The organism is Nonomuraea glycinis (assembly GCF_014646515.1).
Lineage (GTDB): Bacteria > Actinomycetota > Actinomycetes > Streptosporangiales > Streptosporangiaceae > Nonomuraea > Nonomuraea glycinis.
On sequence record NZ_BMNK01000012.1, the window covers coordinates 1 to 56,837 of the forward strand.

Consider the following 56,837-nt stretch of genomic DNA (forward strand, 5'->3'; position numbering starts at 1 on the left):
ACGCGAAGGGGGAGCCACCCACGGGCGTACATAGGGGACCATCCCCGCGGGCGCGGGGCCGACGCCGGGGGAGGAGGGCTGGCCGGATGACACTCCGGACCATCCCCGCGGGCGCGGGGCCGACACTTGTTCACCTGCGGTTTTGCCGGCGGGATGTGCTGTTTTCCTTTAGTTGCTGAGCTGTGGGGTGCTTCATGTTGGGTGCCGTTACCTGCTTCGAGTGTTCGCTTCGCTTACGCGGCGAGATAGGGGCATCTGGCCGAAACTCAGCTGGCAGATTGACTGTAACCCTTTCATCCAACGAACCGATGACATCCGCCTGGCCCGGAATCAGATCATGCATCCCGTCCTGAGCCGCTGCCCCCGGAGCGGTGCGAGCGACTGCAGGGCCCTACCGCCTGGATCCTCAGCTCTGACACCAGGCTGGACCTGCGGGATTGGCTAGAAGACCTGCTGGGTGACGCGTTTGCTTGTCACCTCCCACGTAGGTGAGGTGGAGCGTCGGAGGGAAGTGCTGCTCTGCGGCGGCGTCTTGTCCAGCGTCCTCTCTGCTTGTCCGCTTCTCACTTGGCCCGAACACGAACCGTGTCCGCTGATGCTCCTCATTGTCATCCTCCCAGCGTGTGGGTGCGGCCCTTCTACTGGGACTCGATCCGATCGGCGGCGTTGAGGAGGGTACCGTTCGTGGACGAGACGGACGCGGCAGAGGGAGTGCGGTTGCTCGCATCGCGGCTGCCGTTCTGGACAGTCTGGTACGGCCAGCACACTGGTCATTTCTGGGCCTTGCCGAAGGGCCCCTATCTTGCGTCGGCTCCGCATATCGAGTCGTTCACGGCTGACGAGTTGGAGCAGCAGGCGTGGGAGATTGAGCGCGCTTTCCTGGCCCAGCCGGTACGGCGTCGGCCGGCCAGGCCGATCCTCCGATCGCGATAGGGGCCGTACGGTGAAGGACTGGTTCAGCTCGGACAGCCCTGGCGAGCTGCGGACGGTTGGGCCAGGGCCACAAGTACAGCTGGTTCGATCAGGACCACGGCTGGACGTTGACGGTGGAGAGCATGAAGGCACTCCTTCAGCTTGGGCTCTTCATGGGAGAGCGAGTCGGTTTGAGCGGGCGCAGGAGGTCTTAGATCAGGAGTGCGCGCTCGATCCCGACTTGGAAGGCGCGGCCAGGGTTGCCATCCGCCTGCTGCTCCAACTCGGCCACGCCGACGAAACCCGCCTACGCGTCCGCTACCTCAAAGCCTGCCTCGCCGCCCCTGGCGTTGCCTCCCCCAACCCCCAGGCACTGTTTGACCACATGAACCGCCATCGCTGAGCGCCGGTGAATGTGCGCAGGTCCGGGCGGAGATCCCTGCACATGGGGTCCCAGATTCAGAAGCGATTCCGTTCGCTCCTCTTGACGATTTCAGTAACACTATGCATGTTATTGATTGCATTGAGTGATCGAGTGTCATGGGCCGGTGTGGTTGTGGGCGCGCCTCATGACCTCCCTTGTGTCCCGGCTACGGAGGATCTCGAGGTCCATGAACCATCCCTGGATTGTCTATCTGCGGGTTTGCCTGGCCGTACGGATTCAGCGCGCGCGTACCGCTCCCACGCGGGGAGCTTCGGCCATTGAATGGGTGATCATCACCGCCATCATCGCGGGCGTCGCGCTGGGCCTGGCTACGTTGATCAAAACTGTGGTGGAGCAGAAGCAGGGCGAGATCCAGACGACTCTGGGCGGCACCTGATCTCGAAGGTTGACGGCCTCCCTTGTCGTTGGCGGGGGAGGCCGTCGGTTCGGTGCTATCTCGGCAGGACCGATGGTTCAGCTGGTATCAGCGTCCGCCCGGCCACACGGCTGCCTTGCAGCCGTTCCACGTGACCTTTTTGTTGGCGCCGATCTGCCCATGGCAGAGCTTGAAGACCTTGACCGAGCCGAGAAGTGAGCTGTCGGTCGCGCAGCCGCCTTGGGGAGCCCGTACTTCGAAAGGGTCTCTCGCGTCGATCGGGTTGTCGTTGTGCCAGACGGCCTTGTATGCGACGTTGTCCACCTTGCCGTCGCAGACCTTGATCGACGCTCGATCGGCCGGGACGCTGACGCGTCCGCTGGCGTGGGTGTCACTCCAGCCCGAAGCCGCCGCCAAGGCTGGTGCTGCCGTTCCGAGAGTGAGACTGGCGATCATCAGCGCCGTGATCGCCTCGCCTGATCGTGGTGTCATGCATCCTCCGCTTCTTGACACATCTGAAACTATCACTCTAAGTAGTTGAATGAATGCGTAAGGTGCTTAGAGGTTGGGGCGGGCATCGCGTACACATGAAGGTCGGCCTACCTGTGCTCGAGGCCGAGGCGCAGGTTCACCTGCTACAACACTCGACAGCGCCACTCGGCCCCGCCGCCTCAACCGGATTGACCATGAATAGCGATTGATGGGGTGTTGTCACCGCATGGCGGCTTGTGTCCACTCCTTGAAGGAGAGCCTCGATGGCTGTCAGCGCACCGAGCTCACCCCGAAGCGGCCCTTCCCATGAACTGTCGCACGGTCGCGTTAACGTTGCGCACGTGACTCAGGACACAGTGTCATCGGAGCTCTCTGGCCGCCTGTGCGCGGACATGGTCGATCAGTTGCAGAAGCGGGGCTCGATCCGCTCTGCCGAGGTCGCGGCAGCCTTCGCGAAGGTGCCGCGCGAAAAATTCGCTCCCGAAGCGTCCCTGTCTGCCGTCTACTCCGCCATGGACGTAGTCATCACCAAACGCAATGCCGACGGCAAGGCGACGAGTTCCGTTAGCGCGCCTTGGCTCCAGGCGGAGATGCTCGAAGCCGCGCGGCTGATGCCCGGGGCGCAAGTGCTGGAGGTCGGCAGTGGTGGCTACAACGCCGCGCTCATCGCCGAGCTCGTTGGTCCTGAGGGTTTGGTGGTCACCGTGGACATCGACCCATTCGTCACCGAGCGAGCTGTTCGCTTCCTGGCCGAGACGGGCTACCCGCAGGTGAAGGTCGTCCTGGGGGATGCCGAGCATGCCGCCCAGGAATTCGGTCCCTTCGACGCCATCGTCGTCACCGTCGGAGCGTGGGACTGTCCATGGGGACCTCTGCTCGCCCCAGAGGGCCGGATGGTCGTGCCGTTGCGGTTCAGTGGGATCACCAGGTCGATCACCTTCATCCGGGATGGGAACCGGTTCGTCGGGCTGGACCCGACGGTGTGTGGGTTCGTACCGATGCAGGGGTCGGGAGCTCACCGGGAGCAGATGGCGGCGCTTGCTGATGGAGCGGTGACGTTGACGATCGACGGCGGTCCCGGTCTCGACACCGCCGCGCAGAATCAGGCGTTGGCCGGCGACCGGACTGAGTTGTGGACCGGCGTGGTGGTCGGCGGCTGTGAGCCGTTCGACACGCTGCATCTGTGGCTCGCGACCGTGGACGACACCTTCGGCGTCATCTGGCGAGACCCTGACCGTGCCGGCGACCTCGTCAGGCTTGCCGTCCGGTGGTTCTGCCCCGCCCTCATCATGCCCGACAGCTTCGCCTACCTCACCATCCGCGACGGACATCGCGACCAGGAGAGCGAGACACCACGCCACGAGTTCGGTGTCCACGGGCACGGGCGCAGTGGTGCCGAACTCGCTCAGCGACTCCTCACCCACGTGCGGACGTGGGACCGCGACCGGCGCAAGGGTCCGGGCCCTGGCTTCACCCTCTACCCCGCCGGCGCCGCAGTGCCGAACCCGACCATGGGCAGGATCTTCCCGAAGCGACACACACAACTGGTCATGGCCTGGACCTGATGCCGCGACGGCAAAGCAAGACGGCAGCGATTCAGCTGCAGATCCGGTGCTGAGCAAGGGTGCTGCCCCGACTGGTTGGGGATATCGGCCGTCATGACGATCAACTCCGGTTCCGGGCCGGCGCCCTTCTCACGCCTCAAGATCCGGGCGGGAGCGCTCGTGTTCTGCGACACCGACGTCGCCCTGATCCGCCGCGACCGAGCCACCTCGATCCACTACACCCCGCCCGGCGGCAACGTCGAAGCCGGCGAACCTCTGCCCGACGCGCTCCGCAGGGAGCTGGCCGAGGAACTGCACCTCGACCTCGACGACGCCACCGAACCAGAACTGCTGTGGCTGGTCGACCAGCGCGTCTCACGCCCCGGGCCCACTCCGCCGCCCCGCAAGCTGCACCTCATCTACCGCCTGCACATCACCACAGTGGTACGCGCGACTCTCGCTGACCACGAGTACGACAGGCTCCCCGACGGTGGTCACGAACTGGGCGTCATCGAGTGGATCGATTACCGAGGGGTAGCCGAACTGCCGATCTTCCCGCCGATCGGTCCCGCTCTGGCCGCCCTCGCCCACCCGCGGGCCGCCGTCAGAGACGCTGAGCTGCCCGCCGTCACCGACGACAACTACAACTGGGTCTGACGGGTGAAACTTCTCTACCTTGCGGTGGCGTGCTGATCGTGTGGGCCACATTGCGGAACAAACGGAGAGAGCCAGCCCAGAGGTGTACTCGGATCAGAGTGAAGAAGCATATGTGTGAGTGTGGCGAGACGCTCTACGAGCTATGCGAGGCGGGCGGCTTGCGGTTCATCCGCCGGACCATCTGCAAGGCGAGCAGCACGATGGTGAGCGAAATGATCGGGATGTCACCGGCTGAGGTGGAACTCCTCTGAGCGGGCCTCCTCACCGGCTGTGCTCGCTGACTGTGTCTCCAGCGAACAGAACCTTGGCCAGTCGGGTGGCCGATCATAGGCCGGTGGGTAGCCGGCTGAGAGTGGCCGAGGAGATGACGCCATTGCCCCAGGTCGGCCGGCAATGCCCCCGACCGGTCGCTGGCCCGACTGACAGGCGGACGCCCATGTAATCAAAGGAGGGGAAGGGTCGGCCTGTGTATTATTTCACCACTTTCAATCAATATAATTTCGCCTCAGTATTATTTTCTTTCCAACCAGGCTTCGATTTTCCTCTTCTAAATATCGATCGATTTCGCAGCTGCAACTCTCGGCATCCTACTCACTTTTTACTGGTTGACCTGGGGAAACATCGCAAAGAAACGCCGAATGTCGTTGATCCGATAGCCGCTCCGATGTTCAATTGAAGTGACAAAAGAAAGGCGCGATACGAATGGTGTCGCGTGAGATCGGATCGGAGAAGGATCGTGTCGAACGGAATTCCCGGAAAGTGCGTCCCCGCGAACGTGCCAGGAGAGAAGCTCACGCCGGAAGACATGGCGCACGTGACGCCGGACGACTGGGCGGAGATTCGGAAGCTGGCGCGCGGCTACTGCCGTACGGTCGACGCCACGCGGTCACGCAAGCGCATGGACGGGAGCGCCACCATCGTCAAGCAGGGATACGCGCCCTACGGCACCGACGACGTGTCGGACGACGTCACACAGGATGCGGTCCTGCTGTTCGCGCAGCGCCTGCGGGACATCACCACGTCGTGCCGGACGGCCACCGAAAGCACGGCCACCGAACCCGCGTGGATCTACGTCCGGCGCGACGGCGGTGAGATGACCATCACGCGTACGACGCTGCGACGGTGGGCGGTGAGAGATGCCGCCGCGCGGAACGGCTACCGGATCGACGTTCCACCGGGGGAGGTCGACGCCACGCCCGGCGCCCAGCTCATGCGCGGTCTGCCGCACGCCGAGAACGTCACGCGCGCCGCTGTGGCGTTCTGCGTGGCGCAGAACAGCGCGGCCATCTTCCGACAGGCGTTCGGCGACGGTGAGGACTTCCCGGTTATCACTGAGGCCATGGACATGGCGTCTCAGGCCGACGACTTGGGGCGCGCGGGGATTCTCAGCACGATCGCTCAGGCACGCTACGGGGGCGCGTACGGGTCCCGCCGGAACGTGATCCGGGTACGCGATGCCGCGCGGGCGGAGTGGAAGGAACTGGCGGAGCGCCTCGACGACGCGAGAAGCGCGCTGGTCCACGGAGGAACCGAAACCATGGACGACTGACAATAGGTCGCAAGAAGGGCCCCAGGGACTACCCTGGGGCCCTTTCTCATGGCGTCAATGCGCATTATCCGCCGTAAGCAGCGCGGCGAAAATCTTGAAAATGCTGGACGGTTGGGCCGTCTCGCGCCCCGTATTTATATGAGAGCGAGATTCGCCGGTACACGAACGGCGCTGTCGCTCTCATGTGCTGTTCTCCGGTCCCACCTGATTGCGCCGTGAACAGCTACGGCAGCCGGAACGGCTCACCGTTCGCTCGGTACGCGAAACAAAAAATGCTGCCGAGCGCGGACGGTCGAGTCGTTCCGGCCACCGTATTTAAATGAGAGCAATTCGCGCCGCTAAAGCGTCGCGAATGCCTCACCCAGCCACATGAAGTTACGTCCGGAAGGTACGGCAGGGCCACCCAAACGGGTAATTACCGAAAAGGAGCGTTTCGATGGAGGTGAACTCTGCCGACCGTCCGGTCTGGACCGTAGGGGACCTGACGGTGTCCACCGGCGGCCAGGTGATGAGAGTGGCCGCGATCGGCGCGATCACCACAACGCTGGTTGTCACCACTGACCCGCAGAGCGAGCCCGAGCACGCTCTGACGGCAGCGCTCACGCCGATGCCCTCAGGCGCCGAGACGATCACCTGTCTTGGCTGCCTGCGGAACACCCACCTGTGGATCGATGCCACGCACACCCACCGGCCATCCGGAAGGCGCACGCGGTTGATCCGCTGCTCTCGCTGCTTCGTCGACGCCCTGGACTGCTGCGACTGCAAGATCCACACGATCAGCATCAGCGTAAGACCGCATCATCTGGCGCGCCGCCGATAGCGACGGGCCGCCGTCTCATTCCATGCGCACGGCGCGCTCCCTGACCAGCTCACAGAAAGGAGACCACCTATGGCGGTCTGGTTCGGGCTCTGGCACGGCGGTAACGGATACGGCCCGCCCGAGCTCGATGATCTGGAGGAGTTCTCGTCCCTGGCCGATGCCCGGGCCAAGCTGGCCGAGCGGCACCGGCACGGCTACTGGCAGCGCTCCCGCTTCGCGTTCCTAGATCGTGAGCCAGCAGCTGTGCTCACCCCGTGCGTGGGCGAGGACTGCGAGATCTCCCTGTACGGCTCCCATGACGCGGTCGACTATCCCGATCGCCGAGTCTTCCTCGGTACGCGCGGCGGTGTCCGGGTCGAACGCTGCTGAAACCCCCTGATCTGTCCTTATCGGTCCCTGGCGATCCGCTGGGGGCTTTCTCCTGTCTGGAGGTTGTTCATGACCACTGAATCTGAGCAGACCATTCGGGTCACCTCACCGGCCGATCTCATCTCCGTAGTGCCGTACGTGCTGGGATTTCACCCATCGCTGAGTCTGGTGGTGACCATGATCGACGGCGAGAAGTCGACCCTCGGCGGAGTGATGCGCTTCAACCTGCCCAAGGATTCGGCGGACGCGGTGAGACTGGCCGATCATCTGACCAGCGTCCTGATCCGTAACGCCGTCAGCCGAGTGGTATTGCTCGGATACGGTCCCGGTGCCCGGATCTCACCGGTGATCGACGCCGCCACCGAAGCTCTGAACCGCACCGGGATCGACATCAGAGACGCGCTGCGCATTGATGAGGGACGCTTCTGGTCCTACACCTGTACGAACGTCACCTGCTGCCCTCCGGACGGCGTCCCCGTCGACGCGTCCAGCGGTGTGCCCGCGGCCGCCGCAGTACTGGCGGGATTCGTAGCGCTACCCGATCGTGCGGCGCTGGCCGCGACCCTGGATCCACCCGACGGGCCCGACCGAGCGCAGGTAGAAGTCGCCACCCAGGCCGCGTGTGCCCACACCCGAACCCCGATCGACACCGATCACGACTGGTACCGCGACGGCGTCGACCATATCTCCGCGGCGCTGGACCGAGTGCAGGCGGGCGAGAACCTGGACACCGATGAGATCGCCACGCTAGGCGTACGACTCACCGGGATCCCCGTCCGCGATGCGGCCATGACCTTCTTTGGCCGACACGACGACGATGTCCACATCCGGTGCTGGACCGAGGTCACCCGCAGGGTTCCGTCCGAGTTCGCTGCCGCCCCCGCCTCCCTGCTGGCGTTCGTCGCGCTGCGCATTGGGGACGGGGCGCTGGCGCGTATCGCCGTCGAGCGCGCACTTTCGGTCGATCCTGACTACAGCTTCGCGAACCTGATCCGTACGGCCCTCGATTACGGGGTGCCCCCATCGGCTGTTGTTGGCATGAACTTCGCCGAGATGGCCGAGGCGATCGAAGCCAGCGCGCGGCGACGCCCGGACGGCGCCCGGCCAATGCTGCCCGAGGGATGGTGAGCGCGATGACATCCGTGGCCACCCACTCGGCGGCCCTGATCGGTGTCACCGGACGCATCCTGGACATCGAAGCCACCGCGGAGCCCGGCCCGGCCGGACTCCATCTCATCGGCATCCCGGAACGCTCCCTCTGGCCGGCCCGTGAACGGATGCGTGCTGGCGTCCTCAACAGCGGCATTGCCTGGCCGGAGGCCAAGGTCACGGTGAGCGTTCACCCGGAAACCATCCCGGTCTATGACAGCGCCGCTGATCTCGCGCTCACGGTCGCCTTCCTGGCCGCCACCGGCAACGCCCCGCCGGAACGGCTTGCCCGGACGGTATTCCTCGGCGAACTGGGGTTGAACGGCGGGATCCGTCCGGTCCGCGGCGTGCTGCCCGCCATCAGTGCCGCCGTAGAGGGCGGACTCACCACCGTCGTGGTCCCTGCCTTCTTCGCGGAGATCACCGCCCAAGTCCCAGGTGCTGAGGTGATCCCCGCTGCCTGCCTCATCGACGTCCTTACCTGGCTGAGAGACGGACCGGGCGAGGACACCACTCGGCCGACGCCTGCCAGGGTCACGCCGCCCATCCAGGTGGATCGAAGGGCGCGGCAGGTGACAAGGGTCGGTGAACGGGTGCTGGTCCGGCCTTTCCTCCGCATCCCGATACGCCCGTGGTGGGCCGAGCCCTATCAGTCGCCCTTCTACTACCCGGGCACCGTCGTCGAGATCACCGACAGCGGGCGCGTCCGGGTAGAGCTCGACGAACCGCACAGTCCGGCCCCGTGGGAAAGCCGCCTGCAGCTGTTCCATCCCACCGAGATTCATCGGTACGGCTGCCGCTGCCTGGAGTGCGCCAAGCCCGGCCAGGACGTCCCACGTTTCCTCGCCGATCAGGCACAGCTCACGCAAGAGCAGTGAAAAGGCGAGATGTCCAACCTTCGAAGGAGTACGCCCATGAACGATTCCGAAGTGGACGATCTGGTGATCCAGATCGCCGTACATCTGGACGGGTTCACCCCGCAGATTCGGCCTGGCCATCCCGCGTACCTGATCGGTCCGGAAGGGGCTCGACTCGTCGTCCACCCGCTCTGGAGGCAGGAGGGACGCATCACGGTGCTCGGCGTCTACCCCGACGGATACAGAAGCCTGTTTCCGGACTTGCGGCGACATCAGATCTCCGTGTCAGCGACCCGGAGCCCCGAACATGTCGCGAAGAAGATCGCACGCGGGCTGCTCCCCGGCTACCTACGGGACCTGGCGACCTGCCGGGCACGGCTGAGCGGCCAGAAAGCCGAGGAAGCCACCCGGGCCGAGTTGGTCGAAACCCTGCTGACCATGCTGCCCGGGGCGACGTTCACCGAGAAGCAGCGGGAGACCGTCCTCCAGTGGAGACTCGGCGCGACCTCCGGCTCGTTCGCGGTGTACGGCGACACGACCAGCAACTCCATCGAGATCCGCATGGCCGACCGTGAACTGACCGAACGCGTCGCGTACGCGATCCAACAGCGCTCCATGTGAGCGCGCAACGTGCGACGAGCCGAAAAGGCACATCCCACCCCTCAGTGACACCAGCGGGCACCGGCTCATGCCGGTGCCTTTCTCATATCCATCGAAACGGAGAAGAACATGTCCAGGGAGTCTCTGGAGTGGCTGAACGCCAACACGCTGATCGGCTTCACCGGCAAGCGCGGAACCGCCTGGCACTACCGCGCCAGCATGCAGGGCGAGGAGCTCAACCACTACGTAGGCCCGATCCCGGTCGACGACGTCAAGCGGCGGCTGTTCGGCTGGAAGGCCCTCTCACAGCCGATCTACGTGGAAGACCCGCGCGGCGGACTCGCGCAGGTACCGGACCGTCAGGCGATCCTGCGCAGCGACAACGGGCACGTCATGGGCATCTTCTCCGACAGCTATGAGCCACATCCCTACGTCGAATGGCTGATCAACAACGTCTCCCGACTGCTGGACGCCGACCTGTCGATCGGGTCGGCAGGTCTCCTCAAGGGCGGAGCGGTGGCCTGGGTATCGGTCGAGGTCCCCGACAACATCGTGACCCCCGAAGGTGTCGAGTTCCGGCCGCATCTCTTCGCGGCGACGTCGTTCGACGGATCGTTGGCCACCACGTTCAAGCGGGCCGTGACCAACGTCGTGTGCGACAACACCATGGCGGCCGGTCTGGCAGAGAGCGGCCAGCATGTCAAGATCAAGCACTCCCGGCACTCGAAACTCCGCCTCGCCGAAGCACGCCACGCCCTGAACATCGTCTACGCCCTGGCCGACGAATTCTCGTCAGCGGTGCGGGACCTGTGCCGGGTGGAGGTCACCGGCCGGCAGTGGCTGAAGTTCCTGGACGCCCACACGCCGATGCCCAATCAGCAAGGCCGCGGTCGCACCATGGCCGAGAACAGGCGCGACACTCTGGCAAAGCTCTGGAACCACGACCTGCGCGTAGCGCCATGGCGCGGCACGGCCTGGGGTGTGGTCCAGGCGATCAACACCTTCACCCATCACGAGCAGAACGTCCGTGGCGCCGTACGAGCGGAACGCAACATGCTCCGCGCGGTGACCGGCGGCATCGACGACCTCGACCGGGGCACGCTGCGCACGCTGTCCACGGTGCTGGACCGCCCGCTCACCAGCGCGGCTTGAAGATCGACCAGCCCGTACGGCTCCCGCCTCAGCGGGAGCCGCCCTATGCCAGAGATGGCCAACCATGATCAAGCTATGTTCCAGGTCGCTGGATTGTTCACGGATGAGGCGAAGCAAGCCTCGGCCGCGAGAGTGGCGTACGAGGAAAAGGGTTGAGCGAAGCTCTTCCCGCGAGATAAAGCCGCTTGCATCGCGCCGCGCATCCGCCCTCTTTAACATTGGCAGATAAAGCCCGTGCGCTATGTGCGAACTTCCGGAGGTATTTGTCCGATGGTTTCCTCTTGGTCCGCACGCATCAGGGCCGAGCGTAAAGCGCGCCTGTGGGACGTGCACACGATGGCCCGCAAGCTGCGTGAAGTCGCTGGCGGTACGGGTCCCTTGCCGGATCACGAAGCGCTTGTACGCTCCATCCGTCGCTGGGAATCAGGAAAGATCGGCACACCGAGCGAACGTTACAGATTGCTGTTCAGCAGAGCTCTGGAGGTTGAGGAGAAATCACTCTTTGCGGATGTCGCGGAGGAAGATGAGGTTGTTTCCCTGCTGAGATCTCCGGTTGCCGGGAATGGGATATTTCCTCCTGGATTCACCGTGGAGTCGGTTGAGGCGTTGCTCGGGCGGCTGTACCGTCTCGACGCGGAATTCGGCGGGAACGAACTGTGTCAGGTCGTGGCACAGCAGGCCCAGGCGGCGGCCGGCCTGTTCAGCTCGCTCAGCCTGCGCACGGACGACAGACGTCGCCTGTATCTTGCGATGGCGGGTCTCACCCAGATCGCGGGCTGGCTGTCCATCGACGCCAGCAGGCACGCGGAGGCCAGCCGATACCTCACCGCCACGATCTACGCGGCACACGAGGCCGACGACCCTTCCCTGGCCGGTCACGCCCTCGGCTACATGAGCCTGCACGCTCTCTACCGTGCCCAGCCGGACAGAGCACTCGCCCTGGCCCGGACCGCGGTCGACCTCACCAGCGCGGGAACGTCTCCACGAGCCCGGGCAACCGCGCACAACCGCGCCGCACGTGCCCATGCCCGGCTCGGGGAGATCGACGCGTGCAAGCGCAACCTCGATCTGGCCCAGTCCGCGTACGCCACCGAGGAGGGAGAGGGGGAGCCCCGCTGGGTCGGCTACGTCACTGAGATAGAGCTCTTCGCTCAACGCGGCGCCTGCGTCCTGGACCTGGGACTGGCCGACGGCGCGATCTCGGAAATTGAGCACACGATCTCACTCGTACGGTCAAGGACACCGGATCACGTCAGAGACCTGGCGCACTACACGATCCGGTTGGCCGCCGCCTATCTGAGCAAGGGCGAGGTGGCGCAGGCCACGGCCATAGGCGCAAGCGCGCACCGGATATCGGTCGCCATCGGTTCGGCCCGGGTGCGGGAGCGCTTCGCCGAGTTCATGAACGGCCTGTCTGCGTACAAGAAGGTGCCGGAGGTCCGTGACCTGGCGGAAGAGGTACGGGCGTCCTACTGAGCTTCGTCGGCCACGCCGAGAATGGCCCGGATGACAGCCGGAGTGCTGCTGAGGTCGGTGAGAACGAGCTCCGCGCCTGCCTCGCGCAGGGTGTCCGCGCTGCACGAGCCGGTGGCGACGGCGACCACCCGTGCGCCGCCGAGGTGCCCGGCCAGGACGTCGTTGGGGGTGTCCCCGATGAGTACCGTGTTGGCGGCGGTGAAGACGTGCCCGTACTTGCCGGTGGCCCGTTGCTGCGCCAGCCGCACCAGCTCGGGCCGCTCCTCGTGGTCCATCCCGTACGCCCCCGCGTCGAAGTCCACGAACCGATCGAGGTCGAACGCCCTGAGCTTGCCGATCGCGATCGGCTCCATGTTCCCGGTGAGCACCGACTGGACGACGTCCGGATGGCCGGCGAGCATGGCGAGCGCCTCCAGCGCCCCGTCCAGCACCCGGCCGCGTTCCCTGATCGCTTCTTCGAAGATCAGGAAGGACTCGGCCAGGGCGAGGCCGAACGAGTGCAGCAGCTGATCGGAAGCCTCGATGTGGTGCAGGCGCAGGGTGTCCGCCGCGATCGCGCGCTCAGTACGGCCGGTCATGTCGGCGAGCTGCCGCATGGCCTGGCCGGTCGCAGATCGGAAAGCGTCGGCGTAGATGTTGCGGCTGAGGCCACCGATGGTGATCAGAGTGTGGTCGATGTCCCACAGGACCAAGGTCTTCCCAGCGCTCACCGTACGAGCCTAACCATTGAGGACGGAATCGGTAGGTCCGGCCGCTCCGGCCGCGCTCTTAGCCGCGCGCCGGCCAGGGAACCCGCTAGCGTTCACTGCCCGGGCACAGCTCTCGGCCCCTGACGGGTGCGGCGGCAGAAGGAAAGGCCAGATGAACGCTGAGACAGCGGACCTGCTCTTGGACGTGGTGCGGCGTCTGGAGAAGAGCATCGTGGCCCGGGAGTGTCCCGCCATCGTCGCGATCGAGGGCGAGCGCAAGCTCGTACTGAGCGATTACGACTACCTACGTGACACGGCTACGGCGGCAGCCTTCGAGGCGAGGGCTGCGGAGAAGGTGCAAGGCATCGGCGCCAACCGCTGGGTGCTGGCCGTTCCACAGGTGTGGATCTTCAGGCCGCCGAGCACGATCGCTCTACGGGCTGTTTCGAACCACCCGCTCAGGGAGGGTGAACAGGAAGCCATCACCTGGATGAGCTTTGACCGTGAGAACGGCGTGGACTACGGGCGGGTCGCTTATGCGCGCCGCCCAAACGGAGAGCCGGTCTTCGAGGAGCCGGAGATCTTCGATGTGGGGATCCGCCCAAGAGAAACGATGCCCGGATTCCTCCTGCTCCAGCAATCCTTGGAGGAGTGAGGGCCGGTTCGCGAAGAACCGGCCCTCTGACCAACTCGAACTCTCCGACAAAAGAAAGGCTGAGATCGGTCACCACGAGCCTACGGCCTGCAGATGGGTGCAGGAACGTGAATCGCGAGCATTACCACGTCATCGTCCTGTTCATATCCCGACAGCATTCGGTCAACCAGGAAGTCCAGCAGCATGTACGGATTCGCCACCACCTCAGGTGGCGATTCACTCACAACACTGCAAATCTCTGCGAGTCCGGCGTCGAGCCCACGCTTGCGGTTCTTCACCAGTCCGTCGGAGTAGAGCACGGCGGTATGGCCGGGCGGCACTACGAAACGGAACTGCTTTCGGCTGGTCGGCCAGCCCAGCGGGGTACCGGGCTCGGCGTTGCACAAAATCGCCGTGCCCTGCGGGGAGACCAGGATGGGTGGCGGGTGGCCGGCGAGGGCGAGCGTGCCTTCACCGGTGACCGGCTCGACCACCATGTAGGCGAGGGTGGTGACCTGCTCTTCCTCTTCAGTGGCGTCGAAGACCCTGTCGAGTCCCGTCAGCACGTCGGCGGGCGCCGGGTTGGTCAGCGCCAGAGCGCGCATGGCGTTGCGGGTGCGGCCCATCCAGGCCGCTGCCTTGACGCCTTTGCCCATGACGTCGCCTACAACGGCTGCGACCCGGCCGTCCTGGAACACGAATGCGTCGTACCAGTCGCCGCCGACCTGCACGTGGCGGCTGCCCGAGCGGAAGCGCTGGGCCAGTTCCAGGCCCTTGATGACCGGTAGGCGGCCGGGCAGCATGCTGCGCTGCAGCGTTTCGGCGGTGTGGTGCTCACGTTCGAACAATGTGGCGCGTTCCACGGCCAGCGCGCACTGGCCGGCCAGCGCCTCCAGGAAGACACCGTCCTCCTGGCAGATCTTCTGCGGCCTAGTGAACGAGAAGCGCAACGCGCCCAGCGCGCGTCCCGCCGCGAGCAGTGGTAGACCGACCCAAGCCTGCTCGTCGCTGCTGATGAGGTAGTCGGTCAGCGGCGTCTCCTCACCGCCGGATTCCAGCAGTTGCGTCTTCAGACTCACGGGTGACTCGGCGAAGACCGGCCTGCCGCTGTTGACCGCCATGGTCATCACGCTGGAGTGGGATAGCGGGATCTCCTCGCTGAAGGGGACCGACGCCTCCGGGATGCCTTCGCCGTGGATCAGCTTGAGCGCCGCGCGGTCGGTGTCGAGCAGCGCGACGGCGGACCGATCGGCGGCCAGCGCGGTGCGGCCGACGTTGATGATGACCTGTACCACCTGCCTGACCGTGAGCGCCTCGGCGAGTTGGGCAGTGGCGCCCTGCAGCCGGGCCGTGCGCAGGGCGGCGGCGCCGAGTTGGTGGGTCAGCCTGCCCCGCATCTCCTCGGCCTCGTGCTGCAGGGTCATGTCGGTGTTGGTGCCGACCCACTCGACCACCTGGCCATCGCGGATGATCGGCACGGCGCGCACCTCGAAGTGGCGGAACCCGCTGGCCCTGGTGCGCACGCGGTAGTTCCACTCGAACATCGTCCGGCCACGCAGCGCCTCCTTCCAAGCCTCCCCGGTCTGCTGGCGCTCGTCCTGGTGCACCGCCTCCAGCCAGCCGTAGGCGAGATAGTCCTCCAGGCTCTGACCGGTGATGGCACGCCACTGCGGCGCGTCCTCGACCACAGTGCCGGTGGGCGAGGTAATCCAGACGAGCTGGGATTGGGCCTTCACCAGCGAGCGGAAGCGCACCTCGTCGGTCTCGTGCTGGTGCTGGGGTTGTAGCCGATCGAGCAGTTCTTCGAGTTTCTGGACCCGACCTTCGGCCTGATGAACTCGGTTCTGGGCCATTTTCAACCGCTCGGTCAGCTCAGCGATCTCGTCGAAATGCTGAGTACGTTCGCGATCCCAGGCTGCGCGAAGGCGCTCGTTCTCGCTGGACAGGCCCTCAATCGTATGGGTGCGTCGGCTGAGTTCGTATTCCAGGCTCTCTGCGTAGCGTTCTGCTTCCTTCCAGCGGGTGACTGCGATCGCCAACTCGTCGCTGACCTTCTGGATGCGATACTCGTGCGGGCGCGTTGCTTTGAGAGCGTCCAGATACAGCTCTATCAGGTGTTCGCGAACCTCTTCGGTCACCGCAGTACCCTGACCTGCCCGCATGGCCAGGATCTGGTCGAGGAACGACCGGTCGGTGGGCACGCGCTCGCCGCTCAGGTATCGGGAAACGGCTCCCTTGTCTATGTGGCTGAGGCGGGCGAACAAGCTGATCGTCATGTTCAGGGTGGCGAAGTGGGTGCGTAGCTCTGCGGCCCAGGCCATCACTTGGGGAATGAGGTCCGGCTTCAAGGATGCTAACTCGACCGGACGACGGGCGATCTCGTTCACCCGCCCATCATCGCTGTTCCCGTTGAGTGCTACGGCGAGGTTCGGCTCTTGTGTGTTGCCAATGTCTTGCAACGCCTCGACTTGTTCCGTTGCGGGTGGTGCAACGTTGCGAGCTCTGACTTTCTAGAGCTCATGCAATCGCATCCTCGCCATTGCATGGCGACACGGGCGACAAGGAGTTCCTGCGCATCGCGCGGCTCCAGTGACGCCCCGCCTCTGCTAAGACGGAGAACCGATGAATCCTGAACGCGTTGTCTTAATCGCGTTGGCGGTGGTGGCTGCCGTCAGCATCGCTACGGCCCTTATGCTCGCGGACGGTTCCACATGGCCAGCTGCTCTCCTGTGTGGACTCGCCGCTGGTGGAGCAACGCTGTGGGGGCTGCTTGGCTGGTTTGCCTCCAGAACCCGGTGAACCATCCGCCACCTGTATGCCATCACGCGATCCTTCCTGAGCGTGTTGGCGCTGCATTAGGGCCGGACGATGCCGATGAATCCTTGCTCCCGGCTGGGTACGCCTGCCCATGTTTCTACCCGTACGGTGCTTCCGGTGGACGGTGCGTGGACCATGCGGGTGCTGTCGATCGCGATGCCGACGTGGTGGATCGTGGCTGGGTTCTTCGAGTTGTGGGCGAAGAAGATCAGGTCTCCTGGCCTGATCTGGCTTCTGGGTACGCGGGTTCCGGCGTTCCACTGCGCGGAGGTGTCTCCTCCGACTCGGGTGCCCGCCCTGGTCCAGGCGTATTCGGCCAGCCCTGAGCAGTCGAACCCCTTCGTCTGGGCTCCGTGGCCGATGCCGTAGCTGGGGCCGTTCGGGCCGCCGCCGCCCCAGGAGTACGGGACGCCCCGCATGGCAAGTGCTGCCCGTACGGCTACCGCCCCACGGCCGACCCCGGCCACACTGTCCGAAGGGAGGCCCTCGGCCGAAAGCTCCGTGCATAGTTCACCAGAGATCGCGGTGACAGCCTGCTCGGCACGGTTCCTGATTGCGGCGGGATCGTCTCCGGTCATCCGGTCGGCGAGGACGGAAGCCGCGTCATTGATGGCATCAGTCCTGGGGATGCCGAGCGTGGCGGCGGTCTTGATGACCGCACGTAGTTCGGTCTCTTCGGCGGCGGACAGCTTGAGATTCTGCGGTCTGCTCAGTCCCGGAGTCCGCTGGCTGTCGGCGGTGTCTAGAACAGCCTGGGAGGGCGCGAAGGAGTAGGAGCACACCAGGTCGGCGAATGCCATTGCGTATCTGGCTCCACCGCCCAGCCCAGAGATGATCAGGACGACGCCGAATACGAGACCCCCTACCGCTGGGAGGATCTTCGTGAGGCCGGTCTCGGCGATCAACAGCGCCCTTCCGTGCGAGTCACCGCTCGGGGCCAGTGCTCGGCGAGCCCGGCGAGGCGGAGCCGTACGTCACGGCGGTCGTGCGGTAGCCAGATCGGCCCTTCCGGCCCGTCAGATCCAGCTACGGCGGTGGCGCAGGGCACGGCCATCTGGGCAGCTCGGAGCTGGAGCCGAGCGTGCAGACTGCCTTCCCTGCGTTTCGAGCTCGTCAGGAACAGAACAGGAGTGGTGATGCCGGTGGCCGCAGTGAGGGCGGCGTAGCCGGACAGCTTCGCGAGGACCCGGTCGAAGGTCTCCGTGCCGGTGTCGTATTCGAGGAAGAAGTCCAGCGTGCTGCCGTTCTCCGTCCACCTGCCGTACGCATCCGGGCGCACGTACTTGCCCCACTGCACCGCACAGCGGGATTCGGTCCACCACGTTTCCAGCCGGCATCCGCTCGTCCGGCGAGTGGTGCCGTACAAGCGGGCGAAGACCCCGTTGGTCCCGACGGTGTGGGAGAGCCGCTGGCTGTAGGCGATCGACAGGGCGCGGTCGCGGCGGTAGCCGAACTCCGGCAGTTCGACGCCGTCCTCAGTGGCGAGTACGGCGGCGCCGGGTTCGCCGAGCACGTAGTGCCAGGGCGCTGAACCGACGGGCGGCTTGGGGCGGAAGCGGTCTAGGACGCCGATGCGGTGCAGCTTGACCAGGCGGTGCCGCGCGGTGATCGGGTCGTTGAAGGCGACGTACGCGATCTGGTGGCAGGTCAGGACCTTGTGGGCCCAGACCAGGCGGAGCAGATGGCGGTCGCGGCCGGTCAGCCGGGTGGCGAGCGAGGCCAGGACACCGGGTGTGTAGTGCTCGTTCATGACTCTCCTTTTCTGGGCTGCTGCCGGGGGTCGTCGGCGGGAAGGGCTTCGGGGCGGACGCGTATACGGCCATGCGCCTGGGCGGCGGCGGCTCGGATGCGTGCGGCGAGCGCCGCGTCGGGCTCGGGCAGGGGCCGGGTGCGCAGCGTGAACGGCGCGGTCTCGGCGGAGCGGACGACCAAGCGGGCGGCGGCCTGGAAGGCTCCCAGGTTGGCCAGGTCGTGCCGAGCCAGGTACGGGCTGAAGTGGTGCTCGTTCTCGCGGGCGTCCTCGGGGGAGAGCGAGAAGTAGATCTTGTTGCGGGCGTCGGAGCTGATCGCCTGCCGGAGGTCACGGGGGAGCTGGGCCAGGTGCTGGTGGGCGAGCACCATCGACAGCCGGTAGGCGCGGGCCTCGGCGAGCATGTCGGACAGCGCGTGCGGCAGGTTCAGGAAGTTCTGCGTCTCGTCGACGTAGAGCGCGGCCGGTGCCCGGGTACGGCCGAGCCGGGCGCGATGGGAGGCGGCCTGCCAGACCTGGGCCAGCAGGAGCGAGCCGAGCAGGCGGGCGGTGTCGTCGCCGAGCACCCCCTTGGGCAGCCGCGCGAGCAGGATCCCGCCGTCGAGGATGTCGCCGACGTCGAACGTGGACTGGGCCGAGCCGAGGATGTCGCGGACGAACGGGCGGAGCATGAACGCCCGGAGTTTGTTCATGATGGGCGCGGTGACGTGCGCCTGAGCCTGCTCCGACAGGTGCTCGTACCAGCTCCAGAACCCCAGCAGGAAGCTGTCGTCCATCTGGTCGACGAGCTGCCTTCGGTAGACCGGATCGGTGAGCAGCGCCGGGATGTCGGCGAGCGTGCCGCCGTTCCGGGAGAGGGTGAGGCAGCAGCCGCGCAGGATGTCGTCGCTGCGCGGGCCCCAGGAGTCGGCGTAGATCTTGTGGAAGATGCCGACGATGTTGTCCACGAGCGTTTCCCGGTCGGCCCCGCTCAGGACGTTGAGCGCGGGCCGGGGGTGGCGGTCGTCGGGGTCGATCAGGGCGATGCGCTGCCCGGCCTCTTCGGGGATGAGCCCCAGGAGATCGGCGACCAGGTCGCCCTTGGCGTCGACCACGGCTACGCCGCGTCCGGCCTGGATGTCGGAGAGGATCATGTGCGCGAGCAGGGTGCTCTTGCCTGTGCCGTTCGGTCCGAGTACGTGCACGTGGTGGCAGGAGTCGATGACCCGCAGCGCGACCGGCCGCTCGTGCCCGGCGTCGGCGAAGCCGAGGACCTTCCCGTGCTGGGCGACCTGGGGCGAGGGCGCGGCCGTGTTCGCTCCGGCTCGTTGGAGCCCGGGTACGGCGGCGTCCATCGGCAGATGGGCGAGCGCGGCCAGTTCGGGCACCGACAGGAGGAAGCCGCGACCGAGCCGCCGCGAGGCCAGATGGCGCGCGGCAAGCGGGAGGCGGTGCCGTTCGAGCCGGTTGTGGCCGGAGAACAGGGCGAACGCGGAAGCGATCGCGTGCGCGCGGCCCCGAATGGCGCTGCGCCGCGCCCTGCGAGCTTCACGGCCCTTGCCGTCGTCACCTTGGACGGCGTAGCGGACGGCGACCTCGTACCTGGGGCGCAGCGCCTTGTCCCGGCTGGCGCGGGCCTCGGCGTACTGCTCCAGCCGTACGGCGTAATCCTGCGACCTGTGATCTGTCCGGTGCCGGGGATGCGCCGGGCCGGGCGAGATGAGATCAAGAACGCCTCGGAGCATGGATGCCAAGATGCCGGCGGTCCCGTGGGAGAGACGGCGGCCGGAAGCGGGCCGAGCCAGGACCTGTACGGTGGCGTGCTGCCAGGTGGGCATGCCCACCCCGGCTCCGAGGAGAGCCCGCAGCGGGTCGTGATCGTGGTCGTGCCGAATCGGGAGCCGCTCGCTACGGGCGATCCTGAGCTGCCCACCGGTTGCCCGCCCAGCCAGCGGAACGGGTGGAGCAGCCTCCAGCACCGCGGTACGCGCGGACGGCCAGGCGGCCTCAATCGCATGCTCGACCAGGTGCTGAGGAACGCTGCCGGGCACCCACAGCCGGATCCGCACGCCGCCTGCGCCGAAGACGTACTCGAAGGCCAGGTGCGGCTGGCCGAACAGGATGCGCTTCCAGGCCGGACGCAGCAGGCCGACCAGGTTGCCCCACAGCGCCTTCGCACCGGGCATGTCCGCGACCGGCGGGGCCAGAATCTCCACGCATCGCGCGCCCTTGATGAGAGCGCGGTGCCGGAGCCGTGCGAGCAGAAAGCGCAGCAAATCGATCACGAACGCGGCGGCCGCTATCAGGATGGCAAGGTCCCAAGTGTGCGCTTCTAGCCAGGTCAGCGTCAGATCCAGGAGTGCGTCCGGGGCGTAAAGAAGATCGCGCAGCATCAGAGTCCGTCCTCCTCGTACTCGGCCAGCTCTTGCGGGGACGACGTGACGAGCCGGTGCTCCTGCTCGCTGGCCAGCACCTGGAAGGCCACCCGAGCAGCTCCGGCATCGGCGGCCAATAGGCCGAATCCGCGATCCGCGGACAGCAGGAGTTGGCGTTCGCCGTCGGAGAGGCGGAAGGCGTCCGCGACTGCGTCGATGGCCTGGGGCGCCTGCCGGAGCAGGATCTGCGTGGTGGAGTTGGCGATGATCGCCTGCCCGATGTCGGACCCGAGTAGGTCGGCGGCATCCTGGGTGACCACGGACAGTCCCGCCCAGTGCTTCCTGGCCGCCTTCGCCATGCGCAGCAGGAACTTCGCGCCTTCGGGGTCTTTCATGAGCAACCACGCCTCGTCGACCACGACCAGGCGTGGACGCCGGTTGTGTGGATCGGAGACCCGACGCCAGACCGCGTCCAGAGTGAGCAGCGTGCCGACGGCCTTCAGCTCGTCGGGCAGGTCGCGGAGTGAAAAGACGATCAGGTGGGAGTCGGGCCGGGTCGTGGTGTGGCCGTCGAAGAGCTGACGGTGGCTACCGGCCACGTATGGCGCGAGCCCGGCAGCCACCTCGGCGGCTTTGGGATCGCCATCTTCGGTAAGAGCGCTTACCAGATCGCTCATAAGGGGTGGCGGCTTGTCCCAGGTGCGCTCGTCGAAGGTGATTCCTGCCTGCTTGTACGCGGCGATGATCGCCCGGTCCAGGGCTGCCTTGCTCCCCTTGTCCAGCGGGCCACCGAGCATGACCGCGCCAAGCGTGTGCAGGAACAGAGCCCGCCGAGTAAGCGGATCACCGTCCCGACGGCTCTCCCGAGGAAGGTCGAAGGGGTTGAGCCGCACCTTCGGCGCGCCCAGGTGGAGATAGGCCCCGCCGACCGCCGCGCACATTCGGGCGTACTCGTCTTCGGGGTCGATGACCGCGACCTCGATCCCGGCGTACAGCGAGCGCAGCGCCTCCAGTTTGGCCAGGTACGACTTCCCGGCCCCGCTGCTGGCGATGATCGTCGAGTTGTGGTTGGGCTGGGCGAACCTGTCCCAGGCCACCAACGACGCGCTGGCGGCGTTCGCGCCGTACAGGACAGTGGTCGGCCCCAGCTCGGAGGTCAGATCAGGGCTGGTGAACGGGAACGCCGCCGCGAGCGCGGAAGTGTCGAACGTACGGCCCATCTCCAGGTTGTCGTAGGCCAGCGGGAGCGAGGACACCCAGCCCTGCAGCTGGCGGAAGGCGACCTGCCGGGCGTCCAGCAGGAGCGAGGCGGCCAGTGCGCGAACCTGGGCGCACGCGTCGTCCAGTTCCTCTTGGGTGCCCGCGTGGACGGTGAGGTAGATCGAGGCGCGGAACAGCTTGGCCTGCCCTCGCGCGATCCGTGAGGCCAGGTCCTGGGCGTCCTCGGCGGCGACTTCCGCGCCGGGATCCAGTAGCCGGCCGTGCTGCTGGTCGCTGCGCAGTCCCGACTCCAGCCGGGCGAGCTGCTTGCGCAGCCGGTCTGAGGCGACCAGCGACGGGACCGGGTCGACGTGCAGCGACACGTCCAGGCGGCCGGGGTAGGTGAGGAGCGGTTCCAGCCAGCCGGGGGTGACCTCGCGTGGGTAGCCGCTGATGGCAAGGGTGGCGCACAGCCCGTCACCGATCCTCAGGTCCCTCGGCCGGACCTGGACCGCGTCCGGGCCGAACCCGGTGGGGGCCGTGCGTCTGCGGGAGAGTCTCATCGGTGTTCTCCTCTCGTGACGACCTCGTCCTGCGTCGCGAACTCGGCATCGGGAATGGACGGAGCGGCCGGGTCGAAGCAGGAGGTCAGCAGCGCGTTCGCGGCGCGGGCGTCCAGCAGGCGTACGGTCAGCCCGCACACCGACAGCAGCCGGCCCGCTTCCTCCAGGCGTCGCAGGGCGCGGGCCACAGCCGCGTCGGAGCCCTTCGCGGATGGCTCGCGGATGATCAGCAGCACCTGGCGGCGGAGCAGGTCGTGACGTGCGGAGATGTCCGCGAGGAACGCCGCGTGCTCGTGCGCGGCGGCGGTCAGAGCCGGATGGGGAAGCTCGCGGGCGTTCCCGACCAAGGTAGAGATGGTCTCGGTGAGATCCACCCGCTCAGCGCGGACCAGGATCTGGGCGGGGCCGGACAGCGAGTTGAGCCAGCGTCCGAACACCGCGACCAGCGCGTCCTGCTCGTCGGGTGTTCGGAGCGCGAAGCTGACCGTGGACACCTCCGCAACGGCCGCGACGCCGTCCGGCCCGAGATCGATCAGCCCATCACCTATCACCCCGCGTGCGGGTAGGCGAAGGGGTGCGGGACGGCGACAGGGCCGGGCGGCGACCCAGGGCGGGGGCGGTGGGACGTTCCCCGGCGTGGAGATCAGGGACTTCGGGGAACGCTGGTGACGGATCGCGGCCAGCAGGTACCGGTCCAGGGAAACGCCGTCACGCCGACCGATCGCCAGCAGGATGCCGAGGATCCCAACCGGAAGCACCGCCGCCGCGCACACCACCAGCGGCACCCGATCGCCGAAGATCAGATAGGCGGTGTAGAGAAGGCCTCCAGTGCCCCCGAGGATGACCACCTGGCGGGCGGTGAGGCCACCTACGATCCGGTCTTCCTGCTCCACGTCGGCAGGGATGCGGACTGGCTGCACCCAGTTCATCGGCCGTCCCCTCCGGGGTTCTCGGGCCGGTCGATGGGACCGGAAGCGGGATAGACGGGAGGCCGGAACACGACCGGTGGGACCGGAGAGCGGGCAGGCCGTGGCGCAGAAGGGCTGTTCTGGTTGCGGAGCCAGTACAACTGGCCCAGACCAGCAGGGCCGTTGGCGTAGTAGGTCTCGCGCGGATACCCGTACACCGGGGTGTTCTTGGAAATGGGCCGGGAAGCCTGCGAGGCAGGACGAGAGTGGCCGGACTGGGCCGGGCGGCGCGCGGCAACGGGCGCGTGCTTGATCGGTCCGGCACCTCCACGGGCCACGGAGGCTGCCGTTGCCACACCGGCGGCAGCCGTACCGGCAGGACCTCCGGCAACGGCGGGCAGCACCCTGCTCGTCATGGCGGAGGCCGCCGCAGTCCTGGAGGCTCCGCTGCCCCGCCCACCTCCTCTGCCACGGCCGAGATGCAGGGCGTTCAGAACTGGCGAGGTGAGCTTGTACGCCAGGGCGTACTTGATGATCCGGATGATCGCCGAGCCTCGGCCGGCGGTCTGGGCGAAGATCCTCCGGCTGATCCAACCCGGGATGCGGATCAGGATGATCAGTAGGCAGAGGGCGAGCACCAGGTTGATGAGTTGTCCGGTAGGCGCGATGCTGAGGAGAAGTCGGCCGTCCTGGTTGAAGAAGATCCGTACCGCCAGGGCCAGCGTGAGTGACTGGGCGACCTGGATGAGCAGAAGTCCGGTGAAGGCGCGCCACCAGAACCGCGCCAGCCCGTCGGTGTACGGCAGAGCCAGGCAGGCCAAGGCGAGCGGTGCGGCGACCACCATTAGCAGCACCAGTGCGGCCCGCATGACGAACGAGATCAGCAGCACGATGAGCAGGACGACCGCGACCAGGGCGAGCAGGACGTAGAAGATCTCCTGATCGCCGGAGACGATGACCAGGAACCGCAGGGTCATCGCAGCCCGGCGGGCGTCGAAGTCCTGCCCGAGCAGTGCCGTTGACAGGGCGTTGGACAGCTCGATGACCTTGCCGCAGATCAGGAAGCTCGTGTTCGCGGCCAGGAAGGCGACGCACAGCCGGGGCAGGACCTCCTTGACCGCATAGCGGGTCTGCACCGTCCCATGCCCCATGGCCGCGATGGCGCCGACGGTGGCGAGCAGAACAAACCCGGCATCAGCGATGGCGGCATTGGCCTTCCACAGGTCGAACACCCTGCCGCTGCCCGAGACATCGGGAGTCGCGAGCAGCGTCGCCGCCAGCAGTTCCAGTAGCGGCTTGATCGCCATGGCCACGAGGTTCGCGAACCAGGAGTTGATCTGGCCGTTGATCCAGTCACCGATCTGGAACCCGAACCCCGGACTCGCCGGTAGCGGGACATCACCCAGCTCGGATGGGGAGGGGGACGGTGCCGGAGTAGCGGCCTGTGCGGTGTCCACTGTGGCAAGGACGTCTACTGCCATGGCGGCAACGACGGTCAGTCGCATTGCCGGTCTGCCGCTGCGCAGGGCAGGCATCGCGCTCACCCGCCCACGATCCGCTTAAGGACGCTCACGAACAGCGGGGCCAGTACAGCCAGTGCGTAGCCGAACGCTGCGGCTTTCAAGGCGCCCTTCGCCTTCTGGACCTCGCCGGGATCGCCTCCGGCCACCAGGTAACGCAGCCCGCCGATGGTCAGCATCAGCGTGGCCAGCCCGGCGAGGAGGCCGATCATCCAGTTCCGCAGGTTGTTGAGCACCGAGTTCAGGTCTGAGGGAACGGCAGAGGCGGCAAACGCGCCCGTTGCCACAGCGGCAATCAGCAGCACGGTGACTGCCGTTACGGCCAGGGCCCAGGTGACGATCCAACGCGTGGAAGGCGGGCGGCGGCCGGTGGGGTGCCGGGCTGGGTTCTGCTGTCCGGTGCGGCGGGCGCGGCCCGCGACGGATGGGTGGTTAGGGGAGATCCGCGCGGAGTCAGGGGTCGTGCCCCTGCCTCCCTTCGGGTCGGTTGCCGTTTCTGCATCCGGAGTTCCCTGGCTCCGCGCGGAAGCCGTGTGCTGCGCTTCCTCGTCCACAGCTGTGGACGAGGGTTCGGAATCCTGCAGCTGCGCTGGTGGCAGGTCGCGGTGGTGCCGCTTGAGGACCGTCCGGAGCGTTCGCAGGGGTACGTCTTCCAGCCGCGACAGGGTGATCAGCTCGGCGTCCAGCTCGCTGAGCACGCCGTCGGCCACCGCGTCGATCAGTACGAGGTCGGGGTGAAACCAGGGGCGCCGGGGAGACGTTGACTCATCCGTGCGCTGCCGCTCGGCCATGTACCGGATGGCGTGCTGGCCCGCGCAGCGGGCCGCCTCGCACATGCGGGGGCGGATGTCTGGCAGGTCGACGTCCACGCGGTGGATGGCCCGCAGATAGCCCGCCATGATCGCGCTGTCGACGTCGACGGGATCACCACAGGACAGGGTGCGGGTCAGTGAGAGTGCGATCATGCGGAGCGCGGGGATCGCCATCCCGACGGCGGCGACGGTCCAGGTGGAGCCGGACTGGCGTGCCCGGGTGACCAGCTCTCGCCAGACGGCGTCGCGGGTGTCGTCGCTGACGTGCCGGCTGGTGAGTAGCATCCGCAGCTCCCGCAGGCACACCATGCCTCGGGGCAGTTCGGCGGCGATCGTGGAGCCGTTCAGGGGCAGGCTGCCGGGGCCCGTCGTCAGCAGCCGGAACGAGGTCTCCGCGGTGTCCAGGGGCGATTCGGTGAGGCGATGCGCGCTCATGTCGTACTCCGGGTCGAGAAAGCTTCGTGGTCTCGAAACCGGTCTACGCAGCACCTCAGAAACAGCTCAGAGGTCGATGGGGTATTCGCTCAGAAGTTCTTCAGAACTTCGTATCGCGATGCTTCTCTGGGCGACTCGGCAGCCTCTGAACCGTCTTATTTGAGCGGTTTTGGCCAGCATCTGAGAGGACTCTGAGCCCGCTGCTCTCCTGGTCACACGCCCTCAGCGCCGCACCAGCGGCTCCTGGAGGCGTACATCCGGAGAAACGTGTCCCGACAGAACAATGGAGAACTGGAATGGGATCCAGAAGACCGTCCACGACGGTGAACTGAACAATCCGGCGCGGTCGGAGGATCGACGGCTGATGATTTCGCCGATCACGATCGGGACCGCGCGGGCATTCACCGCCTGGACCCACCGGCACCTCGCTCCGCCGGTGGACGCCGAGTTCGTCATCGGCGTGCAGTCCGCGGGCGGAGCCCTCGTCGGAGTCGCGTTCGTCGACCGGCCCATCTGCCGGGCCTTCGACGACGGCCACACCGCCGAGGTCACCTGCCTGTCCACGGACGGCACGCCCAACGCCTGCTCGGCCTTGCTCGGCGCCGCCTGGCGGCTCAGCCGGGCGAAGGGGTACCGGCGGTTGATCGCCCACACGCGCACCGACGAGCCGGGCACCAGCCTGCGCGCCGCTGGGTTCCGTCGGGTCGCCCACCCCGCGGCCCGCTGGGACAAGGCCGGTCGCGCCGATCGGGGAGCCGGCCTCAGCCGCATCCTGTGGGAGATCACGGTCCTCGGAGGGCGCTCATGAGCGCCATGCGTGAGCCGTACTGGAGCGATGAGCACGCGGCGATCTACCAGGGAGACGCCCGCCAGGTGCTGGCCGAGATGGGCGGCGGTTCGGTGGACTGCATTGTCACCAGCCCGCCGTACTGGGGCCTGCGGCACTACTGCGAAGGCCAGTACGGCCAGGAGCCCACACCGGAGGAGTACGTCGACACCCTCCGGGCCACCTTCGCCGAGGCCCGCCGGGTGCTTGCCGACGACGGCACGTGCTGGCTGAACCTGGGCGACTGCTACGCCGCCAACTCCGACGGCTGGGCCCGGGGCAATGCCTACAACCGTCGGCAGCCGGAGAAGCGTCCCAAGGCCCGCCTGGCCGTACCACCCAAGAACCTGCTCGGGATGCCCTGGCGGGTCGCCTTCGCCCTGCAAGAGGACGGTTGGATCCTGCGCAACGCCATCATCTGGCACAAGCCCAACGCGATGCCGCAGTCCGTCCGCGACCGGCTGTCCAACCGCTACGAGCTGATCTTCCTGCTGGTCAAGCAGCGGACCTACTGGTTCGACCTGGACCCGATCCGCCAGACCTACACCGGAGACCGCTCACTCACCAGACGCGCCCGCGTCGGCGGCAACAAGCCGAACAGCATCAAGACACCCTGGCCGCCATCCGGCAAGTACGGCATGACCGGCGAGGACGCGGCAGGCCCGCGGCACGGGACAGCCATGCGCCCCACCGGACAGCGGCACACCACAGCTCACCCCGACGGCAAGAACCCGGGAGATGTCTGGCAGATCTCCACCCGTCCGCTGCGGGCGGCACACTTCGCGACCTTCCCGATCGACATCCCGCTCCGGGCCATTGCCGCCGGCTGCCGCCCCGGCGGCACCGTCCTGGACCCGTTCACCGGCAGCGGCACGACCGGTATTGCCGCCCGGCAACTCGGCAGGAAGTTCGCCGGCATCGAACTCAACCCTGACTACTGCCAACTCGCCCGAGCCCGGCTCCTCCCAGGGCCCCCTCGGGGGGCAGCAGAGCCGGTGAATTCCAGCCCGACAAGTTGTCACGTGGATGAGTGCCCGACTCTCGGCGGCGGAAGCAAGGAGGACACTCCATGAGGCCGCTGACCCTTGCCGAGGTACAGGCCCTGCCCGCAGTGGTGCCGCTCCTCTTGGCGGCCCGCGCTCTGGGCCTGAGTAGGAACACCGCCTATCGCCTGGTCCAGCGGGACGAGTTCCCCTGCCGCGTCATCAAGGTCGGCGACACGTACCGCGTACCGACCATCGAGTTGCTCGGCCTGATCGGCGCAGACAAAGAGAACGTACGGAGTACCTTCGGCTCTGGCGTCTGAAGTCCGGAAGTGATGAGAGCCTCGTCGCTCAGAAGCAGACGGGGCTCTTTGCCGGTTCCGAGACAGAGAGCCGATCATCCCTATTTGAGGCGATTCTCCTCTGGGCCATACGGGCATAGCCAGCAACTTCTTGAAGGGGTTCATCCGATGTGCTGTTGAGTCCATGCCAGCCAACGCTCGGCGTAGGAGACGCTACCGCCGTTCGACTTCACCTGGTCTATGCGCAATACCAGCGCCTCGCAGTACTCCTTGGACTCTCGAACCCCGTTGGTGGGGTGTCAACGACGCATGATGACCCGGATGCCATGGATCTTCCCGGGGCGGAACGAACTGACCCGGCCGTGACGCTTGAGCTCGTTGAGCAGTTCTTTCGTCCCGTCCAGTTCCTTCAGCTTGGGACGGTGGCCACCGGTCCTGGTGAGCGGTTCGTACTCGTCGCCCAGCGCCAAAAGAATCTGGTCCAACACCGGTAGCTCAATGCCAGAAAGGTGGGGTTCCAGCAGACTCAGGATGTGCTCGGCGGGCGCTCCGGCTTTGCTGAGTTTGACCAGCAGATCCACCGAGACCGTGTTGCCCATGGCCGCCCACTCGCAGATCGCGATGGCACCCTGCTGGGACAACCGGCTGTGTACGTACTCCGCGTCATCGGCGATTGCCCGCTTGACGGCCGGTACCACACGCGGGCTCCGCATGAGCTTGGGCAGGTCGTCGCTCGATAGCGGTAGTTCACATACGTAGGACGCCAGGTTCTTGGACGCCGCGAAGTACTCCTCGCGGACCGCGAACGGGCTACCGCCCACACACGCATATGTCTCGGCGGCATCGGGCACCAGTTCGGCACCCAGCAGCGCCGGGAGCAGCTCAAGCCCGGCGCCCGTCAGGCGCTCGGGATCCAACTTGCCGGAGAGCTCGAGCTGCTTCACCAACCGGACCCTCGCTGCCGAGTCCAGGTTCTCGGCATGTGTCAGCGCATACCCGAGGTCGTACCTGGACTCCTCCTTCACCCCCTCGACCTCGGTGAGGTCGATGCTGTTCAGGTTCTTCACCAGTTCCTCGCGGACGCCGAACTTAGCTACGAACTGGCTCACGTTCCAGGCGGTCGGCGCGAACCGGCTCGCTGACACCACTGCAGTCCATGCCGTTTCGTCGAGTTCATCCAGGTTGGCTACCTCGCACGTCTGCGACGCGCCCTTCGCAACCGGAAGCACCGCCGATTCGGCGGCACCGGCGACGTCATTCAGCACCGCGACGAACTCCTCCGAGGCATCGACGGTCACTTCGCCCTCCTGGCAGGCATGGAGGTAGCTGTCCAGGTTGTTGAGGATGTGCTCGTAGACGGTCGCGTTGGTAGCCTTCACCACGTCGAGGGCCAGCGGGGTACCTTCACTGAGTGCCGCGGACAGGTTCGCCCTCGTGACCGGGTACAGGCTAGCCGTGACGACCGCCTCACGCTGTGCGTCCCCCAGCACCGTTAGGTCGCTGACCTGGGCGCCGAGACGACGAACCAGGACCGCCAGGTCAGCCGCCTGTGATGTCTCCACGGTGCCGACAAATGCCTGCATCTGGGCGTAATGCTCCGAGAGAAACTTTTCCACCCGGTCTGAGGAGTCGTAGTCGACGTTTCGATCAGCGCTGAGGACAGCGGCATCGACGAGCTCAATGGCCGCCGGGAGGTCGAACGGGGCCTTCTCGACCAGATGGACGAACAAGCCCTTCCAGAGAGGAGCCAGTTGGCTTACGAAGAGCGCCCTGGAATCGCCATCCATGAGGTACATATCGATGAAAGTGGAGTCGGTCCCGGAACGCATGACGAGCTTGTCGAAAGCCTTGTCAAGTCGCTCGGGGCGTGTGGGCAGGTAGTGATCGAAGACCTCAAGGTTGAAGACGCTCTCGCCGTCGAGGAAGCGAGCGCCCATTTCCTTCTCAACGGCGTCGATGGAGGCAGCCTCGTCGAATCGGAAGCGGTGGTCTGCGCGGTCCGCCTGGACGCAATGGAGGATGAAATTCATCCCGCTGACGCTGATAGCGATGTCGTGGTAATCCGAGCAGTACAAAGTGAAGTTCTCGTCGATATAACCTTTGGCGAGGAGGTCGTGGGCCAAGGGCGACACGAGGTCGGCAACGATGGTATCCAAATTGCGCTTCACGCCGTCGTCAGCGGGCATGACTAGGTCCGTCCTGGCCATGAGTTGCGCCATCGTGGCTTTCGCAACGAAGTCCTTCGTCTCCTGCGCATCCCGGGAGGCACGCTGGAGACGTGCGACATCGGCATCGACCAGCGCAGCGGCGTCATCTCCGACCAGCGCGATCACCTCATCGAACGACAGGGTGACGCCACCCTGTCCCGGGTGAGGGTGGATAAGGTTCACCTCTTTGCGGGTCTTGTGCAGCGATCTCCAAAAGTCACCGGATGTAAGAGTCGCGAGCGGGTAGCGCTCCGACTGATACCACAGGGCCGGCTTGCCGTTGAGCCGCGACGCCTGGTGAACGATCTGCAGTATCTTCTGGAGCCGTTCACCAGCGGCCTTCGCGTGCTTGTCCCACAAGGCGTTCGCCGCAATCCGGTCAAGCACCTCCTTGCTGACCGCCGACTGGTGGTCCGCCTGATACGTGACCATGTCGCGGAAAGCCCGGTAGGCGTCGTCGATCTTGCTCGTGCCGAGCCGGATGGCCTCGAAGTCCTCCAGATGCAGGTTCTTGTAAACCATCATCGCGAACAACCGGTCCGCAGTGAGGTTTTTGAGGCCCTTTTCTCCCAGGACCGCGGCACGGTAGATCTCGAACTCATTGCAGATGTTGCGAATCAGGCGCATGTCAGTCAGACGCCCGCCAACCAGATTCACCAGTGCAGTCGAAGGCTTCTCATCCGATTCGGAGAACTCCGCCATCAACAGATCCCGCGCCGACCGGTGCGTGATGAACGGAACCATCGGGACAACCAGGTCGAAGAATTTTGTTCTGTTCGCTGACGGAGCGGACTCGAGAACAGATGCACGAAGTGCTACCGCATCGGCATCGGCATCACTGTCCGGGGCAATATCGATGGTGAGTTGCTCAAAGATACTGTCGCGGACCGCATACACGAACCGAACCGGCCGTGACCTGATCTGCTCGGAGTTGTTCAAGACGGTGTTCAGTTCGCGTAGCGTCTCGAAGATGTGTGGGTCTCCGAACCGGTCCAGGTCCTCAAAGATCGCAACCTGGGTGCGCGTCTTCTGGAAGAAGTAGACGATCTCGTCGAGGTACTCATCAAAGTACGAGTTTTCCTTGGCTCTCAGCGTGACGGCCGCTCCGCCCGCGGAGACGCTCTCCACGCGCACTCGGCTTTGCAGAGCACGCAAGCCGAGAAAGCAGATCACAGCCAGGAACACGCCGAACCCAGCGACGATGACCCACGGAACCCAGTCATGACTGGTGACCACGGCCTGGGGTCCCACCTGCTTCACGCGCTCCACCAACCCGAGCAGGACCGCGACCACAAAGGACCCTACAGCGGCCAGGGCGCTCCAGACCGCAGCCGGCCAGGGCCTGAATGAGTCGATACGGAAGTACCTCGACCCCGGCATGTCCGCAGGGGCCTTCCGGTAGAGCAACTGCTTGACGATCTCCTTCTGGATGAGGTTCGTCAGTGGAGCGAGGGTGCTGTCATCCTGGATGCGTGCCCGCTTCGTGTCGCCTACGCCCAGGCTCGACAGCGACAGATTGACCCAGCTGATCTTCCGCTTATCCAGCCCCGCCTGGACGCCGCGAATGACACTGCTCTTTCCGCTGCCGTAGTGCCCCGCGAGCGCGATGTTCCTCGCGGCGTTCACCGACTTGTCGGTCAGAACCTTGAGGAGGACCGCGGCGTGCCGCCCATGCAGGTTCTCTTCGTACGTGGGCCCGAGACTCCGCAGGACCGGCACATCGGGCTGTGATGCGGACTGCCGGGCCGGGCGTACTCGTAACATGGACGGAATCCTATGCCCGGGGTCCGCAGTTGTTGGTCACGCCTGATGCTGAATCCGGGGCATGAGCTGGGCGAACGTCGGCAGAGTCGGGAGGGGGCGTGTGTCCACACCCTCCCGACCGGTTCCGATCCCATGGGCCGGCTGGGGTGGGCCTCTCCTGCGTTGCCCGGCGCCGTTCATGACGCGACCGTCGCCTTGATCGACGTCTTAGCCGGCGCCGACGTGACGACCTTCTCGGACAAGGACTATCAGGGTGCTACACGATCTGGACGCCGTTCAAGCGGCGGCGCCATTGTCCGCGGCTGTCGCGTGGGCAAAACCATGCTCAAGGGCAGCATCTGCGGTAGCTGCTCGTTGCTTTGAACCGTGAGAGACGGCAGACCGGCACCGATTCAGCGATCAAGGTGCCCAGAAGAACTTTTTTGAACCTGTCAGTGACCCGTAGAGGCGTTCAGAGCCGCGGTCAAATGACGGTCAAACGATCAAGGGCCTGATCGCTGTCTCCAGCGATCAGGCCCTTGTCCTGCTACTACACTGTCGGGGTGGCGGGATTTGAACCCACGACCTCTTCGTCCCGAACGAAGCGCGCTGCCAAGCTGCGCTACACCCCGCTGCACACCAACTTGCGCGTGCCTGGGAAAGTCTAGCCGACTTCGCGGGTGCTTGTGACCGTCACCGCCGAGGCACCAGCGTCAGCAGTGAAGCCTCGGGGAAGCACGCGAAGCGGGCGGGGGCGTACGGCGAGGTGCCGAGGCCGGCGGAGACGTGCAGCCAGGACGCGGCGTGGCGGCTCAGGCCCTTGACGCGGGCCCGGTCGATGCCGCAGTTGGTGACCAGGGCGCCGTAGAAGGGGATGCAGAGCTGGCCGCCGTGGGTGTGGCCGGCCAGCAGGAGCTGGTAGCCGTCGTCGGCGAAGCGGGTCATGTTGCGCGGCTCGGGGGAGTGCATGACGCCCAGGCGGAGGTCCGCGTCGGCGGGGGCGGGGCCGGCCACGAGGTCGTAGCGGTCGCGGTTGATGTGGGAGTCGTGGATGCCCGCCACCGCCACGTCGAGGTCGCCGACCTTGATGCGGGCCGTGGTGTTGTTCATGTCGAGCCAGCCCTCGGCCGCCATGCCGGTGCCGAGCTCCTCCCAGGGGAGGGAGGGGGTGTGCTGGCGGCGGTCGTTCTTGGAGGTGCGCCAGAGGTAGCGGGCGGGGTTCTTGGGCTTGGGCGCGTAGAGGTCGTTGGAGCCGTACACGAACAGGCCTGGGCGCGACAGGAGCGGCTCCAGGGCGTGCAGCAGCGACGGGACGGCCTCGGGGTGGGCGATGGAGTCGCCGGTGTTGACCACCAGGTCGGGCTCCAGGGAGCCGAGGGAGCGCACCCAGTTGATCAGCATCGTCCGGCGCGGTGTCAGGTGCAGGTCCGACAGGTGCAGGATGCGTACGGGACGCTGTCCCCGCTCCAGGACCGGTACGTCGAAGCGGCGCAACCGGAACCAGTTGCGCTCCACGACCGAGGCGTATCCGAGGCCGGCCAGGCCGAGGCCGAGCACTGACAGGGGCACCGCGACAGCTTTCCTCACCCCTTCATGATGCCCGACATCCGGCACGGCCCGTCCGCGCAAGCGGCAAGATGGACCGCATGAGCGCATTGAAGGACAAGCTGAAGGCCGATCTGACGGTCTCGCTTAAAGCCCGGGACGAGGTTCGTCTCCGGACGATTCGGATGGCACTGGCGGCGGTGAACGTCGAGGAGGTCGCGGGCAAGCAGGCCAGGGAGCTCTCCGACGACGAGGTCGTCAAGGTGCTGACCAAGGAGGCCAAGAAGCGGCGGGAGGCGGCGGAGGCGTTCGGCAACGCCGGGCGCGCCGAGCAGGCTCAGGCGGAGCTCGACGAGCAGGCGGTGCTGGAGGAATACCTGCCGGCGCAGTTGTCGGACGAGGAGCTGGGCCGGCTCGTCGACGAGGCCATCGCCGAGACGGGGGCCTCCGGGCCGCAGGCCATGGGACAGGTCATGAAGGCCGTCAACCCCAAGGTGGCCGGGCGGGCCGAAGGAGGCAGGGTGGCCGCCGCCGTGCGGTCACGGCTGGCGTCCTGACGGCGGTCGGCGCGTGCGGGCTCTCAGCGGTGACCGCTGGGGGTCGGCACGGGTCGGCGTGTACGGGCCCTCGGCGGTGACCGCCGGGGGCCCGTACCGCGTCAGTCGTTGTTGACCAGCGGGTTGTCGTCCCAGTCGAAGATGCCCCGGTCGCCGCCGCGGTCATCACGACGGTCATTGCCGCGGTCATCGTCCCGGACGTCGAAACGATCGCCGAAGTCGAAGCCGTCGTCGTCCTTTTTCTTCTTCTTGGGCTTGGGCGCGCAGTGGTCGCTGCAGCCGCCGAAGCGGGACTGGTCGACCGAGCGGAACCTGGTCGCCTCGACGCCCTTGAGCGCGGACATCATGGACTGTTTCCAGATGGGGCCGGCGATCGACGAGCCGTACACGTACGGGTAGTAGCGTCCGCCGATGGTGACGCCGACGAGGTCGTGGGTGAAGGCGCCGCGCGGGTCGCCGACGCTGACGGCGGAGGCCAGGTTCGGGGTGTAGCCGGCGAACCACGCCGCGGTGTAGCCGTCGGTGGTGCCGGTCTTGCCGGCGGCGTCGCGGCCGATGCCGCCGACCGCGGCCATCGTGCCGCCGGGGGAGAAGACGCCCTTGAGGATGCCGCTGACGGCGTCGGCGACCTTCTCGTCCATGACCTGCGAGCACTTGGGCTTGAACCGGGTGATCTTGCCGTCGCGGTCCTTGACCTCGGTCACCGCGAGCGGCTGGCAGTATTTGCCGCGGGCGGCGAAGACGGCGTAGGAGTTGGCGACGGTGACGGGGTCGACCTCGTTGATGCCGAGGGTGAACGTCTCGAACTCGCCGAGCTTGTTGCCGTCGGCCCGCTTGAGGCCGATGCGCTTGGCCAGCTTGACGACCTTGCAGAGCCCCACCTTCTGCTCCAGCTTCATGAAGAAGGTGTTGACGGAGCCCCAGGTGCCGGTCTGCAGGGTCTTGAAGCCCCCGCCGCCCTCGCTGGAGTTGCGGACCGTGTGGGTCGGGTCGCCGACGGGCTTGCCCTTGCAGTCCTTGAAGGTGCTGTAGCCGGAGGCTTCGTAGCCGGCCGGGGCCGGGAAGCCGTCCTTGTACTTCAGGCCCTCCTCGAGCGCGGTGGCCAGGGTGTAGGCCTTGGCGGTCGAGCCCTGCTGGAAGCCGCGGCCGCCGCCGTGCGCGACGTCGGCGACCAGGTTGTAGCTGATCTCGTTCTTCTTCTTGTTGCCGCCGAATTTGCGGGAGGCCGCCATCGCCTTGATCTCACCGGTGCCCGGCACGATCATCGCCTGGGCGGCGACCGGCTTGTCCTTGGTGCTGACCATGTTCTTGATGGCCTTCTCGGCGGCCTTCTGCATCTTCGGGTCGATCGTGGTCTTGATGGTCAGGCCGCCGCGCTGCAGGAGCTTGAGACGGTCCTTGGCGGTCTTGCCGAAGTCCTCGTTGAGCAGGATCTCGTTCTGCACATAGAGGCAGAAGTACGGATAATCGCTGACTTCGCAGCCGCCGGGGAACTTGACGTCCTTATAACCGAGCTTCTTCGCCTTGGCCTCGTCGGCCTCCGCCTGCGTGATCATCTCGAGCTGACGCATCCGGTCGAGGACGGTGTTGCGCCGTTCCAGCAGCAGCTTCCTGGACGCCGGGCCGACGTTCGGGTCGGTCCTGGCGGGGTTCTGGACCGCGCCGGCGAGCGTGGCGGCCTGGACGAGGTTGAGCTTGGAGGCGGGCTTGTCGAAGAAGCGCTTGGCGGCGGCCTGGATGCCGTGTGCCCCGGCGCCGAAGTAGGCGATGTTGAGATACTTCATCAGAATCTCGTCTTTGGTGTACTTCTCCTCGATCGCCATCGCGTTGCGCAGCTCGCTGAGCTTGCGGGAGACCGTCGGCGCGATGGCCGCGGCCTGCTCCTCGGGCGTCTCGGCGGCGTTGACCAGCACCTGCTTGACGTACTGCTGGGTGATCGAGGATCCGCCTTGGGTGACGCCGCCGGTGGTAAGGTTTTTGATCAACGCCCGGGTCGTGCCTTCGAGATCGAGGGGGCCGTGCTGGTAGAAGCGGAAGTCCTCGATCGCGATGAGTGCTGTCCGCATGATGGGCGCGACCTGGTCCAGCGTCACGGACTGGCGGTTCTCGAAGTAGAACTGGGCGATCTGCTTGCCGTCGGCGTCCACCAGCTTGGTGCGCTCGGAGAGCGGCGGCTCAGTAAGATCTTCGGGCTTGAGGTCGAGGAGTTCCATGCCGCTTTTGGCAGAGACTCCCGCGCCGCCGACCGCGGGCAGCGCCACGGCAGCGGCCAGCACACCGGCGATGGAGCCGGCCACGATCAGCTTGAGAACGTTGAGAACCGGCGAGGAGCGATCTTTGCCACGAGCTTGCACAGGACCAAGAGTACGTCGAAAGGGTGACGTTATCGGTATCGCACCACCATTTCGCCTTGACTGGCGGGGGTGACTAGTCATTCCCGGTCAAGACTACGGCGAGAAATTGGTCCTCTGGGGTCTGTCGGCCCGAACGTCTCGTTGCGTACGTTCTCAATGCGGCAACTGAATACGGAGGCTCGGCGCCCGCGCCCGTCGGCCCCAAATGACGACTGACCACCTAAGGGGAGTGGGGTCGAAAATGTGGATCACGGATTGGACCTCCCGTGCCGCCTGTAGAGGTGCGGATCCGGACGCGCTGTTCGTCCAGGGAGCTGCCCAGAACAGGGCCAAGCTGATCTGCCGAGGGTGCCCGGTCCGTACCGAATGCCTCGCCGATGCGTTGGACAATCGCATCGAGTTCGGGGTGTGGGGCGGTATGACCGAGCGCGAACGGCGAGCGCTGCTGCGGCGGCGTCCTGACGTGGACTCGTGGCGAGAGCTGCTCGAGTCGGCGAAGGAAGAGTACGAACGGACCAATGAGCTGATCGCCGGCTGACGGTCCTCGCATGAGTACGGCCGGTGCCGTCGCCGGCCGTACTTTCATGCGTTAACCAGGTGCGTTGGCCAGGAGCTCTCCGATGCGGCGCAGGCCCTCCAGGTCGTGGACATCCTCGGCCATGGCGGCCACCTGCGCGACCGGCACCGTGGGGTGCGCGCTGACGAAGTGCTCCTGCTCTCGATGCTCGCGCGCGGCGAGCTGCATCCTGCCGGTGTGCAGGCGCAGGACGGCGGCGGTCAGCTCGTGCTCGCCCTTGGCCGCCAGGTCTTCGGCCGCGGCGGCGCTGCGTACTCCTGAGAGCGTGGCGGCGGGTGACTCGTGCACCCGGTTGACCACCAGGCCCGCCAGCGGCATGCGCTCTTCGGCGAGCCGCTCGACGAAGTAGGAGGCCTCGCGCATCGCGTCGCGTTCCGGCGCGGCCACGACCACGAAGGCGGTGCCCGGCGCCTGGAGCAGCTTGTAGGTCAGCTCGGCTCGCTGCCTGAAGCCGCCGAAGACCGCGTCGAGCGCCGAGACGAACGTCTGCAGGTCGGTGAGCACCTGGGCGCCGAGCAGCTTGGTCATGGCGCCGGCGACGATCCCGAAGCCGGCGTTGAGCAGCCGGAAGGCGCTGCGCCCACCGGCCTTGGCCGGGGCGGTCAGCAGCCGGATGAACCGGCCGTCGAGGAAGCGGCCGAGGCGTTCCGGCGCGTCGAGGAAGTCGAGCGCGGACCGCGAGGGCGGCGTGTCGACGATGATCAGGTCCCACTCGTTGGAGCGGCGGAGCTGGCCCAGCTTCTCCATCGCCATGTACTCCTGGGTGCCGGAGAAGCTCGACGACAGCGACTGGTAGAAGGGGTTCGACAGGATCTGGCGGGCCCGCTCGGGGTCGGCGTGCGCCTCGATGATCTCGTCGAAGGTGCGCTTCATGTCGAGCATCATCGCGAACAGCTGCCCGCCGCCGTCGCTCTCGCTGATCAGGCGCGGGGTGTTGTCCAGCTCGGTCAGCCCCATCGACTGGGCCAGGCGCCGGGCCGGGTCCACCGTCAGCACCACCACGCACCTGCCGCGCTCGGCCGCGCGCAGGCCGAGCGCGGCGGCCGTGGTGGTCTTGCCCACGCCGCCCGCGCCGCAGCAGACGATGATCCGGGTGCCCCGGTCGTCGAGGATGGCGTCGATGTCGAGGACGGCGGGCTTCTTCACGCTGCTCCCTGGGTGCGGATGCTCTCGGCCAGCTCATACAGCCCTGCCAGGTCCACGCCGTCGGTGAGCAGCGGCAGCTCGTAGCGGGGCAGGGCGGCTTCGCCGAGCGACTCGCGTTCTTGCTGCTCCAGCTCGGTGCGGCGGGCGTGTTCGACGATCTCCTCGGCGAGTCCTTCGGCGAGGGAGGTGGCGTCGGCGCCGTCGGCGAGCCCGGCGGACTTGAGCCCGAGGGCGAGGTCGCCGATGTCGAAGCGGCCCTGGGCGGCCGCGTCGAGGGTCGCCTGGGGCAGGAGGCTCTCGCGCACCATGTTGATGAAGATGCCGCCGGTGGCCAGCCCGGCCGTGCGCACTTCGGCGATGCCGTCGAGGGTCTCCTGGACCGGCATCTCCTCAAGAAGCGTCACGAAATGAACGGCTGTTTCCGGACTTTTTACGACTCCATGAACCAAGTCGGAATGGTTTTTGATGGGACCGACCTTGGCCAGGCCGGCCACCTCCTGGGTGACGTTCAGGAAGCGCGTGATGCGGCCGGTGGGCGGCGCGTCGAGGACGACCGCGTCGTACACCCGTTTGCCGTCCTTGCCCCGCCTACGCACGGCCTCGGTGGTCTTGCCGGTGACCAGCACGTCACGAAAGCCGGGGGCCACGGTGGTGGCGAAGTCGACGACGCCCATCTTGGTCAGCGCCCGTCCCGCCCGGCGCATCCCGTAGAACATCTCCATGTATTCGAGCATGGCCTCCTCGGGATCGATCGCCAGCGCGTACACATCACCCCCTGAGGGGGCCACGGCGATCCGGCGCTCCTCGTAGGGCAGCGGCGGCAGATCGAAGATCTGCGCGATGCCCTGCCTGCCCTCCACCTCCACCAGAAGCACCTTGTGGCCGCCCGAGGCGAGCGCGAGGGCGAGGGCGGCGGCGACCGTCGTCTTGCCGGTGCCGCCCTTGCCGGTGACGACGTGGAGTCGCACGCCGTCCCAATCCGTGTCCGCAGAGTCCACGACTTCGAGGCTACCGAACGGTCACTTGCTGAAAGCCCCTGAGCACCCTTTGAGATTGCTCACACTACGCTGAGCCCCATGACGAAATGGGAGTACCTCACGGCCCCGGTGCTGATTCACAACACCAAGATGATCCTGGACAACTTCGGCGCCGACGGCTGGGAGCTCGTGCAGATTCTGCAGGGCGCCACGCCCGAGCAGCTTGTCGCCTACTTCAAGCGGGAGAAGCAGTGAGTCCTGAGCAGAAGATCGCCGACCTCGGGCTGACGCTGCCCGAGGTGGTCGCCCCGCTGGCGGCCTACGTGCCCACCGTCCGCACCGGTGACCTGGTCTACACCTCGGGCCAGCTCCCGATGGTGGAGGGCAAGCTGCACCAGACCGGCAAGCTCGGCGTCGACCTGGGCGTCGACGAGGGCCGCGCGCAGGCCCGCATCTGCGCGCTCAACGCGGTGGCCGCGCTCAAGGCCGAGATCGGCGACCTGGCCAAGGTCAAGCGGATCGTCAAGGTCGTCGTCTTCGTCGCCAGCGCTCCCGGCTTCACCGAGCAGCCCCAGGTCGCCAACGGGGCGAGCGATCTGCTCGGCGAGGTGTTCGGCGACGCGGGCAAGCACGCGCGCAGCGCGGTGGGTGTGGCCGCGCTCCCGCTGGACGCTCCGGTGGAAGTGGAGCTGATCGCGGAGGTCTCCTGAATGCCGGATATGTCACCATGACCGAGTGATGTCGTAAAAGGAGGTCATGTGGGTGGCATTCGGCTCCCGGACGAGCTCGGCGAGCGGGCGAGAGGTGTCCTGGCAGGACGCGTCGATCCGGTCCCCGCGCGGGACGCCGCCACGGTGGCGCTCCTGCGCGCGGGCCGTCCCGGCGGCGTCCAGGTCTATCTGCTCCGCCGCAAGGCCACCATGGCCTTCGCGGCGGGTGCGTACGTCTTCCCCGGCGGCTCGGTGGACCCGCGCGACACCGACCAGGCCGTGGCCTGGGCGGGCCCGTCACCGGCTTACTGGAGCCGGGCCTTCGGCGCCAGCGAGGCGGTGGCCAGGGGCCTGGTCTGCGCGGCCGTACGCGAGACGTTCGAGGAGTCGGGCGTGCTGCTCGCCGGTCCTGGCCCCGACTCCGTCGTCGCGGACACCACCGGCGACGACTGGGAGGCCGACCGGCTGGCGCTGATCGACCGGAGCCTGGCCCTGGCCGACTTCCTGGCCAAGCGCGGCCTCGTGCTCCGTGCCGACCTGCTCAAGCCGTGGGCGCACTGGATCACGCCGAGGGTCGAGCCCAAGCGCTTCGACACCCGCTTCTTCGCCGCCGTACTGCCTGAGGGGCAGCGCACCAGGGACGTCGGCGGCGAGGCCGACCAGGTCACCTGGCAGCGTCCGGCGGAGGCGATCGAGCTGGCCCGTCAGGGGGAAATCTTCCTGATGCCGCCCACCCACCGCACGCTCAGCGAGCTGGCCGCGCACCCCGACGTGGCGTCCGTGCTCGCGGCCGAGCGGGAGATCGTCACGATCATGCCGGAGGTCGTGGAGGTCGACGGCGAGTTTCGGCTGGTGGCCCCATGAGCGGCCTGTACATCCCGCTGGACACCCCGGACGGCTCCCGCACCGAGCATGCCGAGAACCTGCTCGCGCCCAACCCGTCGTACATGACGCTCGACGGCACCAACACCTGGGTCATCGGCGCCGATGAGGTGGTCGTCGTCGACCCGGGCCCGGACGACGAGGCGCACCTGCTCCGGGTCCGCGACCACCTGGGTGAGCGACGGGTGACCGAGATCCTCCTCACCCACGGCCACCTCGACCACAGCGGCGGCGCCAAGCGCTTCGCCGAGCTGGTGAACGCCCCCGTACGGGCCCTGGACCCCCGTCACAGGCTGGGGGAGGAGGGCCTGGCCGACGGTGACGTGGTGACCGTGGACGGGCTGGAGATCCAGGTGTACGGCACGCCGGGGCACTCCTTCGACTCCCTGTGCTTCTGGCTGCCGGCGGACCGGGCGATGCTAACCGGCGACACCGTGCTCGGCAGGGGCACCACGATCATCGCGAGCGACGGCGGCCTGGCCGACTATCTGCGCAGCCTCGACCGGCTCAGGCTGACGGCCGAGAGCCTGGCGGCGCAGGCGCTGCTGCCCGGCCACGGCCCGGTGCTGCCCGACCCGATCGGCGCGCTCGACGGCTACATCGCGCACCGCCGCGAGCGGCTGGAGCAGATCAAGGAGGCGCGCCGGCAGGGCGCGCGCACCCCCGAGGAGATCGTGCGGATCGTGTACGCCGACGTGGACAGGGAGCTCTGGCCCGCCGCCGAGGTGTCGGTGCGGTCCCAGCTCGACTATCTGGAGCGGTTGTAGAGCCGGTCGATGTCCAGGATGACGACGGCCTTGGCCTCGATGCGCAGCCAGCCGCGCTGGGCGAAGTCGGCCAGGGCCTTGTTGACCGTCTCGCGGGAGGCGCCCACGAGCTGGGCCAGCTCCTCCTGGGTGAGGTCGTGGTGGACGCGCACGCCGTCGTCGGTCTTGGTGCCGAAGCGGTCGGCCAGGTCGAGCAGCTGCTTGGCCACCCGCCCGGGGACGTCGGTGAAGACCAGGTCGGCCAGCACGTCGTTGGTCCGGCGCAGCCGCTGGGCGAGCGCGCGCAGCAGGTGCAGCGCCACCTCGGGGCGGCCGGTCAGCCAGGGACGCAGGTCGTCGTGGCCGAGCCCGGCCAGTCGCACGTCGGTGAGCGCGGTCGCCGTCGCGGTGCGCGGCCGCGGGTCGAACAGCGACAGCTCGCCGAACATCTCGCTCGGGCCGAGCACGCTGAGGAGGTTCTCGCGGCCGTCGGGCGAGGTGCGGGACAGCTTGATCTTGCCGTCCAGCACGACGTAGAGGCGGTCGCCCGTCTCGTTCTCGTGGAAGAGGGTCTGTCCCTTGGCCAGCTGGACCTCGGTGATGCTCGTGCGCAGCGCCGCGGCGCTCTCGCGGTCCAGCGCGGCGAACAGGGGGGCCTTGCCCAGCACATCTTCGGTGTTCACTCTGCCTCCTCTGCTGCCATTGTGACGCACCCCACTGCGGGCGTCACACATAGGTTAGAGGAATGCCCGATGGGCCAGGCTCGCCTCGTGTGCCGTAAGTCGGGTGATTCGCGCGCTCTGTCGACCGCGCTGATCCCCCACACGAAGTGTACGAACAAAACCGGCGATCCGCTTACTCCTGCCCTTTCCCCGGCGCGAGCCGAAGCTTCCCCGGCACGAGCCGAAGCTTCCCCGGCACGAGCGGAAGCGCGGGGTTTTACCCTTGCGGCATGGCGATGAACGTGGCGGGTGCGCGCGGGCGCAAGCCGGAGACCCGGCTGGGACTGGTGCGGCGAGCCCGGCGAATGAACCGGATCCTCGCGGAGACCTACCCCGACGCCCACTGCGAGCTCGACTTCGCCGACCCCTTCCAACTCCTGGTCGCCACGGTGCTGTCGGCGCAGACCACCGACGTGCGGGTCAATCTGACCACCCCGGCCCTGTTCGCCCGCTACCCCACCGCCGACGACCTGGCCGTCGCCGACCCGGAGGAGCTGGAGGCCATCATCAGGCCGACCGGCTTCTTCCGGGCCAAGGCCAGGTCGCTCCTCGGGCTGTCGGCCGGCCTGCGGGACCGCTTCGGCGGCAAGGTGCCCAAGACGCTCGACGAGCTGATCACCCTGCCGGGAGTGGGCCGCAAGACGGCCAACGTCGTGCTCGGCAACGCCTACGACCCGGAGACCGGCGAGCCCTTCGGCGTGCCGGGCCTCACCGTCGACACGCACTTCCAGCGGCTGGTCAGGCGCTTCGGCTGGACCGACGAGACCGACCCGGTCAAGATCGAGCAGATCGTGGGTGGGCTCATCCCCAAGAACGAGTGGACCGTCTTCTCCCACCGGGTGATCTGGCACGGCCGCCGCATCTGCATCGCGCGCAGACCCGCCTGCGGCGTCTGCCCGCTCGCCGCGCTCTGCCCCTCCTACGGCACCGGCCCCACGAACGCCGAAGAGGCCCGCAAGCTGGTACGTCCCGGCCCGTTCTCCTGACCGGGAAGTCCTCAGGGCCCTGCCGTGTTGGAGGTTTCGTGACTGATGCGCCTGACTGGCTCGCCCGACTGGCCGCGCAGGCCGCCCGGACCAGTGTCCCCGCCGGGTTGCGCCCGCCCCCGCGCGGTGGCCGGGCCGCCGCGGTGCTGCTGCTGTTCGGCGAAGGGCCGCTCGGCCCGGACGTGCTGCTCATCCAGCGCAGCGCGCTCGGGCGCAGGCACGCGGGGCAGCCGGCCTTCCCCGGCGGCGGCGTGGACCCGGAGGACGGCGGGCCGGTCGCGGCGGCGCTGCGCGAGGCTGAGGAGGAGACCGGACTCGAGCCTGGCGGGGTGCGCGTGCTGTGCACGATGCCCGAGCTCTACCTCTCGCACAGCGACAACCGCGTCACCCCGGTGCTCGGCTGGTGGCACACGCCGTCCGCGGTGCACGCCGCCTCACCCGCCGAGGTCGAGTCCGTCGAGCGGGTGCCCGTCGCCGAGCTCGTCGACCAGGACAACCGGATCACGCTGCGGCACCCCCGCGGGGGCTCCGGGCCGGCGTTCCGGGTGCGGGGCATGCTGGTGTGGGGGTTCACCGCGATGGTGCTCGACGCGGTGCTGCGCGAGGGCGGGCTCGAACGGCCGTGGGACCGCGACCGGGTGGAGGAGATCCCGCCCGACGTGTTAGAGCTCGCTGCCCGTGGCTAGCGCGATGCCCAGCGAGGCCCAGCCGGCCACGTCGGCGTCGCTGTCGCCGGTCAACCTGCGCAGCGTGGCCAGTCCGGTCCGGTCGGGCGGGTTGCCCAGCACGTGCTGCAGCGCGTAGGCCGCGCCGTACCTCACCCGGGAGTCGGCGTGGCCGGCCAGGTCGATCACCGAGGGCAGCGAGCGCGGGTCCGCCAGGTGGCCGAAGGCGATGAGCACCGAGTAGAGCACCATGGCGTCGTCCTCGCCGGCCGCCAGGTAGCGCAGGACGGGCAGCGTGCGGTCCACGTACACCGGGAGCATGCCGAGGATGTCGACGCCCAGCAGGCGCTCCGCGACGCTGTCGGCGGCGCACAGCCGCCGCGCCTCGATGAAGGACTCGAGATCGCCCCGCTCCCGCAGCATGGAGATCACCTGCCAGCGCACCGGTCCGTCGGGATCGGGGTCGTCGAGAGCGGCCTCGATGAGCTCGCGAACTGTTCTCGGGGCCGGCGGCATAGCGATCACGGTAGCCAGCGCGCTATCGGGGTCCTGCCCGAAGACGTGCACACTTGACCGGATCCCTGGTTAGCTTTGAAGCGTGCGCGGTGATCTGCTTGACCTCATATTGATCGGCCTCGTGATCGCCTTCGGCGTCTCGGGTTACCGGCAGGGCTTCATCATCGGCGTCATGAGTTTCGTCGGGTTCGTCGGCGGGGCGGTGCTGGGCGTGTTCATCGCCCCGCCGATCTCCCGTGCCGTCGTCGACGGCGACACCCCGCAGGCACTGCTCGCCATCGTGATCGTCTTTCTGTCCGCGACGATCGGCCAGTTCGCCTCCTCCACCATCGGGGCCGTGGTGCGCAGCCATGTCACCTGGGAGCCCGCCAAGGTCGCCGACGCGGTCGGCGGCACGTTCGCCAGCGCGCTGTCGGTCCTGGTGATCGCCTGGCTGATCGGGTCACTGATCGTCTCGACGTCGTTCTCCCCGCTGGTGGACCAGGTCAAGGGGTCGCTGCTGCTCACCACGGTCGACGACGCCATCCCGCAGGCCGCGCGCAACTGGCAGCAGCCGTTCAAGAAGTTCATCGACCGCTCGGAGTTCCCGCCGGTCTTCGACCAGATCGGCGCCGGCCACATCGTGGACGTGCCGCCGCCGGCGCAGAGCGTTCTGCAGGGCGCCAAGCTGGGCCGCGCGCAGCGGGCCATCGTCAAGGTGCAGGGCACCGCCGAAAGCTGCAACAAGCACATCGAGGGCACCGGCTTCGTCTACGCCAGGGACCGCATCATGACCAACGCGCACGTCGTCGCGGGCGTCACGCGCGACCTGCAGGTCATCGACTCCGAGAACCAGCGCCACGCGGCCAAGGTGGTGCGCTACAACCCCCGCCGCGACATCGCCGTCCTGTACGTTCCGGGGCTGAACCTGCCGACCCTGGCCTTCGACGACTCGGCCGAGAAGGGCAACAACGCGATCATCGCCGGATTCCCCAAGGGCAAGGGGTTCACCGCCGAGCCGGCCCGCATCCGTGGCCGCCTCGACGCCGAGGGCCCCGACATCTACCGCAGCTCCAACGTCACCCGCTCGGTCTACGCGGTCCGGGGCAGGGTGCTGCCGGGCAACTCGGGCGGCCCGCTGCTGACCGTCGACGGCCGGGTGTTCGGCGTGATCTTCGCGGCCGCGATCAGCCAGGAGGAGACCGGCTACGCGCTGACGGCCGCCGAGGTCAAGCCCGACGCCGACCGGGGCCGCACGGACACCATCGCCGCCGACACGCAGGCCTGCGACTGACCCAACCGGTCAGTCCGGCAGCGCCTTCAGGACCAGCCTGCTTCAGCCCGGCAGCGCCTTCAGGACCAGCCGGATGGCCTGCGCCGGGTCGCTGTCGTAGCTCAGCCCGGACGCCGCCCTGCCCACCGCGTCGTACGGCTCGCCGTAGCCCTGCACGCGGGCGGCTCCCCGGCCGAAGAGGGTCAGCGCGCCGCGCCCGTTGCCCCGCTGCAGGTGCGTCAGCCCCACGCAGATCTGCGCGAGCCCCTGCCACAGCTCGCGCTCCTCCTCAGGCGCGCACTTCCAGCGCCCCTCGAACACCTCGTGCGCGTTGAACGGCAGACCCTCGCTCAGGAAGCGTCGGCCGTCGGCCAGCGCCTGCTCGCTGCTCGGCGCGTAGTCGTCCGGGACCCTCGGCAGGCCGGGCGCGCCGTGCGGAAGCGGCCGGCCGTAGGCGTCTCGCGGCCGGGAGTTACGCGGCCGTCCCTCGGCATCACGGTCTCTCATCGGTCCGGCTCCGGGTCCGCCAGCCAGCCGAGCAGCTCGTTGTCGAACATCTCAGGTGCCTCCTCGTGAGGATAGTGGCCCGCACCTTCGAGCAGCCGCCACCGGTAGGGGGCCGCGACGTAGCGGCTCGACCCCTGCGCGGTGCGCGGCAGGATGCACCGGTCCTGAGCTCCGTGCAGTTGCAGGGTGGGCGCCTCGATCTCGGTGCGCATGGCCTTGGCGTAACGCAGCCCGTCGGGGCGGAACTGGGAGCGGCCGAACCACCGGTGATATTCCAGCGCGCAGTGTGCCACGGCCGGGATCCGGAAGGCCTCACGATAGGTGCCGGCGGTCTCCTGATCGGGCCAGCCGGGCGCCGACCAGCCGTCGAGCAGCTTGCCGACCAGCGCGGCGTTGTCCCGGGTCAGCCTGCGCTCGGGCAGCAGCGGAAGCTGGAAACCGAGCCGGCGCCCGCTCGCCCTGAGCTGCCCGACCGGGTCGCTGAGCAGCGAGCCGCGCAGCCGCAGCGGGTGCGGCGCCGACACCGTGACCAGCCGGTACACCGACTTGGGCTCGAACACCGCCATCGTCCAGCCGAGCAGGCCGCCCCAGTCGTGGCCGACCACGATCGCGCCCGTCTCGCCGAGCGCCCGGATCAGCCCGGTGGCGTCGGCGGCCAGCGTGGGCAAATCGTAGCCGCGCGGCGGCTTGTCACTGCCGCCGTAGCCGCGCAGGTCCACCGCGACGGCCCGGAACCCCGCCGCGGGAAGCGACCGGAGCTGCTGCCGCCAGGTCCACCAGAACTGCGGGAACCCGTGCAGAAGCAGCACCAGCGGGCCGTCACCGGCCTCCACGACATGGAAGCGGGTGCCGCGGGCATGCACGGCACGGTGTGTCCACGGCCCCTCGATCCGGACGACCCCCTCGTCAGGTGCCATCACGACTCACCGGCCCGGCCACCGGGAGAGGCTGCTCCTCCGGCGTGGCGATGTCCTTGAGGCCCTTGAGCGACCTGGTGGTCCGCTTCATCCCGGCCAGGCCCTTCAGTCTGCGGGTCCCGATGAAGACCAGCAGCGCCGCGACGATCAGGTAGAACACCGTCACGATGAGGAAGGACACCCACATGGACAGCCACTGCGCCAGGAAGAACGCGATCGTGAACGACGCGAGGATCAGGCACAGGTGCGCGATGAAGGCGGCGCCGGCGAACAGGCCGCCGGCCGTGCCGACCCGCTTGGCGTCGAACCTGAGCTCGGCCTTGGCCAGCTCGATCTCCGAGCGGACTAGGTCGGAAATGTGGCTGCTCGCCTGAGCGACCAGCGAGCCCAGGGATTCTTCCTCGGGAGTCTGCGGCATGAACGTCTCCTATCGAGGCCTGGTGGCCGTGTCAATCATCATTCAGCGCGATATCTCGTACGTGAAGCGCACCGCCGTTATGTCCCGGCGGTGCGGCTTTTGCGACAGCCTCGCCAGTCCAAGCCGCATGAACGGCCGGGCACCGCCCCAGAAACCTGCCCACCACGAGCCCCGCAATCACCATTCACAGAACTACCCGATCAAAGAACATAGCGTCGAGGGCCGACGAGTCCGGCGTCACCCCCGCCTTCGTCGTACGGGCTGTGCCGGTAACAAGCGCGGCCTGGGCCGGTAACAGGCGCGGCCGTACACCCCAAAATTTCGGGATGTACGGCCGAGTGCCGGACTTTTGTCGCTATTCCTCGGTCTTGGCCGAGGGGAGCTTCTCCGAGATCAGGTTCATCACCGTGCTGTCGGCCAGCGTGGTGACGTCGCCGATGCTGCGGTTCTCCGCCACGTCACGCAGGAGACGTCGCATGATCTTGCCGGAGCGGGTCTTGGGCAGCTCAGGGACCACCAGGATCTGGCGTGGCTTGGCGATCGGGCCGAGCGTCTTGGACACGTGCGCGCGCAGCTCCGCGGCGATGTCCGCGCCCTCCTCGGCGCCGCCGCGCAGGATCACGAACGACACGATGGCCTGGCCGGTCACCGGGTCGGTGGCGCCTACCACGGCCGCCTCCGCGACCTTCGGGTGGCTGACCAGCGCGCTCTCCACCTCGGTGGTGGAGATGTTGTGGCCGGAGACGAGCATGACGTCGTCCACCCGGCCGAGCAGCCACAGGTCGCCGTCCTCGTCCTTCTTGGCGCCGTCGCCGGGGAAGTACATCCCCTCGAACCTGCTCCAGTAGGTGTCGATGTAGCGCTGGTCGTCGCCCCAGATCGTGCGGAGCATGGACGGCCACGGCTCGCGGATCACCAGGAACCCGCCGCCGCCGTCCGGCACGCTGTTGCCCTGGTCGTCGACCACGTCCGCGCTGATGCCGGGCAGTGGCCGCATGGCGGCGCCGGGCTTGGTCGCGGTGACGCCCGGCAGCGGGCTGATCATGATCGCGCCCGTCTCGGTCTGCCACCAGGTGTCCACGACCGGGCAGCGGTCCCCGCCGATGTGCTCGCGGTACCAGACGTAGGCCTCCGGGTTGATCGGCTCGCCGACCGACCCCAGGATGCGCAGGCTGGACAGGTCGAACTTGGCGGGGATGTCGTCGCCCCACTTCATGAACGTCCGGATCGCCGTCGGAGCGGTGTAGAGGAGCGTCACCTTGTACTTCTGGACGATCTCCCAGAACCTGCCCCGGTGCGGGGTGTCCGGCGTGCCCTCGTAGATCACGCTCGTCGCGCCGTTGGCCAGCGGGCCGTACACGATGTAGGAGTGCCCGGTCACCCAGCCGATGTCGGCCGTGCACCAGTAGATGTCGTTGTCCGGCTTGAGGTCGAAGACCGCGTTGTACGTCCAGGCGGTCTGCGTCAGGTAGCCGCCGGTGGTGTGCAGGATGCCCTTGGGGTTACCGGTCGTGCCGCTGGTGTAGAGGATGTAGAGCGGGTCCTCGGCTTCGTTGGACACGGGGGTGTGCTGGTCGCTCTGCCGGTCGACCAGGTCGTGCCACCACACGTCGCGCTCGTTGACGGCGACCTCCTGGCCGGTGCGGCGCACCACCAGGACGTTCTCCACCTGCGGGCACTCGGCCACGGCCTCGTCCACCGTCGGCTTCAGCGCGGACGGGGCGCCTCGGCGGTAGCCGCCGTCGGAGGTGACGACGAGCTTGGCGTCGGCGTCGTGGATGCGGCTCTTCAACGCGTTCGCGGAAAAGCCGCCGAACACCACCGAGTGGATCGCGCCGATGCGCGCGCAGGCGAGCATCGTGATCGGCAACTCGGGGATCATCGGCAGGTAGACCGCCACCCGGTCGCCCTTGCCCACACCCAGCTCCTGCAGGGCGTTGGCCGCCTTGGACACCTCGGCCTGCAGGTCGCTGTAGGTGATGGTGCGGCTGTCGCCCTCCGGCTCACCCTCCCAGTAGTAAGCCACCTTGTCGCCGTGACCGGCCTCGACGTGCCGGTCGACGCAGTTGTAGGCGACGTTGAGCTCACCGCCGACGAACCACTTGGCGAACGGGGGATTCCACTCCAGGGTGGTGTCCCACCGCTTCGTCCAGGTCAGCCGCTCGGCGGCCCGGTCCCAGAAGCCGAGATTGTCGGCGGACGCCTCGGTGTAGGCGTCCACGGTCACGTTGGCGGCCGCTGCCAGGTCGGCCGGTGGTGCGAACCTGCGGTTCTCGTGCAGCAGGTTGGACAGCGCCTGGGGTTCGTTGCCGGGGGTCTCCGGGGCCACCTCGTGCTCCTTCTACGGCCAGATGGGATAGGTCGTCTCCCACTCCACCAGGTCAGGGGCCTCCACCACAAGAGGTCTAGACAGGTCTGTACCTTTGACTGTATGGGCCGCATTGTCAGTCAGACAGCGTGACAAATGCTATTAAAACGTTGTCGTCTCGGGATCTCTTAATTATGGAACGAGACAATGAAGACGCATTTTTCGCGCTTTTTGGGTCCCCGCAGGGTTTCGGGGAAATGCCCGCTCCCTGCCCTCAGGGTCCCGCGGGCCCGCGGGTAGGGTCGGGTCCCGTGACAGACCCTTTGGCCGCGATCGCGCAGCTCCCCGGTGTCGCCGAGGCGGTCGACACCGCCCGCGAGGCCGTGGACCGGCTCTACCGCCACCGAGTCCTGCGCCGTGCCAGCCCGGCGGTGTCCACGGAGTCCTCCCTGCGTGGCGCCCGCGCCTCCGCGGCGATCGAGGGCGTGGACGTACCCCTTGAGGCCCTGCGCAGGGACGAGGTGCACGATCCGGTCGTCCAGGGCGCTCTGCGCGCGTCGGCCGAACTGGGCCGGCTGGGGTCCACCTGGCGTCAGTCGCCCAGGCAGGTGCTCGCCCGGTTGCACACCGTGGCCGCGGCGGGGCTGGCGGACGAGCCGGACCTGGGCCGCCCGCGAGCGGTCCCAGACGAGCCGGACCTGGGCCGCCCGCGAGCAGTCCCGGATCCCCTGGGGCTGGGCCCGGCGCCGGCCGCCGAAGAGGCCGCGGCCCGCTTGGAGAGCCTTTTCACGCTGCTGTCCGCCCCGACGAAGGCGCCGGCGCTCGTGCTGGCCGCCGTCGTGCACGCCGAGCTCGCGGTACTGCGGCCGTTCGGCACCGCTGACGGCGTCGTCGCGCGCGCGGCCGAGCGGCTCACCCTGGTCGAGTACGGCCTGGACCCCAAATCGCTGGTAGCGGTGGAGGTCGGGCATCTCGACCAGCCGTACGCCGAGGGGCTGCGTGCTTACCTGACCGGCACACCTGAGGGGGTATCGCAATGGATACAACAGTGTGCCTCGGCGGTCACGCTCGGTGTGCGCGAGACGGCGGCGATCTGCGAAGCGATGCAGAGAGGCTGACGACATAGCGGACGGCGTCTCGATAGGAGACGCCGTCTGCTCGTGCATCACACCGGGTTACCAAGCGTGCACCTCTATTCGTCGGATCGGGTCAAGCCCGTCTCGACGCGCCTCCCGCGGCTGGTCGCGCGTGGGTGCCCGGTGGATGCACCCGGACAACTGGTCCGTGTCACCTTTGTACGACGGATCTGCCCTGATGGGAACCCCTGAGAACAAGACCTTTACCCGGCCGTGGCGGCGACGCGGTGTGCCGGGGGAAGTAGCGCCCGGGCGTGTGGTTACCAAGCCGTGACGATCACACAGCGTGATCATCTTTATGTGATCGTTATCCCATAGGGAAAAAACTTGGCGAAAACGCGACTTTGCTCCTCGACGAAAGTCGAGTGGATCGGGCAGCATACGGGGGTATCACCCGAAACCGCAGCGAGTGTGCGTGGGGATTGGTTTCCGGCTCCCATGCCTTGCCGTGGTCAAGTGACGAAAGCTTTCTTCTATAACGGGACCGGCTCTACCCCCCCAGAGCCGGACCGGTAGGCGACCCCCGCTCTCCCCCCCGGCGGGGGTCGCCCCTTTTCCAGGTTTTCCACAGGCTCTGCGGCCGACGAGCCAGCTGTCCACAGAATCCCGTTCACCTCCGCGCGACCGTCCCGGTCCTCCGCATGCTGAGCCTCCCGAACGACAGGGAGGCCCCGATGCACCGCCCACTGGTCATCACCGAGGATCGAGACCTGCTCGACGACCTTGTTCGCATAGCCGCCGCGGCCGGAGCGCAGCTCGACGTCGCCCACGTCCCGGCGCACGCCCGCCCCTTCTGGAGCCTGGCGCCCCTGGTGGTGGTCGGCGCCGATCTGGCCGACGCCGTGGCCGCCTTCGCACCGCCCGCCCGGGACCGGGTGCTGCTGGTGACCCGCGACCCCGGCCACCCGGACACCTGGCGACGATGCGTCACCGCGGGCGCCCAGGCGGTGGTGTCGCTGCCCGAGGAGGAGCGCCGTCTCGTGGACGAGTTCGCCGACGCGATGGAGCCCGATCCGCGTTCAGGCGCCGTCCTGTGCGCGATCGGCGGCCGTGGCGGCGCGGGCACCAGCGTGCTGTCGGCCTGCCTCGCCCTGCGCGCCGCCGGCGATCACCGGCGCACCCTCCTGGTGGACGCCGATCCCCTCGGCGGCGGCCTCGACGCGCTGCTCGGCCAGGAGGAGACCCCGGGCGCGAGATGGGCGGACCTCGTAGCCAGGCAGGGCCGCATCAGTTCCGCCGCCCTCCAGGCCGCGCTGCCGTCCTGCGGGGATCTGGCGGTGCTCTCCTTCCATCGAGGTGCGACCCAGGCCATTCCGGCGCAGGCCATGCGCTCGGTCCTGGAGGCGGGCCGCCGCGGCTTCGACCTGGTGGTCGTGGACCTTCCACGGCACCTGGACCCGTCCGCGATCGAGGCGCTCAGCAGGGCGAGCCGCACACTCCTGGTGGCCACCGCCGACGTGCGCGGCGTCCTGGCCGCCGCACAGGTCCTGGAGCAGGCCGGACGGCACACGGCCGACATCCGCGCGGTCATGCGCCCCGGCATCCTCGACCACGACGTGGCGGCCGCCTCCCTTGGCATCCCCGCGGCCGGGCACCTGGCCGACCAGCCGCGCCTGACGGCCACCCTCAACCGCGGCGATCTGCCGAAACTCGGCCCGCGCACCGTGCTGGGCGGCTTCTGCGCATCGCTCCTGCACGACCTGCTGCCCGCATGAGCCCGCACGTGTCCGCCCAACTGGTCGAAGCCGTGCGCGTACGGCTGGCCCGCGCGGGAGTCGAGCCCACCGCCGCCCAGGTGGCCGTGGCCCTCCGGGCGGAGAGATCGGTCTACGGCGACGCCGAGATCCTCGCCGTCGCCCGCGCCCTGTGCGCCGACCTCATCGGCGCGGGCCCCTTGGAGCCCCTGCTGGCCGAGCCCGACGTCACCGACGTGCTCGTCAACGGCCCCCGCGAGGTGTGGGTCGACGACGGGCAGGGCCTGCGCCTCACGTCGGTCACCTTCACCGACGACGGCGCCGTCCGCAGGCTCGCCCAGCGCCTGGCGGCCGCCGCGGGCAGACGCCTGGACGACGCCTCCCCGCACGTGGACGCCCGCTTGGCCGGAGGCGTCCGCCTGCACGCCGTCCTGCCTCCCATCGCCTCCGGCGGCACCTGCGTCTCCCTCCGGCTGCCGCCCCGACGCACGTTCACGCTCGACGATCTGGTGGCCGCGGGCACGATCACACCGCCGGTGGTCCCGATGCTCACCGCCCTGGTGTCGGCCAGGCGAGCATTCCTGGTGACCGGCGGGACAGGCACAGGGAAGACCACGCTGTTGTCGGCCCTGCTGTCGCTGGCGGACCCGGGCGAGCGGCTCCTGCTGGTCGAGGACTCCGCCGAGCTGCGCCCCCTGCACCCGCACGTGGTCCGCCTGGAGACCCGGCCGGCCAACCTGGAGGGCGCGGGCGGCGTGGGCCTGCGTGACCTGGTGCGACAGGCGCTCAGGATGCGTCCGGACCGCCTCGTCGTAGGGGAGGTGCGCGGGTCGGAGGTCGTGGACCTGCTGGCCGCCCTCAACACCGGCCATGAGGGCGGCTGTGGCACCCTGCACGCCAACACCGCGACCGACGTGCCCGCCCGCCTTGAGGCGCTGGGCTGCGCGGCGGGCTTGAGCAGGGAAGCCGTGCACAGCCAGCTCGCCGCGGCCCTGGACGTGGTCATCCATCTGACCCGCACCCGCCCGGCCGGACGACGCCGCGTCTCGGAGATCTGCCTGCTCTCCCGAACGTCGACCGGCCTGGTCGAAGCCGTCCCCGCCGTGACCTTCGACCCCGAAGGCCGCCCTCGTCCAGGCCCTGCCTACGCGGCCATGGCCGCCGGCCCGCAATCATGATCGCGGGCCAGGTGGGGCCTCGATGACCGGACTCCTGGTGGCCACACTCTCCACAGCTCTCGCCGTATGGCTGTGGACAGGACCAGAGCCGGCGGAGCTTCGGCTCCACAGGCTGACCGCCCGCAAAGGGGATCCCTGGCGGCACTCGCTGCGGCGGCTGCTCACCCGTCCGAGCCCGGCCCGCCGTGCGCAGGCGTGGCGCCGGGCGTCGATAGAGCTGTGCCAGGCGCTGTCGGCCGAGCTGTCCGCCGGTCGCACCCCGGGAGAGGCGTTGACCAGGGCGGTCTCGGCGGTGGACCTCCCTGACCCCGAGGCGCTGCGCCCGGTTCTGGCCGCGGCGAGAGATGGCGGCGACGTGTCCCGGGCACTGGTGTCCGCGGCCCCGGCTCAGGGCGGAGAAGGCCTGGTCCGCCTGGCCGCGTGCTGGGACATAGGGGTGAGCGCGGGCGCCGGTCTCGCGGCCGTGGTCGAGCGGGTGGGCAGCGCGCTGCGTACCGCCCAGGCCCACCGCCAGGACGTCGCCGCGCAACTGGCGGGCCCACGCGCCACAGCCAGAATGCTGGCCGCGCTCCCGGCCCTGGGTCTCCTCATGGGCGCGGCCCTCGGCATGCGACCGCTCGGCTTCCTGCTCGGCGGCGTTCCCGGTCTGCTCTGCCTGACCAGCGGGATCGCCCTGGACGTCGGTGGCCTGTGGTGGACCCACCGGATGGCCGTACGCGCCACGGAGTCCTGACCCGCCGCACACGCGGCACGCCGGAGCCCATCGGCTCGGCGATCCCGAACGGAAAAGCACTGATGCTGGAGCTCATTGCCACGGTCTGCGCCGCTCTGGCGGCCTGGCTGTGGACACCCGCCACCACCCCGTCGCAACGCCTGGCGAGATTGCTTCCCCGGCCCACCTCCTACGCGACGAGCCGAAGCCACCCACAAGCACCGCTCAGCCCTTCGACCCGCAGCACCGGTTCTCCGAGCGCCGGTTCTCCAAGCGCCGGCTCTCTCAGAACTGGCTCTTTCGGAGCCGGGTTTCACGAGGCAGGGCTCCGCAGGGGAGGGCTCAACTCCGACGCACCGCCCTCGCATATCCGGCTGAGCACGGACGACGGTCAATCCAGGAGCATCCGCCCTGATTCCGCAGATCCGCCTCTCCCCACCTGGCTCGACGAGCCGCTGGCACGCCGACTGACCAGCCGTACACTCATCCCCGCCACCTGCACGGGACTCGTCGTCGGCCTGCTCATCGGTGGTGTCGCGGGTGTCGTGGCGGCCCTGCTCCTCGCACCCGTGGTGGCGGCCATCCTCCACAAGCGAGACCCGCCAGAGCTCCAGCGAGACCGCCGCCGGATCGCCGCCGACCTCCCCTTCGCCGTCGACCTCATGGCCGCCTGCCTCCTCGCCGGCCAGCCGGTGACCGCCGCCACCCAAGCATCCGCAACGGCGATAGCAGGCCCACTGGGGGACCGTTTGAGCTGGGTAAGCGCCCAACTACGCCTCGGTGCCGACCCGGAACCCACCTGGGCGTTCCTCGCCCGCGAACCCGCCATGGCCCCACTCTCCCGAGCGATGAGCCGAGCAGCCCAAAGCGGCGCACCCGTCGCGGACGTGCTGACCCGCCTGGCGGACGACGCCCGCGACGCCACCCGAGCCGCCTCGGTGGCGGCAGCACGCAGCGTAGGCGTCAAGGCGGTGGCCCCCCTGGGCCTCTGCTTCCTCCCGGCCTTCGTCCTGCTCGGCATCATCCCCGTGGTCGCAGGCCTCGCATCCGCCATCGTCCTCCCCTGAGCAGCCACCCCGCTCTCTGACAACCTCGGAGAACCGGACGCCGCGAACGACCTGCTTGTCCCGCTGTTCACTTTCAGACTCCGCAAACGGCATTAACTGCGCTCATCGCCGTCTGCGGCGCGTTAGTGGAGGCTTTCGCGCGGGAGTCGCAGCGGATACGGACGTTCGCCGAGGTGTTCCTCCGCGCTGCGGCCCTTTGACGCTGATCACTCGGATTGTTCCGGCTGAACGTGCGCGGAACAGACGACGTGGACCCTGAGTTAGTTGTCCACAGCCTCGCTCCTCCTTCCGTCGTTATCCACAGAACGACGCTCGGCCCGCTGGCTCAAGGCCGTCTTCCGCGAGCCTGGAACTCCCTCGCCGGTCACCTCCCCTTGACCGGCAACGAGCACTGGGAGACACCCATGCCTGACTGCGCCATCAGCCCGAACAATGAGCTCACCGGGAACAATGAGTTCAGCCCGAAGGAAGCCGTCAGCCCGGAGAAAGTCCTCACCCGAAAGGAAGCCGCCAGCCGGAACAAGACCGCCAGCCTGGACGAGACCAGCGCCGCAGCAGACACCTCGCGATCCTCCCAGGCACGCAGCTTGAAGGTCCGGAGCCAGCGCCTGAGCGCCCACTGCCGACACTGGTGGTCCGACAGGCGAGCCCGTATCACGGGTGCCCATGGTGATCGCGGTATGTCCACAGCGGAATACGCCGTAGGCACGATCGCGGCCTGCGCATTCGCCGCGCTGCTTTTCAAAATCGTCAACAGCCCCGAGGTGACCGAGATGCTCTCGGCGCTCATAGACCGCGCACTCAAGCTCAACGGATGACCGCCCACCCGACAGCGATACCAAGGACGACCGGACGCTCGACATCACGAGGCTCCGTGACAGCGGAGACCGCCGCGATGCTGCCTGCGCTCGTGGTGGTCCTGGCAGCCGCGCTATGGGCCATCCAGGCGGTAGCGGTCCAACTGGAGTGCGTCGACGCGGCGCGAGTCGCAGCACGAGCAGCGGCCAGAGGCGAGCCCTTGGACGAGGTCCGCACCCTCGTCCGCGTAGCCACCGGCCACGAAGCCCAGGTCAACGTAAGCCGAAACTCAGAGCAGACAAGAATCGAAATCTCCGTCGAAGTACGACCCCCTTGGGGCCCGGCAC

General features: G+C 67.7%; 52 protein-coding genes, 1 tRNA gene and 1 pseudogene (1 of these 54 running past the window's edge). 32 read left to right on the forward strand and 22 right to left on the reverse strand.

Translation table 11 applies throughout. The features are described 5' to 3' along the window. The first annotated feature begins 1,523 nt into the window (after positions 1-1,523). Positions 1,524-1,733, forward strand: a complete 210-nt coding sequence (locus IEY87_RS29165) for a Flp family type IVb pilin (protein WP_189142031.1) — start codon at positions 1,524-1,526, stop codon at positions 1,731-1,733. Positions 1,734-1,820: 87 nt separating this feature from the next. On the opposite strand, the gene IEY87_RS29170 is transcribed toward IEY87_RS29165, so the two are convergent. Continuing rightward, positions 1,821-2,168: a hypothetical protein gene (locus IEY87_RS29170; RefSeq protein ID WP_189142032.1), complete on the reverse strand. Its 348-nt coding sequence runs from the start codon at positions 2,166-2,168 to the stop codon at positions 1,821-1,823. Positions 2,169-2,467: 299 nt separating this feature from the next. Here IEY87_RS29170 and fxlM point away from each other — a divergent pair, with 299 nt between their 5' ends. From fxlM to IEY87_RS29220, 10 genes are all read left to right on the forward strand, one after another. Then, entirely contained in the window at positions 2,468-3,769 is a 1,302-nt protein-coding gene (gene fxlM, locus IEY87_RS29175) for a methyltransferase, FxLD system (protein WP_225277403.1), read from the forward strand. A 93-nt stretch (positions 3,770-3,862) separates the two neighbouring features. Further along, a complete protein-coding gene (locus IEY87_RS29180; protein ID WP_189142034.1) occupies positions 3,863-4,405 on the forward strand; it encodes an NUDIX hydrolase in 543 nt (180 codons plus the stop codon). A gap of 736 nt (positions 4,406-5,141) precedes the next feature. Continuing rightward, positions 5,142-5,954, forward strand: coding sequence for a hypothetical protein (locus IEY87_RS29185; RefSeq protein ID WP_189142035.1), 813 nt, complete (start codon positions 5,142-5,144; stop codon positions 5,952-5,954). Between the two features lie 436 nt (positions 5,955-6,390). Beyond that, positions 6,391-6,774: a hypothetical protein gene (locus IEY87_RS29190; RefSeq protein ID WP_189142036.1), complete on the forward strand. Its 384-nt coding sequence runs from the start codon at positions 6,391-6,393 to the stop codon at positions 6,772-6,774. A 69-nt stretch (positions 6,775-6,843) separates the two neighbouring features. After that, on the forward strand, positions 6,844-7,143 hold the full coding sequence (locus tag IEY87_RS29195) for a hypothetical protein (protein WP_189142037.1): 300 nt from the start codon (positions 6,844-6,846) through the stop codon (positions 7,141-7,143). Between the two features lie 69 nt (positions 7,144-7,212). After that, the gene (locus tag IEY87_RS29200; RefSeq protein ID WP_189142038.1) at positions 7,213-8,271 is read left to right on the forward strand and encodes a DUF4192 domain-containing protein; all 1,059 of its coding nucleotides are present in this window, start codon (positions 7,213-7,215) and stop codon (positions 8,269-8,271) included. A gap of 5 nt (positions 8,272-8,276) precedes the next feature. Further along, on the forward strand, positions 8,277-9,170 hold the full coding sequence (locus IEY87_RS29205) for a magnesium chelatase domain-containing protein (RefSeq protein WP_189142039.1): 894 nt from the start codon (positions 8,277-8,279) through the stop codon (positions 9,168-9,170). Positions 9,171-9,206: 36 nt separating this feature from the next. Continuing rightward, positions 9,207-9,770, forward strand: a complete 564-nt coding sequence (locus tag IEY87_RS29210; RefSeq protein ID WP_189142040.1) for a hypothetical protein — start codon at positions 9,207-9,209, stop codon at positions 9,768-9,770. Between the two features lie 108 nt (positions 9,771-9,878). Then, on the forward strand, positions 9,879-10,901 hold the full coding sequence (locus IEY87_RS29215) for a DUF932 domain-containing protein (RefSeq protein ID WP_189142041.1): 1,023 nt from the start codon (positions 9,879-9,881) through the stop codon (positions 10,899-10,901). Positions 10,902-11,489: 588 nt separating this feature from the next. Then, positions 11,490-12,377: an NsdA family TPR-like regulatory protein gene (locus IEY87_RS29220; RefSeq protein WP_189142042.1), complete on the forward strand. Its 888-nt coding sequence runs from the start codon at positions 11,490-11,492 to the stop codon at positions 12,375-12,377. On the opposite strand, the gene IEY87_RS29225 is transcribed toward IEY87_RS29220, so the two are convergent. Further along, complete coding sequence (locus IEY87_RS29225; protein ID WP_189142043.1) at positions 12,371-13,087, reverse strand: HAD family hydrolase; 717 nt, start codon at positions 13,085-13,087, stop codon at positions 12,371-12,373. The two genes, IEY87_RS29220 and IEY87_RS29225, sit on opposite strands and share 7 nt — an antisense overlap. Before the next feature lie 151 nt (positions 13,088-13,238). Between IEY87_RS29225 and IEY87_RS29230 the strand changes: the two genes are divergently transcribed. After that, on the forward strand, positions 13,239-13,721 hold the full coding sequence (locus IEY87_RS29230; RefSeq protein ID WP_189142044.1) for a hypothetical protein: 483 nt from the start codon (positions 13,239-13,241) through the stop codon (positions 13,719-13,721). Between the two features lie 80 nt (positions 13,722-13,801). On the opposite strand, the gene IEY87_RS29235 is transcribed toward IEY87_RS29230, so the two are convergent. From IEY87_RS29235 to IEY87_RS46020, 8 genes are all read right to left on the reverse strand, one after another. After that, the gene (locus tag IEY87_RS29235) at positions 13,802-16,087 is read right to left on the reverse strand and encodes a SpoIIE family protein phosphatase (protein ID WP_225277402.1); all 2,286 of its coding nucleotides are present in this window, start codon (positions 16,085-16,087) and stop codon (positions 13,802-13,804) included. A gap of 468 nt (positions 16,088-16,555) precedes the next feature. After that, positions 16,556-17,317: a C40 family peptidase gene (locus tag IEY87_RS29240; RefSeq protein WP_189142045.1), complete on the reverse strand. Its 762-nt coding sequence runs from the start codon at positions 17,315-17,317 to the stop codon at positions 16,556-16,558. A gap of 101 nt (positions 17,318-17,418) precedes the next feature. Further along, the gene (locus IEY87_RS29245) at positions 17,419-18,267 is read right to left on the reverse strand and encodes a replication-relaxation family protein (RefSeq protein WP_189142046.1); all 849 of its coding nucleotides are present in this window, start codon (positions 18,265-18,267) and stop codon (positions 17,419-17,421) included. Continuing rightward, positions 18,264-20,639: a type IV secretory system conjugative DNA transfer family protein gene (locus tag IEY87_RS29250; RefSeq protein ID WP_189142047.1), complete on the reverse strand. Its 2,376-nt coding sequence runs from the start codon at positions 20,637-20,639 to the stop codon at positions 18,264-18,266. The genes IEY87_RS29245 and IEY87_RS29250 overlap by 4 nt, the downstream gene beginning before the upstream one ends. Beyond that, positions 20,639-22,384, reverse strand: coding sequence for a VirB4 family type IV secretion system protein (locus IEY87_RS29255; protein WP_189142048.1), 1,746 nt, complete (start codon positions 22,382-22,384; stop codon positions 20,639-20,641). The genes IEY87_RS29250 and IEY87_RS29255 overlap by 1 nt, the downstream gene beginning before the upstream one ends. Then, positions 22,381-23,313 carry a PrgI family protein gene (locus IEY87_RS29260; RefSeq protein ID WP_189142049.1) on the reverse strand — a complete coding sequence of 311 codons (933 nt, stop codon included), beginning with the start codon at positions 23,311-23,313 and terminating at the stop codon, positions 22,381-22,383. The genes IEY87_RS29255 and IEY87_RS29260 overlap by 4 nt, the downstream gene beginning before the upstream one ends. After that, entirely contained in the window at positions 23,310-24,773 is a 1,464-nt protein-coding gene (locus IEY87_RS29265) for a conjugal transfer protein TrbL family protein (protein ID WP_189142050.1), read from the reverse strand. Before IEY87_RS29265 ends, IEY87_RS29260 begins: the two co-directional genes overlap by 4 nt. A 59-nt stretch (positions 24,774-24,832) precedes the next feature. Beyond that, positions 24,833-26,059, reverse strand: coding sequence for a pilin (locus tag IEY87_RS46020; protein ID WP_225277401.1), 1,227 nt, complete (start codon positions 26,057-26,059; stop codon positions 24,833-24,835). 364 nt (positions 26,060-26,423) lie between these two features. Here IEY87_RS46020 and IEY87_RS29275 point away from each other — a divergent pair, with 364 nt between their 5' ends. From IEY87_RS29275 to IEY87_RS29285, 3 genes are read left to right on the forward strand one after another with little or no spacing between them, the layout of a single operon-like run. Continuing rightward, complete coding sequence (locus IEY87_RS29275; protein WP_189142051.1) at positions 26,424-26,867, forward strand: XF1762 family protein; 444 nt, start codon at positions 26,424-26,426, stop codon at positions 26,865-26,867. Beyond that, positions 26,864-27,958, forward strand: coding sequence for a DNA-methyltransferase (locus tag IEY87_RS29280; RefSeq protein WP_225277400.1), 1,095 nt, complete (start codon positions 26,864-26,866; stop codon positions 27,956-27,958). The genes IEY87_RS29275 and IEY87_RS29280 overlap by 4 nt, the downstream gene beginning before the upstream one ends. Next, positions 27,955-28,191, forward strand: a complete 237-nt coding sequence (locus IEY87_RS29285) for a helix-turn-helix domain-containing protein (protein WP_189142052.1) — start codon at positions 27,955-27,957, stop codon at positions 28,189-28,191. The genes IEY87_RS29280 and IEY87_RS29285 overlap by 4 nt, the downstream gene beginning before the upstream one ends. 278 nt (positions 28,192-28,469) lie before the next feature. Here the strand turns inward: IEY87_RS29285 and IEY87_RS29290 are convergent, their stop codons facing one another. Then, the gene (locus tag IEY87_RS29290) at positions 28,470-32,141 is read right to left on the reverse strand and encodes a YobI family P-loop NTPase (RefSeq protein ID WP_189142053.1); all 3,672 of its coding nucleotides are present in this window, start codon (positions 32,139-32,141) and stop codon (positions 28,470-28,472) included. A 123-nt stretch (positions 32,142-32,264) separates the two neighbouring features. Between IEY87_RS29290 and IEY87_RS29295 the strand changes: the two are divergent. Continuing rightward, a pseudogene (locus IEY87_RS29295) lies at positions 32,265-32,399 on the forward strand (IS5/IS1182 family transposase); the annotation flags it as partial. A gap of 279 nt (positions 32,400-32,678) precedes the next feature. Here the strand turns inward: IEY87_RS29295 and IEY87_RS29300 are convergent. Then, positions 32,679-32,752: transfer RNA gene (locus IEY87_RS29300), tRNA-Pro, on the reverse strand. A gap of 61 nt (positions 32,753-32,813) precedes the next feature. Further along, complete coding sequence (locus IEY87_RS29305; RefSeq protein WP_189142054.1) at positions 32,814-33,707, reverse strand: metallophosphoesterase; 894 nt, start codon at positions 33,705-33,707, stop codon at positions 32,814-32,816. Positions 33,708-33,766: 59 nt separating this feature from the next. On the opposite strand from IEY87_RS29305, the gene IEY87_RS29310 reads away from it, so the two are divergent. Continuing rightward, positions 33,767-34,222, forward strand: coding sequence for a GatB/YqeY domain-containing protein (locus tag IEY87_RS29310; protein WP_189142055.1), 456 nt, complete (start codon positions 33,767-33,769; stop codon positions 34,220-34,222). Between the two features lie 101 nt (positions 34,223-34,323). Here IEY87_RS29310 and IEY87_RS29315 read toward each other — a convergent pair whose 3' ends face one another. Next, positions 34,324-36,576, reverse strand: a complete 2,253-nt coding sequence (locus IEY87_RS29315) for a transglycosylase domain-containing protein (RefSeq protein ID WP_225277399.1) — start codon at positions 36,574-36,576, stop codon at positions 34,324-34,326. A gap of 241 nt (positions 36,577-36,817) precedes the next feature. Between IEY87_RS29315 and IEY87_RS29320 the strand changes: the two genes are divergently transcribed. Then, positions 36,818-37,114 (forward strand): WhiB family transcriptional regulator, encoded by a 297-nt coding sequence (locus IEY87_RS29320; RefSeq protein ID WP_148036282.1) that lies wholly within the window; start codon positions 36,818-36,820, stop codon positions 37,112-37,114. A gap of 51 nt (positions 37,115-37,165) precedes the next feature. On the opposite strand, the gene bagB is transcribed toward IEY87_RS29320, so the two are convergent. After that, the gene (bagB, locus tag IEY87_RS29325) at positions 37,166-38,299 is read right to left on the reverse strand and encodes an ATPase BagB (RefSeq protein WP_189142057.1); all 1,134 of its coding nucleotides are present in this window, start codon (positions 38,297-38,299) and stop codon (positions 37,166-37,168) included. Continuing rightward, positions 38,296-39,297, reverse strand: coding sequence for an ATPase BagA (gene bagA / locus IEY87_RS29330; RefSeq protein WP_189142058.1), 1,002 nt, complete (start codon positions 39,295-39,297; stop codon positions 38,296-38,298). The genes bagB and bagA overlap by 4 nt, the downstream gene beginning before the upstream one ends. A 78-nt stretch (positions 39,298-39,375) precedes the next feature. Between bagA and sp36 the strand changes: the two genes are divergently transcribed. The 4 genes from sp36 to IEY87_RS29350 are packed head-to-tail and all read left to right on the forward strand — an operon-like array spanning position 39,376 to position 41,635. Next, entirely contained in the window at positions 39,376-39,531 is a 156-nt protein-coding gene (sp36, locus tag IEY87_RS29335) for a Sp36 family protein (RefSeq protein WP_189142059.1), read from the forward strand. Continuing rightward, on the forward strand, positions 39,528-39,986 hold the full coding sequence (locus IEY87_RS29340; RefSeq protein WP_189142060.1) for a RidA family protein: 459 nt from the start codon (positions 39,528-39,530) through the stop codon (positions 39,984-39,986). The genes sp36 and IEY87_RS29340 overlap by 4 nt, the downstream gene beginning before the upstream one ends. Positions 39,987-40,043: 57 nt before the next feature. Continuing rightward, complete coding sequence (locus tag IEY87_RS29345) at positions 40,044-40,850, forward strand: NUDIX hydrolase (RefSeq protein WP_189142262.1); 807 nt, start codon at positions 40,044-40,046, stop codon at positions 40,848-40,850. Next, positions 40,847-41,635 carry an MBL fold metallo-hydrolase gene (locus tag IEY87_RS29350; protein ID WP_189142061.1) on the forward strand — a complete coding sequence of 263 codons (789 nt, stop codon included), beginning with the start codon at positions 40,847-40,849 and terminating at the stop codon, positions 41,633-41,635. The genes IEY87_RS29345 and IEY87_RS29350 overlap by 4 nt, the downstream gene beginning before the upstream one ends. Here IEY87_RS29350 and IEY87_RS29355 read toward each other — a convergent pair. Beyond that, on the reverse strand, positions 41,617-42,297 hold the full coding sequence (locus IEY87_RS29355; protein ID WP_268241365.1) for a Crp/Fnr family transcriptional regulator: 681 nt from the start codon (positions 42,295-42,297) through the stop codon (positions 41,617-41,619). The two genes, IEY87_RS29350 and IEY87_RS29355, sit on opposite strands and share 19 nt — an antisense overlap. Positions 42,298-42,572: 275 nt before the next feature. Between IEY87_RS29355 and nth the strand changes: the two genes are divergently transcribed. Continuing rightward, entirely contained in the window at positions 42,573-43,322 is a 750-nt protein-coding gene (gene nth / locus IEY87_RS29360) for an endonuclease III (RefSeq protein ID WP_372462262.1), read from the forward strand. A 38-nt stretch (positions 43,323-43,360) separates the two neighbouring features. After that, entirely contained in the window at positions 43,361-44,008 is a 648-nt protein-coding gene (locus tag IEY87_RS29365; protein ID WP_189142064.1) for an NUDIX hydrolase, read from the forward strand. On the opposite strand, the gene IEY87_RS29370 is transcribed toward IEY87_RS29365, so the two are convergent. Further along, positions 43,985-44,503: a HEAT repeat domain-containing protein gene (locus IEY87_RS29370; RefSeq protein WP_189142065.1), complete on the reverse strand. Its 519-nt coding sequence runs from the start codon at positions 44,501-44,503 to the stop codon at positions 43,985-43,987. The two genes, IEY87_RS29365 and IEY87_RS29370, sit on opposite strands and share 24 nt — an antisense overlap. Positions 44,504-44,585: 82 nt before the next feature. Here IEY87_RS29370 and IEY87_RS29375 point away from each other — a divergent pair, with 82 nt between their 5' ends. Then, on the forward strand, positions 44,586-45,776 hold the full coding sequence (locus IEY87_RS29375; protein WP_189142066.1) for a MarP family serine protease: 1,191 nt from the start codon (positions 44,586-44,588) through the stop codon (positions 45,774-45,776). 42 nt (positions 45,777-45,818) lie between these two features. Here IEY87_RS29375 and IEY87_RS29380 read toward each other — a convergent pair whose 3' ends face one another. The 4 genes from IEY87_RS29380 to acs all read right to left on the reverse strand — a co-directional run bounded on the left by IEY87_RS29380 (position 45,819) and on the right by acs (position 49,926). Beyond that, positions 45,819-46,262 (reverse strand): DUF309 domain-containing protein, encoded by a 444-nt coding sequence (locus IEY87_RS29380; protein WP_189142067.1) that lies wholly within the window; start codon positions 46,260-46,262, stop codon positions 45,819-45,821. Continuing rightward, complete coding sequence (locus tag IEY87_RS29385; RefSeq protein WP_189142068.1) at positions 46,259-47,179, reverse strand: alpha/beta fold hydrolase; 921 nt, start codon at positions 47,177-47,179, stop codon at positions 46,259-46,261. Before IEY87_RS29385 ends, IEY87_RS29380 begins: the two co-directional genes overlap by 4 nt. Beyond that, positions 47,169-47,597 (reverse strand): phage holin family protein, encoded by a 429-nt coding sequence (locus tag IEY87_RS29390; protein WP_189142069.1) that lies wholly within the window; start codon positions 47,595-47,597, stop codon positions 47,169-47,171. The genes IEY87_RS29385 and IEY87_RS29390 overlap by 11 nt, the downstream gene beginning before the upstream one ends. Before the next feature lie 355 nt (positions 47,598-47,952). Continuing rightward, positions 47,953-49,926, reverse strand: coding sequence for an acetate--CoA ligase (gene acs / locus IEY87_RS29395; RefSeq protein WP_189142070.1), 1,974 nt, complete (start codon positions 49,924-49,926; stop codon positions 47,953-47,955). A gap of 290 nt (positions 49,927-50,216) precedes the next feature. Here acs and IEY87_RS29400 point away from each other — a divergent pair, with 290 nt between their 5' ends. The 7 genes from IEY87_RS29400 to IEY87_RS47035 all read left to right on the forward strand — a co-directional run. Next, entirely contained in the window at positions 50,217-51,023 is an 807-nt protein-coding gene (locus IEY87_RS29400; protein WP_189142071.1) for a Fic family protein, read from the forward strand. Positions 51,024-51,715: 692 nt separating this feature from the next. Then, a complete protein-coding gene (ssd, locus tag IEY87_RS29405) occupies positions 51,716-52,756 on the forward strand; it encodes a septum site-determining protein Ssd (protein WP_189142072.1) in 1,041 nt (346 codons plus the stop codon). Next, complete coding sequence (locus tag IEY87_RS29410; RefSeq protein WP_189142073.1) at positions 52,753-53,913, forward strand: TadA family conjugal transfer-associated ATPase; 1,161 nt, start codon at positions 52,753-52,755, stop codon at positions 53,911-53,913. Before ssd ends, IEY87_RS29410 begins: the two co-directional genes overlap by 4 nt. 22 nt (positions 53,914-53,935) lie before the next feature. Further along, positions 53,936-54,646, forward strand: a complete 711-nt coding sequence (locus IEY87_RS29415) for a type II secretion system F family protein (RefSeq protein WP_189142074.1) — start codon at positions 53,936-53,938, stop codon at positions 54,644-54,646. Between the two features lie 524 nt (positions 54,647-55,170). After that, positions 55,171-55,692 (forward strand): type II secretion system F family protein, encoded by a 522-nt coding sequence (locus IEY87_RS46025; protein WP_225277398.1) that lies wholly within the window; start codon positions 55,171-55,173, stop codon positions 55,690-55,692. A gap of 404 nt (positions 55,693-56,096) precedes the next feature. Beyond that, complete coding sequence (locus tag IEY87_RS47030; protein WP_189142076.1) at positions 56,097-56,510, forward strand: DUF4244 domain-containing protein; 414 nt, start codon at positions 56,097-56,099, stop codon at positions 56,508-56,510. After that, a protein-coding gene (locus IEY87_RS47035) for a TadE family type IV pilus minor pilin (RefSeq protein ID WP_308112961.1) crosses the window boundary here: on the forward strand, positions 56,507-56,837 show its 5' portion. The gene runs 50 nt beyond the window's last position; only the first 331 of its 381 coding nucleotides appear in the window; the start codon lies at positions 56,507-56,509; the stop codon falls past the right edge of the window. Before IEY87_RS47030 ends, IEY87_RS47035 begins: the two co-directional genes overlap by 4 nt.

What these genes read in the sequence shown, in the direction of transcription:
- IEY87_RS29165 (WP_189142031.1), top strand. Translation starts at nt 1,524, where the DNA reads ATGAACCATCCCTGGATTGTCTATCTGCGGGTTTGCCTGGCCGTACGG.
- IEY87_RS29170 (WP_189142032.1), bottom strand. Translation starts at nt 2,168, where the DNA reads ATGATCGCCAGTCTCACTCTCGGAACGGCAGCACCAGCCTTGGCGGCG.
- fxlM (WP_225277403.1), top strand. Translation starts at nt 2,468, where the DNA reads ATGGCTGTCAGCGCACCGAGCTCACCCCGAAGCGGCCCTTCCCATGAA.
- IEY87_RS29180 (WP_189142034.1), top strand. Translation starts at nt 3,863, where the DNA reads ATGACGATCAACTCCGGTTCCGGGCCGGCGCCCTTCTCACGCCTCAAG.
- IEY87_RS29190 (WP_189142036.1), top strand. Translation starts at nt 6,391, where the DNA reads ATGGAGGTGAACTCTGCCGACCGTCCGGTCTGGACCGTAGGGGACCTG.
- IEY87_RS29195 (WP_189142037.1), top strand. Translation starts at nt 6,844, where the DNA reads ATGGCGGTCTGGTTCGGGCTCTGGCACGGCGGTAACGGATACGGCCCG.
- IEY87_RS29200 (WP_189142038.1), top strand. Translation starts at nt 7,213, where the DNA reads ATGACCACTGAATCTGAGCAGACCATTCGGGTCACCTCACCGGCCGAT.
- IEY87_RS29205 (WP_189142039.1), top strand. Translation starts at nt 8,277, where the DNA reads ATGACATCCGTGGCCACCCACTCGGCGGCCCTGATCGGTGTCACCGGA.
- IEY87_RS29210 (WP_189142040.1), top strand. Translation starts at nt 9,207, where the DNA reads ATGAACGATTCCGAAGTGGACGATCTGGTGATCCAGATCGCCGTACAT.
- IEY87_RS29215 (WP_189142041.1), top strand. Translation starts at nt 9,879, where the DNA reads ATGTCCAGGGAGTCTCTGGAGTGGCTGAACGCCAACACGCTGATCGGC.
- IEY87_RS29230 (WP_189142044.1), top strand. Translation starts at nt 13,239, where the DNA reads ATGAACGCTGAGACAGCGGACCTGCTCTTGGACGTGGTGCGGCGTCTG.
- IEY87_RS29240 (WP_189142045.1), bottom strand. Translation starts at nt 17,317, where the DNA reads ATGGCATTCGCCGACCTGGTGTGCTCCTACTCCTTCGCGCCCTCCCAG.
- IEY87_RS29245 (WP_189142046.1), bottom strand. Translation starts at nt 18,267, where the DNA reads ATGAACGAGCACTACACACCCGGTGTCCTGGCCTCGCTCGCCACCCGG.
- IEY87_RS29250 (WP_189142047.1), bottom strand. Translation starts at nt 20,639, where the DNA reads ATGCTGCGCGATCTTCTTTACGCCCCGGACGCACTCCTGGATCTGACG.
- IEY87_RS29255 (WP_189142048.1), bottom strand. Translation starts at nt 22,384, where the DNA reads ATGAGACTCTCCCGCAGACGCACGGCCCCCACCGGGTTCGGCCCGGAC.
- IEY87_RS29260 (WP_189142049.1), bottom strand. Translation starts at nt 23,313, where the DNA reads ATGAACTGGGTGCAGCCAGTCCGCATCCCTGCCGACGTGGAGCAGGAA.
- IEY87_RS29265 (WP_189142050.1), bottom strand. Translation starts at nt 24,773, where the DNA reads ATGGCAGTAGACGTCCTTGCCACAGTGGACACCGCACAGGCCGCTACT.
- IEY87_RS46020 (WP_225277401.1), bottom strand. Translation starts at nt 26,059, where the DNA reads ATGAGCGCGCATCGCCTCACCGAATCGCCCCTGGACACCGCGGAGACC.
- IEY87_RS29275 (WP_189142051.1), top strand. Translation starts at nt 26,424, where the DNA reads ATGATTTCGCCGATCACGATCGGGACCGCGCGGGCATTCACCGCCTGG.
- IEY87_RS29280 (WP_225277400.1), top strand. Translation starts at nt 26,864, where the DNA reads ATGAGCGCCATGCGTGAGCCGTACTGGAGCGATGAGCACGCGGCGATC.
- IEY87_RS29285 (WP_189142052.1), top strand. Translation starts at nt 27,955, where the DNA reads ATGAGGCCGCTGACCCTTGCCGAGGTACAGGCCCTGCCCGCAGTGGTG.
- IEY87_RS29290 (WP_189142053.1), bottom strand. Translation starts at nt 32,141, where the DNA reads ATGTTACGAGTACGCCCGGCCCGGCAGTCCGCATCACAGCCCGATGTG.
- IEY87_RS29310 (WP_189142055.1), top strand. Translation starts at nt 33,767, where the DNA reads ATGAGCGCATTGAAGGACAAGCTGAAGGCCGATCTGACGGTCTCGCTT.
- IEY87_RS29320 (WP_148036282.1), top strand. Translation starts at nt 36,818, where the DNA reads ATGTGGATCACGGATTGGACCTCCCGTGCCGCCTGTAGAGGTGCGGAT.
- sp36 (WP_189142059.1), top strand. Translation starts at nt 39,376, where the DNA reads ATGACGAAATGGGAGTACCTCACGGCCCCGGTGCTGATTCACAACACC.
- IEY87_RS29350 (WP_189142061.1), top strand. Translation starts at nt 40,847, where the DNA reads ATGAGCGGCCTGTACATCCCGCTGGACACCCCGGACGGCTCCCGCACC.
- nth (WP_372462262.1), top strand. Translation starts at nt 42,573, where the DNA reads ATGAACGTGGCGGGTGCGCGCGGGCGCAAGCCGGAGACCCGGCTGGGA.
- IEY87_RS29370 (WP_189142065.1), bottom strand. Translation starts at nt 44,503, where the DNA reads ATGCCGCCGGCCCCGAGAACAGTTCGCGAGCTCATCGAGGCCGCTCTC.
- IEY87_RS29380 (WP_189142067.1), bottom strand. Translation starts at nt 46,262, where the DNA reads ATGAGAGACCGTGATGCCGAGGGACGGCCGCGTAACTCCCGGCCGCGA.
- IEY87_RS29385 (WP_189142068.1), bottom strand. Translation starts at nt 47,179, where the DNA reads ATGGCACCTGACGAGGGGGTCGTCCGGATCGAGGGGCCGTGGACACAC.
- IEY87_RS29390 (WP_189142069.1), bottom strand. Translation starts at nt 47,597, where the DNA reads ATGCCGCAGACTCCCGAGGAAGAATCCCTGGGCTCGCTGGTCGCTCAG.
- ssd (WP_189142072.1), top strand. Translation starts at nt 51,716, where the DNA reads ATGCACCGCCCACTGGTCATCACCGAGGATCGAGACCTGCTCGACGAC.
- IEY87_RS29410 (WP_189142073.1), top strand. Translation starts at nt 52,753, where the DNA reads ATGAGCCCGCACGTGTCCGCCCAACTGGTCGAAGCCGTGCGCGTACGG.
- IEY87_RS29415 (WP_189142074.1), top strand. Translation starts at nt 53,936, where the DNA reads ATGACCGGACTCCTGGTGGCCACACTCTCCACAGCTCTCGCCGTATGG.
- IEY87_RS47030 (WP_189142076.1), top strand. Translation starts at nt 56,097, where the DNA reads ATGCCTGACTGCGCCATCAGCCCGAACAATGAGCTCACCGGGAACAAT.